Raw genomic sequence first — 56,449 nt, 5'->3', positions numbered from 1 at the left:
CCAGCGCCCTCGCCGGGCGTGACGTGCTGGGGCGCGGGCGGACCGGGTCCGGCAAGACGCTCGCCTTCGGGCTGCCGCTGCTCGCGCGTACCGCGGGGCGCCGCGCCGAGCCCAAGCAGCCGCTCGCCCTCGTCCTCGTGCCCACCCGCGAGCTCGCCCAGCAGGTCACCGAGGCGCTCACCCCGTACGCCGAGGCGCTCCGGCTGCGGCTCGCCACCGTCGTCGGCGGCATCTCCATCGGCCGCCAGATCGCCGCGCTGCGCGACGGCGCCGAGGTCGTCGTCGCCACCCCCGGCCGTCTGCACGACCTGATCGAGCGCAAGGCCTGCCGCCTCGGCCGGGTCCGGATCACCGTCCTCGACGAGGCCGACCAGATGTGCGACATGGGCTTCCTGCCGCAGGTCACCGAGGCCCTCGACCAGGTGCGCCCCGACGGCCAGCGGCTGCTGTTCTCGGCCACCCTGGACCGCGACGTCGACCAGCTGGTGGAGGGCTACCTCCGCGATCCCGTCGTCCACTCGGTCGACCCGTCCGCCGGCGCCGTCACGACGATGGACCACCACGTCCTGGTCGTCCACGCCCCCGACCGGTACGCCGTCACCACGGAGATCGCCGCCCGCGACGGCCGCGTCCTGCTGTTCCTCGACACCAAGCACGCCGTCGACCAGCTCACCCGGCACCTGCGCGCCAACGGGGTGCCCGCTGCCGCCCTGCACAGCGGCAAGTCCCAGCCGCAACGCACCCGCACCCTCGCCCAGTTCAAGGACGGCCAGGTCACCGCCCTGGTGGCGACCAACGTCGCGGCCCGCGGCCTGCACGTCGACGACCTCGACCTCGTCGTCAACGTCGACCCGCCGACCGACCCCAAGGACTATCTGCACCGCGCGGGCCGCACCGCCCGGGCCGGCGAGTCCGGCCGGGTCGTCACCCTCGTCCTCTCCGGCCAGCGCCGCGAGACCGGCCGGGTGCTGACCGAGGCCGGCGTGGAGCCGGCCGTCATCAAGGTGCGTTCCGGCGAGGCGGAGCTGAGCCGCATCACCGGGGCGCGCCGCCCGTCCGGCACCCCGCTCGACGGCGGCCCCGCCGCGGCCCGCCCCAAGAACACCAACAAGCCCTTCCGCGGCCTCGGCACCAGCAAGGACGGCTCCCGCGGCGCCGGCGGCGCGGAGGGGGCGGGCGGCTCGGGAGGCGGCGCTACGGGCGGGAAGTCCCGCAAGAGCTCCGAGGCCCGCAAGCTCGCCGAGGCCCGCCGGGCGGCCCGGGTGCGCCGCGGGGGCTGACCCGGCCGCACGGATCCTCCCGGGGGACGGTCCCTAGCACTCCTCGCTGCGGCTCAGATGGATCAGGTGAGCCACCGTGGGAGCGGTGCGCTTGCTGCGGATACGGCGCAGATAGGTGCTCACGGTGTGCACGCTGATGCCCAGGCGTCTGGCGACCTGCTTGTGCGAGAGGCCTGCCGCGATGTGGGCCAACACCTGACGCTCCCTGTGGGACAACGCCGGTGCGTTCTGCGGGCGCCGGTCTACTGGCATCTTCCCTCCGGGAGGGACTGTCAACACGTACGGCGGCTGTGGCCGCAACGTGATCTAACCACGGTCGTGGAGAAACAGAAAGGAAACCCCGCGTACCCAGGGGAAATGCGTGGCTACTGAGCGCGAACCGGGCGCGATCTGCGATGTCAAGTCCCCAATTCGAGGGACTGTGGGCGCGCTTCGGGGCGGGTGAGTGTGAAGGCGGTCTCGGCTGAGCGCAGCCGTGCACGACCCGAATGGCAGCAGCCCGGCCCGGACCAGGGGGACGCTTGATCCACTTTCGCCTGCTCGTCGTGGGTAACGGCGTCTCCGCGTACGGCAGTTACCTCAACATGGTCGCCCTCAACGTCTTCGTCTACGAGGTGACCGACAGCGCGCTGGCCGCGGGACTCTTCATGGCCGTACGCCTGTTGACCAGTGTCGTCTCCGGCTTTGTGAGCGGACGGCTGGTCTCGGCGTACGACCGCAAGAGGTTGATGGTCGGCGCCGATCTGACGCAGTGCGCCGCCATGATAGCGCTGCTGATCGCACCCGAGGCGGGGCGCGCGGGTCTTCTGTACGTGCTGGCCGTGGTGACCGGCTTCTGTTCGACGCTGTCGGGCGTGGCGCTGCGCAGCAGCATCCCGGAGATCGTCGGCGCCGAACTGCGGATGCGCGCCAACTCCCTCCTCGCCACCGGCCGTTCGCTCGCGATGATCGCCGGCTTCGCCTCCGCGGGCGTCGTGGTCGCCCAGCTCGGTTACACCGCCGCCATCTCCCTGGACGCCGCCAGCTTCGCGGTGTCGGCGGGTGTGCTGCTCTCGCTGCCGATCCGTACGCGGGCCGAGGCCAAGGCGGAGGCGGCGGCCGGACCGAACCCCGGTGCGAAGGACGGTGATGCGGGGGGCCGGGCCCGGCGCGGCGGGGCGCTCCTGCTGGTGCGGGCCGCTCCCGTCCTCGCCGTCATGATCGCCCTGCGGGCCGCCGACGGGCTCGGCTCCTCGTCCCACAACGTGGCCCTGCCGGTCTACTCCAGCGACCTCGACCCGTCCCATCCGGCCACGTTCGTCAGCCAGTTCTGGGCCACGTGGGCCATCGGCAACATCGTCATGCAGCAGATCTGCGGGCGGTGGGCCGGTCGCGGCGGACGGCAGGGGCCGGGGGAGCGGGCCTTCGCCGTCGGGGCCTGCGTGATGTCGGCGGCGTTCATCGTGGTCTTCGCCGGGCTGCCGACGGGGGTGGCGGTCGTGGCCGCGCTGGTGGCCGGCATGGCGGACGGCCTCACCGAGGTCGCCTACGTCACCCGGCTCCAGGCCGCGCCCGACGAGGAGCGCGGCAGGCTCTTCGGGCTCTCCGCCTCGGTCGAGAACACCGGCTTCGGCCTCGGGATGCTGGTCAGCGGCGCCCTCCTGGACCGCTTCACACCCCTGCAGGTCGTCGGCCTGCTGCACGGGTTCGCGATCTGTCTGTGCGTGGGGATGTTCGTCGTGCTGGTGCGGCAGGGGCGGAGCGAGGGACCCGGTGAGGGCGAGGACCGGAACCTGGGCAGGAGTCAGAGGGGGAGTGAAGTCCGGTGACCCGTACCGACCGTGACGCCGTCGCCGTCGTCGGCCTCTCCTTCCGGCTGCCCGGCGCCGACACCCCGGAGGAGTTCTGGCGCACGATCCGTGACGGCGCCGACCGCATCCGCCGCTTCACCGACGCCGAACTCGCCGCCGCCGGGGTGCCCGAGGAGGCGTACCGCGCGGACGACTTCGTCGGGGCGAGCGGCGTGCTCGACGACATCGCCGGGTTCGACGCCGGTTTCTTCGGGATGAGCGCGCACGAGGCCCGCATCACCGACCCGCAGCACCGGCTGTTCCTGGAGTGCGTGCACCACGCCCTGGAGAACGCCGGGTACGCGGGCGGGCAGGGCGGCGACCACGAGCGCGGCGGACAGGACGGCGGACAGGACAGCTGTGACGTCGGCGTGTACGCCAGCACCGGCTACCACCTCTACTCCCTCCAGACGTACCTGCAGAACAACGTCCTGGAGGGCGGCATCGCGGACTGGGTCGCCGGACTCCAGGTCACCATCGGCAACTTCACGGACTTCACCGCCAACCGCGCCGCCTACCGCCTCGGTCTGACCGGCCCGGCCGTCAACGTCCAGACGGCGTGCTCCAGTTCGCTGACCGCGGTGTACCTCGCCGCGCAGTCGGTGGTCGCCGGGGAGTGCGACATCGCCGTCGCCGGGGCCGCCGCCCTCCATGTGCCGCAGGTGCTCGGCTACCGGTACGTGAAGGGGTCCATCCTCTCCAAGAGCGGCTGCCTGCGGCCGTTCGACGCCGACGCCGACGGTACGGTCGGCGGCACCGGCGTCGTGGCCGTCGTCCTCAAGCGCCTGGACCGGGCGCTCGCCGACGGCGACCACATCCACGGCGTCATCCGGGGCTGGGGTGTCAACAACGACGGCGCGGGCAAGAAGGCGTTCAGCGCGCCCAGCGCGGACGGCCAGCGGGGAGCCATCCGCCGCGCCCTCACCCGTGCGGGCGTCGACGCGGGCACGGTCGGCTATCTGGAGACGCACGGCACCGGCACGTTCAAGGGCGACCCGATCGAGTTCGCGGGCGCCACCGCCGCGTTCCGCGCCGACACCGACCGCACCGGGTACTGCGCGCTCGGCTCGGTCAAGGCCAACATCGGCCACCTCGACGTGTGTTCGGGCCTGGCGAGCCTCGTCAAGGCGCTCCTCGTCCTGCGGCACGGCGTCATCCCGCCGATGGCCAACTTCCGCCGCCCCAATCCCGCCCTCGACCTCGCCGCGAGCCCCTTCTACATCCCCGACTCCGCGCGCCCGTGGCCGTCGGGCGACCTGCCGCGCCGGGCCTGCGTCAGTTCCTTCGGCGTCGGCGGCACCAATGTCCACGTCGTACTGGAGCAGGCCCCCGAGCCCGCGTCCCCCGCGGCGGCCGACGCCCCGCCGCCCCCGGGGGTCCTGGTGGTCTCGGGTCACACCGAGGCCGCTCTGGCCGACAACGCCGCGGCCCTGCGCGACCATCTGCGCGCCCACCCCGGGATCCGCACCGCGGACCTCGTGACCACGCTGGCCCTCGGCCGGGCCCACCGCAGGCACCGGCTCGCGATACGGGGCGACAGCGTGGCCGCCCTCACCGGCGGCCTGGACGACTGGCTGGCGGGGCCCCGCGCGAGCGGGGCGCCGGGCGGGGCGTCGGGCGCGGTCCCCGGCGCCGGGTTCCTCTTCACCGGGCAGGGCAGCCTCCACCGGGGCGCGGCCCGCGCCCTCCACCGGCGCTTTCCCGTCGTACGCGCAACCCTGGACGCCTGCGAGCGGCACTTCGCCGCCCTCACCGGCGGCGGCACGCTGCTCGACGCGCTCCTCGGGTCCGGCGAGGACGGGCCGGGGGAGCCCGTCGGTGAGACCGCGATCGCGCAGCCCGCGCTCTTCGCGTTGCAGTGCGCGCTCGTCGCCCTGTGGCGGGAGGCCGGGATCGTGCCGGGTGCCGTGGCCGGGCACAGCGTGGGGGAGTACGGGGCGCTGTACGCGGCCGGGGCGCTCTCGGTCGAGGACGGGCTGCGCCTGACGGCGGGACGCGGCGCGCTCATGCGGGGGCGCTGCGCGCCGGGCGCGATGGTCGCGGTCCCGACGGAGCCGTACGAGGCGGAGAAGCTGGCCGCCGAGGTGCCCGGCGTGGAGCTCGCCGTCAGCAACGGCCCGCACAGCCAGGTGCTCGCCGGTCCGGCGACCGCCATGCGCCGGCTGACGGAGCTGCTGGCCGAGCGCGGTGTCCCGGCGCGGGAACTGCCGGTGCGGCACGCCTTCCACACCGCCCTCATGGACCCGGTCCTCGCGGGGGTGCGGGAGCTCGTGGCGGACGTCCGGCCGCGTCCCGTGGAGGTGCCGTTCGTGAGCGGTGTGGACGGGCGCACGCGGCCGGTGGGCTGGGTCCCGGACGCCGACTACTTCGTACGGCAGACCCGCGAGCCCGTGCGATTCGGCGACGCGCTGCGGGAGTTGGGGTCGGCCCACGACGGCGTGGGCGCGCTGGTCGAGATCGGCCCGCACGCGACCCTCAGCGGGCTCGCCCGCCGCGCGCTGCCGGACCGGCCGGCTCTGCCGACGCTGCGGCGCGGCGCCGGCCTGGAACCGCTGTGGGAAGCGGCCGCCGGCCTGTACCGGGCCGGCGCGCCACTGGACTGGCGGCCCTTCATGGGCGGGTCGGGGCGGCGGATCCCGCTGCCCGGCTACCGGTTCCAGCACAAGGACTACTGGACAGGCCCGGGGAACCACCTTCCCCGGCGCGGACAACCCGTACAAGCGGCAAGGGATGAGGCGGAAGTGGCACAGGACGAGGCAGCGGTCGAGCGCGTGCTCCAGCACATCATCAAGGTCACCGCGGCACATCTCAGCTACGACACGAGCGAGATAGCCGAGGACGCCTCCTTCTTCGACCTCGGCGCGGACTCGCTGCAGATGATCGGTGTGCTGCGGGAGTTGGAGGAGGAGCACCGGGTCAAGGTGTCGATGCGGGAGCTCTTCGAGGAGGCCGGGTCGGCGAAGGGGCTCGCGCTGATCATCGTGGAGAAGACGGGCGGCGGCGGGGTACGGGCCGCGGAGCCCGAACCGGCCACGAGGGAGCCGTACGCGGAGCCTTACACGGCACCGGTTGCCGCACCCGTGACGTCTCCCGTCCCGCCTCCGGTGACGCCCTCCGTGCCGGCGCCCCGGGAGCCCGCACCCGCGTACCGCGACCCCGCCCCCACGTACCACGACCCCGCCCCCGCGTACCGTGACCCGGCCCCTGCCCCCACCCCCGCACCTCCCGTCGAGTACGCCACCCGGCGCGAAGTCGACGACCTCGTGCGGCAGGTCCACCAGCTCTCCCAGATGCAGCTCCAACTGATGGGCCAGCTCTCGCAGTTGCTGGCCTCGAACGGGAAGGCCGCACGGTGACCGGGACCGAGTCCGTCAACCGCTCCGTCGACCGTTCCGTCTCCGCGGCCGTCGACGAGGACCTCGCCGCGATGGCCGAGCTGTCGCAGCGCATCTCCCGGCAGATGGGCGCACCGGCGCCGGATCCGGAGCCCTCCGGCCCGGCCCGCGCCGCCCAGCACGGGCCCCGCTTGGAAGTCTCCCGCGGCTCGGGAATGCTCCGCGGCAACGCCTCCGACACGCAGCGGGCCCACCTCGACGACCTGGTGCGGCGCTACACCGCCAAGACGCCCACCTCCAAACGCGTCACCCAGCGCTACCGCCGCGTGCTCGCCGACAGCCGCGCCGCCGTCGGCTTCCGCAGCAGTACGAAGGAGATGCTGTACCCGATCGCGGGGCGGCGCGCGCACGGCTCGTGGCTGGAGGACATCGACGGCAACCGGTACGTCGACATCACCATGGGCTTCGGCGTCCTGCTCTTCGGCCACGAGCCCGCCTTCGTCGCCGAGGCGGTCCGCGAGCACCTCTCGCGCGGCATCCAGCTCGGCCCGCGCACCGTCGAGACCGGCGAGGCCGCCGAACTGCTCGCCGAGCTGACCGGCATGGAGCGCGTCGCGTTCGCCAACTCCGGTACGGAGGCGAACTCCGCGGCCATCCGGCTCGCTCGCGCCGCCACCGGCCGCTCCCGCATCATCACGTTCGAGGGCGCCTACCACGGCCACAACGACAACGTGCTCGGCCGTTCCCCGCGCACCGGCGGCGACGGCCTCACCACCGTGCCGATGTCCGCGGGGATACCGCAGGGCGCCGTCGCCGACCTGCTCGTCCTGCCGTACGGCAGCGAGGAGAGCCTCGACGTCATCGCGCGGCAGGCCGCGGACATCGCGGCGGTCGTGGTGGAGCCGGTGCAGAGCCGCCATCCGTCGCTCCGGCCCGCCGCGTTCGTCCGGCGGCTGCGCGAACTCACCGCGCGCCACGGCATCGTGCTGCTCTTCGACGAGATGCTGACCGGCTTCCGGCCCGCCGCGCGCGGCGCCCAGGAGCTCTACGGCGTCACGCCCGACCTGGCCACCTACGGCAAGCTGCTCGGCGGCGGCTTCCCGATCGGGGCCGTCGCGGGCCGCTCCGACATCATGGACGGCATCGACGGCGGCCACTGGAGTTACGGGGACGACAGTTACCCGGCGGCCGACACCACCTTCTTCGGCGGCACCTACATCCAGCACCCCGTGTCGATGGTCGCCACCCGTGCCGTACTGGCCCACCTCAAGGAGCACAGCCCGCGGCTCCAGGAGCGCCTCAACGCCCGTACGGACGAGCTCGCCGCCACCCTCAACGCCTTCTTCGAGGACGAGGGCTTCGCCCTGAGCATGAGCCACTTCGGCTCGATGTTCCGCTTCGAGCACCGCGCGGACATGGAACTGCTCTACCACCACCTCATGCTGCGCGGCGTCCACGTGTGGGAGTGGCGCAACTTCTTCCTCTCCACCGAACACACCGATGGTGACTGCGAGTTCATCGCGGACGCGGTCAAGGACTCGCTGCGGGAGCTGCGGGCGGCGGGGTTCTCCGTCGGCGGCGCGCGGGCGACGCCACGGGCGGCGAAGGCGCGTGTGCCGGCCCCGGCGGTTCCGGCGCCGACACCGCAAGCTCCGAAGTCGCCAGCGCCGAAGCCGCAGGCCATGGCCTGGAACAGCGCGGCGGCCGCGACCCGCACCGAGCCGAGGCGCGAGCCGGAGCCGCCACGTGCCGCGCAAGCGCAACCGCCCGCACGGCCGGCACCGTCAGCACGGCCGGCACGGCCGTCGCAGCCCTCCCGCACCCTCGACTTCGGCGTCTACTTCTTCGGCGACTACCCGCAGGACGACTCGGCGCCCCGGCACGGCAAGTACGACCACCTCCTGGAGACCGCCCGGTTCGCCGACCGCAACGGCTTCCACTCCCTGTGGATCCCCGAGCGGCACTTCCACTCCTTCGGCGGCCTGTTCCCCAACCCCGTCGTGCTCGCCGCCGCGCTCGCCCGCGAGACCGGCCGCATCCGCATCAACGCGGGCTCCGTGGTGCTGCCGCTGCACGACCCGATCCGCGTCGCCGAAGAGTGGTCGATGGTCGACAACCTCTCCGGCGGCCGCATCGGCATCGGCTGTGCCAGCGGCTGGCACGCCAACGACTTCGTCTTCTTCCCCGAGCGGTTCGGCTCCCACAAGGAGCTGATGTACGAACAGGTCGCCCAGGTACGCCAGTTGTGGCGGGGCGAGCCGGTGCGCCGCGCCACCGGCACCGGCGAGAGCGAGCTGCGGCTCTTCCCCCGCCCGGTGCAGGACGCCCCGCCGATGTACACGGCGGTCGTCGGCAACCCGGCCTCGTACGAACTGGCCGCCCGCCACGACCTGGGCATCGTCACCAACCTCATGACCCAGAGCGTGGAGCAGCTCCACGAGAACGTCGCGCTCTACCGCCGCACCCGCGCCGCCCACGGCCTGGACCCCGACGCGGGCCACGTGGCCGTGCTCCTGCACACCTACCTCGCCGAGGACCACGCGGCGGCACGCGAGGAGGCCCGCGAACCCCTCGCGCGGTACATGCGCTCGTCACTGTCGCTCTTCGGCAACGTCGCGGGCAGCCTCGGCCAGCGGGTCGACATGTCGGCGATGACCGAGGACGACCTGGACGTGGTCTTCCGCCGCGCCTACGACCGCTACTGCGACCAACGGGCCCTCATCGGCAGCCCCGAGAGCGTACGGTCCGTCGCGGACGCCGTGCATGCCGCGGGCGCCGACGAGATCGTCGGTCTCGTCGACTTCGGTGTCGCTCCCGCGGCGCTGCGGGAGGGCCTGGTCCACTTCGACGCGCTGCGCCGCGCGTGCGGGGCGCCCGCGACGGACGTACGGGAAGCGGTCGCCGGGGGCGGCCGGGTGGAGCCCCCGCGGGATCAGGGGGCTCCGCTCTCTCCCGGGCAGCAGCGCGTCTGGTTCCTGGAGCGGATGCTCCCCGGCCGCACCGCGTACAACGAGACCAAGGCCATCGAGCTCGACGGGCCGCTGGACGTCCCCGCGCTGCGCGCCGCCGTGCGCGAGCTCGCCGCCCGGCACGAGCAGCTGCGCAGCGTCTTCTGCGAAGTGGCGGGCCGGCCACGGCAGTTCGCTTCGGCGCCCGGCGAGGTGGACTTCGCCGTCGTCGACGGCACGGGCGCGTACGCGGGTGACGCCGTCGCCGACACCCTCGCGGCCGAGAGCGAGCGCCGCTTCGACCTGGCGGCGGGGCCGCTGTTCGTGACGCGCCTCGTCCGCCTCGGCACCCGTCGGCACGTCCTCGTCCTGTCCCTGCACCACATCGTGATGGACGCCGCGTCGGCCGCCGTGCTCACCCGCGACCTCTCCGCCCTCTACCGCGCGCAGCTGCCGGACGGGCCCCCGGCGGACCTCCCCGTCCTCGCCCGCACCTACGCCGACCACGCCCGCGCCCAGCAGGCCTCGCTCGGCGGGACCAAGGCGGCCGAGGACCTCGCGTACTGGAAGAAGGTGCTCGACGGCGAACTGCCCGTCCTCGCCCTGCCCACCGACCGGCCGCGGCCCGCCGTCATGACCTCGCGCGGCCGCGCCCTGTTCCGCTCGCTCGATCCCGAACTGTCCGACCGTGTACGCCGGTTCGGGCGTGAGCGCCGCAGCACCCTCTTCATGACCCTGCTCACCGGCTACGCGGCGGCCCTGCGCCACGTCACCGGCCAGGACGACCTCGTCATCGGCACCCCGATGTCGGACCGGACGCCGGAGTACGAGGACGTCGTCGGCTTCTTCGTCAACACTCTGGCCCTGCGCCTGGACCTCTCCGGAGACCCGGACTTCGGCACGCTCCTGGACCGGGTGCGCGGGGTCGCCCTGGACGCCTACGACCACGCCGACGTGCCCTTCGAGGCGGTCGTACGGGAACTCGCGCCGCCGCGCGCCCTGGACCGGACGCCGGTCTTCCAGACCCTCGCCGAGTTCGAGACCGGCGACCCGTTCCGCCTCGACCTGCCCGGGGTGCGGGCGACGCCGCTCGACGCGGGTCCCGACAAGGCGCTGACGGATCTCGGCGTGTACTTCACCGACCTGCCCGAGGGCATCCGCTGCCACTTCGAGTACCACACCGACCTCTTCGACGAGGCGACGATCGACGCGTTCTTCGGGACGTTCCGGGACGTCCTCGCGGCGGCGGTCGGGGAGACGACGAGTGCGGCGACGACGGGCGAGGCGGAGGTCGGCGGGACGGCCGGGGAAGCGGCTCCGGCGGCCGTGGTGCCCCGGGCGTGGCGCCGGGGAGCCGTACGGCAGCGGACGAGCAGCACCGTCGACGCGCTGGCGTCGCGCTGGGCCGAGGTCGCCCCGGACCGCACCGCCGTGATCAGCGGCGAAGTGGTGCTGAGCTACCGGGAGTTGACCGAGCGCGCGGAGCGGCTCGCCGCGACCCTGCGCACCGAAGGGGAGACGGCGGAGGATGCGGCGGAGGGCGGCGGACCCGGCCCCGTCGCCCTGTGGCTGCCCCGCGGCACCGACCTGGTCGTCGCCATGCTCGCGGCCCTCAAGGCGGGCCGTGGCTACGTGCCGCTGGACCCCGGCCAGGGCAGGGCGCGGGCCGAGGCGATCCTGGCGGAGAGCGGCGCACGCGTCCTGGTGGTGAGCGGCGAGGGGGGCACGGAAGCCGCGCGGCCCACGCCACGGCCCGGGACCGCCGTGGTCGACATCGGCGCCGTGCACGCCGTTGACACCAGGTCGGCCGCGGCCGTGCAGCCCGCCCCCTCCCACGGCTCCGACTCCCTGTGCTTCGCCGTCTACACCTCCGGCAGCACCGGCGTGCCCAAGGGCGTTGCCGTCCCGCACCGGGCCGTGGTGGATCTGTGCCAGTGGCACCACGAGCGGTTCGGGTTCACCGCCGACGACCGTGCCGCCGCCGTCTGCAGCCAGGGCTTCGACGCCGCCGTGCTGGAGATCTGGCCGGCCCTGACGGCGGGCGCCACCGTCGTCGTGGCCGACGACACGGTCCGCAAGGACCCCGCGGCACTGGCCCGTTGGTACGCCGAGCACCGCATCGGCTTCTCCATCCTGCCGACCGCCCTCGGCGAGGCGGTCCTCGCCCTCCCCGAGCGCCAACAGCCGCCGCTGCGGCACCTGTTGCTCGGCGGCGACGTGCTGCGCACCCGCCCGCGCCCCGGCGCCCCGTACGAGACGGTGAACGTGTACGGGCCCACCGAGGTGACGGTGCTGTGCACGGCGCAGACGGTGCCGGCGCGGGAACCGGGCGCCGACGCCTCAGCCACTGCCACCGCCTCAGCCACCGACACCGCCTCCGCCGCCCCGATCCCGATCGGCCGGCCCGTGGACAACGTCACGCTCCGGGTCCTCGACGCGCGAGGCCGCGAGGTGCCCGTCGGCGAGGTGGGGGAGCTGTACGTCGGCGGGCCCGGCGTGGCCACCGGATACCTGGGCCGCCCGGACCTGACGGCGGAGCGCTTCGTCGACGACCCGCTGGGCGCCGAAGGGCGCATGTACCGCACCGGGGACCTGGTGTGCTGGACCGGCGACGGGGCGCTGGAGTTCCGGGGGCGGGCCGACGACCAGGTGAAGATCCGTGGCCACCGCGTCGAGCCCGAGGAGGCCTCCCGGGCCCTCGGCGCTCTGGCGGGCGTCCGCGAGGCACTCGTCCTGGCCCGCCGCGACCGGCGCGGCGAGGCGTTCCTCGCCGCGTACGTGGTGCCGTCGGCGACCGGCGGGGAATCGGGGCAGGAACTCGCCGACCGGCTGACGGCACAGCTGGCGGCGCGGCTGCCCGGGCAACTGGTGCCGCACGCCTGGACCGTGCTGCCCGCGCTCCCGCTGTCCGCCAACGGCAAGGTGGACCGGGCCGCGCTGCCCGCTCCGTCCCTGGTCACGTCGACGTCCCTGGTCACCTCGACGGCGCCGGCGCCCCCGGAAGCCACCGAGCGGACGCGTCCGGCGGTGCGTGACGTCGAGGAACGGCTGCGGCGGCTGTGGGCCGAGGAGTTCGAGGTCGAGGTGGCGGCGATCGCCGACGACGCCTCCTTCTTCGAGCTGGGCGGACACTCCCTCACGGCGGTCCGGCTGGCGAACGGCGTACGGGAGGAGTTCGGCACGGAGTACCCGATCGCCCGCTTCTATGAGGAGCCGGGCCTGCGGGCCATGGCGGCGTACCTGGTCGGGGACCTCGAAGAGGCGTCCGGGGTGTCGGAGAAGTCCGGGGCGACCCGGGTGGGCGAGGCCCAGGCCGGCGACGGGGATACGGCCGGCCGGACACCCGCCGCCGACGTCGTCGCCCGCGCCCCCGTCACCGCCCAGCAGAACGCCTTCATCACCCGCCACCGCACCCACCCCCGCCCGCAGATCTACAACGTGGCCATGCGGATCACCCTGACGGGAGCCCTCGACGTACCGGCCCTGCGCGCCGCGCTCGACGGACTCGTCGCCCGGCACGAGGCGTTGCGCACCCGCTTCGTGGCGGACGGCGACGAGTGGTGGCAGGAGGCGCTGCGGCCCCGGCCGGTGCCGCTGCCGGGGGAGGACCTCGTCGCGCGCCTCGGCTCGGCGGCCGCCGCCGAGGAGGAGGCGGAGCGCGTGGCCGCGCAGGCGGCGGCCGTCCCCTTCGACATCGAGGCCGAACTCGCCCCGGTGCTGCGCCTGTTGCGCACGGGGCAGGACCGGTGGGTGCTGCTCTTCGTCCTGCACCACGCGACCTGCGACGGCTGGTCCGTCAGCGTCCTGCTGCGGGAGCTGGCCGCGCTGTACCGGGCGGAGGTCACCGGCGTGCCGCACACCCTGCCGGGCCGGGTCCCGCAGCCCGGCGAGTACGCGCGCTGGCAGCGTGAGCACGACCGCGGCCAGGACGGGAGCAGGCTGGTCGACCACTGGGCGCGCGCCTTGGCGGGCGCGTCCTTCGGCCTGCCGCTGCCGCTGGACCGGCCGCGCCCCGAGGAGCTGAGCGGGGCGGGCGACGTGGTGCTGTTCACCGTGGGCCGGGCCGCGCGCGCCGATGTCGAGGAGCTGGCGCGCCGGCACCGCACGACACCCTTCGTGGTGACGGCGGCCGCGCTGGCGCGGCTGGTCGCCGAGGTGGGCGACGCGCCGGACGTCGTGCTCGGCATCTCCCACGCCAACCGGGAGCGGCGCGAGTTCGAGGCGCTCGCGGCGTGCACGGTGTCGTCGTTCACGCTGCGGATCCGCGGCGACGCGGCCGCCTCGTTCGGCGCGCTGGTGGACCAGGTGGCGCGCACCGCGGTCGACGCCCTCGACCACGCGGCTCCGCTGCGCGCGGTGGCGGCGGAGGTGGGCGCGGTGCTCGGCACCGAGGTGCCCGACCGGCTGCCGCTCGGTTTCCAGTACCAGAGTTCGCTGCGGACGGAGGTCGACCTGCCGGGCGTGACCACGGCGGTCGAGGACCTCGCGGTGCCGGGGGCGCGCTCCGAGTTCAACCTCGGTCTGATCCCCACGGGTGACGTGCTCGGCGGCTATCTGGAGTTCTCGACCGACCTCTGGGACCGCGACACGGTCGAGAAGTGGACGGACGCGTACGTCGAGTTGCTGGCGAGGGAGGTGGGGGAGGCGCTGCGGGGCGGGGAGTGAGGGCCCTCCGGGCGGCAGGGGTGATGTGAGGCGCGCAGGGGGCGTGCGGAGCGGGTGTGAGGGCGGCCCGGGCCGCCGCCCTCCGCACGCCCGGGGCAGTCGGCGGCGCGCATCACCCTCCGGTGAGCGGCCGCCAATACTGCTCCGCTCCTTCGTCCCGTACGACGAAACCGAGCCCCCGCACCGTCTCCACCAAGTCCCGCGCGTCCTTCGGCGCCTTCCGCCGCAGCGCGGCCTTGCGTGCCGCGAGGAGCGCGTGGACCTCGGCGGGCAGGTCGGGGGTGCCCGGGATCCAGCGGCGGAACCGGTCGGCGTGCGGGTCGGTGGCGTGCCAGGGGTAGCCGTGGGCGCGGAAGGCGGCGGCGAGCGCGGCGGCGCGTGCGCCGGGCTCGCCGCGCGTGAGTTCGCCCGAGTCCCTGCCCAGCAGGACCAGGTGCTTGCCGTCGAGGAACACGGCCGAGACGTCGGCCCGTTCGAAGGCCCGCGTACGGTCGTTCCGCTCGACGCGCACCCGCTCGTCGGTCACCGTCAGCTTCATCGTCTCGGTGAGCGCCACGAAGGCCAGGACGAGCCCGGCTACGAGCCCGACGGCCATGACGAGCGCGGTCTGCCACGGCCCGTCGAACCGCCCGACGAACTCGACGCCGTCCCGCCACGGCAGCACCGGCGACCCGGACGCCCAGCGGGCGAAGCGCGGCAGCGCGAGCCCGAGCAGCAGCCCGAGCACCGGCAGCCCGCCGAACAACAGCAGCAGATCACCCCGCGGATGCCCGAGCTCCGTCGCCGTGGCGCCGGCCTCGCCGTTGGTCCTGCTACCCGTCTCGCTGAGCTCGCTGCCCGGCATCCCATGGACTCCGTTCCACCCCGTGACGCCGGCCACCGCCGCTCGCCTGTCCCCCCGACGCTAGGAGCCGCCCGCCACCCCGTGCAGCCGCCGAAAGTCGCTCGCCGCCCTACTTCGGTAGCGGATACGGTGCCGGTCATGCTGCCCGAGGTGACCACGGACGAGGAGTGGGACCGTGTCGTCGGCGACGAGGCGATCATGCGGCCCGCCGTCGAGGACCTGTGCGCCCGGCTCGGCCTCACGGGTGCGCCCCTGGCCCGCTTCCCCGCGGGCTCCCAGCCCGTCTACGCCGTCGGCGACGCGCACGTGCTCAAGCTCTTCCCCGGCGCCGCGGCCGGGGACGGCATCGCCGAGGCCCGCGTACTGCGCCACCTGGAGGGCCGCCTCCCGCTCGCCACGCCCCGGGTGCACGACGCGGGACCGTACGAGAACGGCTGGCGCCACATCCTGATGTCCCGGCTGCCGGGCGAGGACCTCGCCGTCGCCTGGCCCGGCATCCCGCGCGCCGACCGGGAACGGATCGTCGCCGAGGCCGCCGAGACCCTCGCCGCGCTGCACGCGCTCGACCCCGCGCCGCTCGCCGACGCCCTCGGCCCCGCCGACTGGAGCGTGTTCGTCGCCGAGCGGCGCGCGGGGGTAGTGGCGCGGCAGCGCGCCCTGGGGCTCGCGGAGCACTGGCTGGCGCAGATCCCCGCCTTCCTCGACGCGGCCCCGCCGTCCGGCACCGACCTCCTGGCCCAACCCGTCCTGCTGCACACGGAGTTCATGCGGGAGCATCTCCTCGTCGAGCCGGGCGCGGGCCGGCGGCTCACCGGGCTCCTCGACTTCGAACCCGCCATGATCGGAGATCGGGCCTACGACTTCGTGGCCGTCGGCCTCTACGTCACCCGCGCCGAGCCGGGCCTGTTCGACCTCTTCACGAAGGAGTACGGCCGGACCTTCGATCCGTGCCGGCTCCTCGCGTACACCCTGCTCCACGTGTACAGCAATCTCTCCCGCTACCTGCGGGAACTGCCCGCGCCGCCCGAACCGACCCTCGGTGCGCTCGCCGGGACCTGGTTCGGGCGGTAGCCACGCCGTACTCAGCTCACCGGCACCAGCGTCAGATACGCGATGCCGAGCACCCCGCGGTAGCCGCGCAGCCAGGACGTGCGCTGGGCGTCCACGCGCTCGCGGGTCTCCTCGGCCAGCGGATGGCCGGGGTGCGCGGCGAGCCACTCCTCCACGTCGGAGCGGTAGCCCGACTCGAACTCCTCCCACTCCTCCGCGCTCGCCGTCTCCACCCACTGCGGGCGGAACCCGGCCTCGATCGCCGCGTCCACCAGATCCCCCAGGTACAGGTGCTCCCCGGCGTCGGCGTCCGGCCACATCCCGGCGAGTTCCCGCGCGGTCGGCTCGCGCTGCCAGAAGCCCTCGGCGAGCAGGACGCGGCCGCCCGGGTTCACCAGGCGGCGCAGCACGTGCAGCGCCTCGACGGTCGCCCGGGGCGGCGGCGCGGAGCTGAGGGCGTGGCTGGCGCTGAGGCACATCACCAGGTCGGCGGGCCCGCGCGCGGTGTCCGTCGCCGACTCCTCGGCGAAGACGGCCCGGGCGCCGAGCCCGCGCTCCTTCGCCGCCGTGCGGCCGCGCTCGATGTCCTCGGCCTTCAGGTCGACGCCGACACCGGTGGCCTCCGGTACGGACTCCAGGACGCGGAGCAGCAACTCGCCCCAGCCGCAGCCGAGATCGAGCACGGTGCGGGGGCCGGCCGCCGCCAGCCGGTCGACGATGCGCTGCGCACGGGCCTCGGAGAGCGGGCCGTGGAAGGTGAGGCGGGTGAGGCGGGGCGGGCCGTCGGAGGGGGCGGGCGCGTCCGGGGAAGGGGTGGAGTCGGTCATGACGGGCGAGGCTATGTCGTCAACCCGCCGGGGGCGACACGATTTTGGCGCGGGCGTCGACGTGACGCAGGTGGGCGGCGAGGACGGCGGGTGCGTCCGGGGTGAGGGTGCGCAGGGCGACCATGGCGGTGACGATGACGTCGCAGAGCTCGGACCGCACGTCGTCCCAGGTGTGGGTGGTGCCCTTGCGGGGGTTCTGCCCGGTGGCGCCGATGACCGCCTGCGCGACCTCGCCGACCTCCTCCGAGAGCTTCAACATCCGCAGGAGCAAGGCCTCTTGGGGTTCCCGTCGGTTGTGGGAGTCGAGCCACGCGTGCAGCCGGTCGACGGTGTCCCACGGATCCTGGCGGGCCGCCTCCTCGGGTGTGCCCTGCTGAGCGTCGTCCATGAGCCGCAGCCTGCCATGGCGGGGGCCCACGGGGCGAGACGGCGGCGGACGCCGGACCGGTGCGACCGTGTGCCCCCCGGGACAGAGTGTCGCGTCCACCTCTCACTCTCACCCGCACCCCCTCCCCGTACGAAAACGGCCCCTGCCCCCCCCCGCACCCCGCATGCCTCACCCCTCGGACGTCTCGCGGTCCTTCTCCGCCGCGCGGACGTTCTTGATCCTCGCGCCCAGCGTCGCGAGCACGCCCACCGCCGTGCCCGCCAGCGCGGCCGGCACCATCCAGCCGCGGTCCAGGGTGTGGCCGAGCGCGTGGTCCACGGAGTAGCGGCCGGGGCCCGCGACGGCGAGGGCCGCCGCGACCAGGCCGAGGTACGCCGGGTACTCGTAGCCGCCGCCCTGGCTGAAGAACCCGTTCGGCGTGTGCACGGCCGTGGCGCCGGCCATCGCCCCCGCCGCGGCGGAGCCCGCCGCGGGCGTTGCGAGTCCGAGGGCGAGCAGCAGCCCGCCGCCCGCCTCGGCCAGCCCCGCCACGACGGCGTTCAGGCGGCCCGGCGCGTATCCGACGGACTCCATGAAGGCGCCGGTGCCCTCGATGCCGCCGCCGCCGAACCAGCCGAACAGCTTCTGGCCGCCGTGCGCGACCAGCACGCCGCCGGTGCCCGCGCGGAGCAGCAGCAGTCCCAGGTCACGTCGGTCCAGGCAGGAGCAGGTCGAGGAGGTGGTCATGGGGAACTCCCGGGTCGGCCCCTCGGCGGGGTGGCGGTTGCGTCCGCCTCCACCGTCCACCGGACCCGCGCCGGCCACCCGGCCCGCGGGGCCGTACGGGTGACGCGCGGTGTGCGCCGCGGTGGCGCACCGGACCGCCCGGTGTGAACGTGGGCCCATGAGCATCCAGGTAAACCGGCTCGGTGACCCCACGGTCCGGGCCTTCGTCACCGCGGTGAACGCCCACGACAAGCCCGCCTTCGACGCCCTGCTCGCGCCCGGCGCCACCATGGCCGACGACGGCACGGACCGGGACGTCGCCGACTGGGCGGACCGCGAGATCTTCTCCTCCAACGGCCACATGGACGTCGAGTCGGAGTCGGACGGCGGCCGCGGGCTGCTCGTGTCGTACCGGAACGACACATGGGGCGAGATGCGGACGAAGTGGCGGTTCACCGTCGACGGCGACAAGATCACCCGCTTCGAGACGGGCCAGGCCTGAGGATCGCCCTTCGGGACGGGCCGGGCCCGGCCGCTGCGAGCGGCGTCGGGCCCGGCCCTGTCCCTTCCCCTCCCCTGTGACAGTGGTCAGTGGGCCGTGGCCAGGGGCCGGGGCTCGGTGGTCCGTGGCCAGGAGTCAGGAGCCAGGGGTCAGTGGCAGTTCTGGTGGCCGGAGCCGACGCGCGACCACGAGCAGGAGTCCTGCTGCGAGCCGCTCGGCTTGATGAGGCGCGCCTTGTCGCCGTCGTTGTTCCAGACGTAGTTCGACCGGCCCCAGTAGCGCACGCCGGAGGCGTTGCCGCCCTTGCCGGTGCGGACCTTGACGGTCTTGCCCGCGCCGATCTTGTAGCTGCCGAAGGTGTACGTGTACCCGGTGTCGTCCTTCAGCTTGTAGCCCTTGAGCTGGACCGCGGAGCGGCCGTTGTTGTGGATGTTGACCCACTCCGCGTTCAGCGAGGAGTTCGAGCGGGTGTCCCGGCCCGGGCTGTCGTACTGGATGTAGCCGAGGTGCAGCCCACCCTGGTGGCTCGCGGCCGCCGCCGACGCGGGGGACGCGGCGAGCAGGGACACCGACAGGGCGGTGGCGGCGAGGACGGCGGGTGCGGCGGTGCGTATGCGCAAGACGTGCTCCAAGTGTGAAGTTCTCGTGGAGAGAAGCCGAGCATACGGGGACCACCGGCCCCATTCGTCGCGGTAGTACTTATTCCACTTGTGGAGATCCGGCGCGCGCGCTGAGCCGTCAACCTCGCCCGATGTACGGCATGTTGGTCGCCAGTACCGTCGCGAACTGCACGTTCGCCTCCAGCGGCAGCTCTGCCATGTGCCGCACCGTGCGCGCCACATCCGCCACGTCCATCACCGGCTCGCTCGCCAGCTCGCCGTTGGCCTGCGGGATTCCGGCCTGCATGCGCTCGGTCATGTCGGTCGCCGCGTTGCCGATGTCGATCTGTCCGACGGCGATCCGGTACGGCCTGCCGTCCAGGGACAGCGACTTGGTGAGCCCGGTCAGGGCGTGTTTCGTCGTCGTGTACGCCACCGAGTCCGGGCGCGGCGCATGGGCCGAGATGGATCCGTTGTTGATGATCCGGCCGCCCTGCGGGTCCTGCTCCTTCATCAGCCGGAAGGCGGCCTGCGCGCACAGGAACGCGCCGTTGAGGTTGGTGTCGACGACGTGCCGCCACGCGTCGTAGGGGAGCTCCTCGACCGGGACGCCGCCGGGGCCGAACGTACCGGCGTTGTTGAAGAGGAGGTCCAGCCGGCCGAAGCCCTCGCGTACCCGCGCGAACAGGGCCGCCACGTCGTCGGGGTGCGACACGTCCGTCCGTACGCACAGGGTCGCGCCGTCCTTCGCCGACGCGAGGGCGGCCGTCTCCTCCAGCGTCTGCGGGCGGCGGCCCGCGAGCGCCACCGACCAGCCCGCGGCGAGCAGTTCTAGGGCGACGGCGCGGCCGATGCCGGAGCCGGCACCGGTGACCACGGCCGTCTTCGGCGATGCAGTTTGCCATGCGTTCATGGCCCCGCAGCGTACGGGAGGGGCGTCCACGCGGACATCATCCGCCCGCCATGCGGCTGTTGTGTACGCGACAGGCTCGCGTCGTCCCCCGGTACTTGCATCCCCCTGACAGCAATCGTCAGGGGAGGGCCACATGACACCCGCAGGCCAGCAGCACGCACCCGAGATCCGCGCCGCCGCCCGTCACCTGGGCCGCCGCCGGTTCCTCACCGTCACCGGCGCCGCCGCCGCGCTCGCCTTCGCCACCAACCTGCCCACCGCGGGCGTCGCCGGCGCCGCGGAGCTCGACGCCCGGCGCATCCGGAAGGACCCCTTCACCCTCGGCGTCGCCTCCGGCGACCCGCTGCCCTCGTCGGCCCTGCTCTGGACCCGGCTCGCCCCCGCCCCCTACGAGCCCGGCGGCGGCCTGCCCCAGGAGCGCGTCACCGTCCAGTGGGAGCTCGCCCACGACGCCCGGTTCCGGCGCGTCGCCAGACGCGGCACCGTCACCGCGCACCCGGAGTTCAACCACGCCGTGCACGTCGAGGCGGACCACCTGGACGCCGGCCGCACGTACTACTTCCGCTTCAGGACCGGCAGCTGGGTGAGCGAGACCGGCCGCACCCGCACCGCGCCCGCCGCGGGCAGCCGGCCCGGCGGGCTCACCCTCGCCGCCGTCTCCTGCCAGGCGTACCACGACGGCTACTTCACCGCGTACAAGCACCTGGCGCAGGAGGACGTCGACGTCGTCTTCCACCTCGGCGACTACCTCTACGAGTACGCGGTCAACGCGACCGGCGGCGCCCGCAACTACACCGACCGCACGCTGCCCGCCCACTTCAACAAGGAGACCCTGACGCTGGAGGACTACCGGCTGCGGTACGCCCTCTACAAGTCCGACCCCGACCTGCGCGCCGCCCACGCCGCGCACCCCTTCGTCGTCACCTGGGACGACCACGAGACCGAGAACAACTACGCCGGCGACGTCTCCGAGAACGACGACCCGCCCGCCGAGTTCCTGCTCCGCCGCGCCGCCGCCTACCGGGCGTACTGGGAGAACCTCCCGCTGCGCCGCCCGCAGCTGCCGAGCGGGCCCGACGCCCAGCTCTACCGCCGCCTGGTCTGGGGCCGGCTCGCCCAGTTCGACATCCTCGACACCCGCCAGTACCGCTCCGACCAGGCGTACGGCGACACCGCCCACGTCCCCGGCCCCGAGTCGGACGACCCGGCGCGCACCATCACCGGCGCCACCCAGGAGCGCTGGCTCCTCGACGGCTGGCGCCGCTCGCGCGCCCAGTGGAACGTCGTCCCGCAGCAGGTCACCTTCTCCGAGCGCAGGCTGGACCTCAACGCGCGGGCGAAGCTCTCCATGGACGCCTGGGACGGCTACCGCGCCTCCCGCGAGCGGGTCCTCGCCGGCGCGAAGGCCGCGGACCTGGACAACCTCATGGTCCTCACCGGTGACGTGCACGTCGGCTACGCCTTCGACATCAAGGCCGACTTCGACGACCCGTCCTCCGAGACCGTCGGCACCGAGATCGTCGCCACCTCCATCGCGAGCGGCAAGGACGGCGCGGACAAGCCGGCCAACTGGGACACCTACACCAAGGCCAACCCGCACCTGAAGTTCTACAACGGCCGCCGCGGCTACGTCACCGTCACCCTCGGCCGCGAGGCCGCACGGGCCGACTTCAGGACGGTCTCGGCGGTGACGACGCCGGGAGCGCCGGTCAGGACGGCGGCGTCCTTCGTGACCGAGGCGGGCGACCCGGGGCTGAAGCCCGCCTAGTCCCCGCGGACCGCCGAACCCCTCCCGGTCCCGGCGGAAACCGGTCTCTACCACCCAGCTCGGCCTGCGACGATGGAGAGGTACACGCAGCGACTGGGAGGGGCAGGATGCCTGAGCTCGGGCAGGCCACGGAGACACATCCGATACCGAAGGCGGCGGAGCCACCGGGCCCCGCCGCCCTCCGCCGTACCGGCGCCCTCGTCACGCTCGTCCTCGGCGGCCTCACCGCCGTCCCCGCGCTCTCCATGGACATGTACCTGCCGGCCCTGCCGGAGGTCACCGACGCCCTGCACTCCCCGGCCGCCACCGTCCAGCTGACCCTGACCGCCTGCCTCATGGGCATGGCGCTCGGCCAGCTCGTCGTCGGCCCGATGAGCGACAAGTGGGGCCGCCGCCGCCCCCTCCTCATCGGCCTGCTCGTCTACGTCGTCGCCACCGCGACCTGCGCCTTCGCGCCCAACGCGGAGCTGCTCATCGGCTTCCGGCTGCTCCAGGGCCTGGCCGGCTCGGCCGGCATCGTGATCGCCCGCGCCGTCGTCCGCGACCTGTACGACGGCATGGAGATGGCCCGCTTCTTCTCCACCCTCATGCTGATCTCCGGCGTCGCCCCCATCGCCGCGCCCCTCATCGGCGGGCAGGTCCTGCGCTTCACCGACTGGCGCGGCATCTTCGTCGTCCTCACCGCCGTCGGCATCGCGCTGACCCTGCTGGTCTGGCGGCGGCTGCCCGAGACCCTCGCCCCCGAGCGGCGGCACGGCGGCGGCACCGTCGAGGCGCTGCGCACCATGCGCACGCTCCTCGCCGACCGCGTCTTCACCGGCTACATGATCGCGGGCGGCTTCGCGTTCGCCGCGCTCTTCGCGTACATCTCCGCCTCGCCCTTCGTGATCCAGGAGATCTACGGCGCCTCCCCGCAGACCTTCAGCCTCCTCTTCGGCGTCAACTCCGTCGGACTGATCGCCGCGGGCCAGCTCAACGGCAAGGTCCTCGTCGGCAGGGCCAGCCTGAACAAGGTGCTCGCCGTCGGCCTCGTGCTGATCGCGACCGCCGCGACGGCGCTGCTGCTGATGACGGCCGGCGTCTTCGGCGAGGTCGGCCTGTTTCCCGTCGCCGCCGGGCTCTTCGTCCTCATGTCGTCGATGGGCGTCACCATGCCCAACACCCAGTCGCTCGCGCTGATGCGCACCCCGCACGCCGCGGGCTCCGCCTCCGCGCTGCTCGGCACCTCCTCCTTCCTGGTCGGCGCCGTCGCCTCGCCGCTCGTCGGCATCGCCGGCGAGGACACCGCCGTCCCGATGGCCGTCGTCCAACTGGCCTGTGCGCTGGCGGCCCTCGCCTGCTTCGTGGGACTGTGCCGCCCCTGGCAGCACCGGCCCACACAGGAGGCGGACCACTGAGCGCACCCAGGCTCCTGCGCCCCGGCTCGCCCGACCGGGCGGGCCTCGACCCCGACGAGATCGGCCGGCTCGTCGCCGAGGTGCGCGCCCTGACCCGCGGGAAGCGCCCCTGGTGCGCCGGCGCCGTGGTCGTCGCCGGCCGCGGGCCCGTGGTCGCGGCCGAGGAGGCGGCCGGCTGGGCGGTGCGCTACGCCGCGTACGACCCGGAGAGCGACACCGGCGTCGAGCTGCCCCGCGAGTGGCGGGTGCCGATGCGCACCACCACCCCCTTCGACCTGGCCTCGCTCACCAAGCTCTTCACCACGGTGGCCGCCGTGCAGCAGCTGGAGCGCGGCACGCTCGGCATCGACGCGCTCGTCGGGGCGTACGTCCCGGAGTTCACCGCCGCCGCCGAGCACGGCGTCACCGTCCGCCAGCTGCTCACCCACACCTCCGGGCTACGGCCCGAACTGCCGCTGTACGACTGCCCCGACGACGCCGCGCGCCTCGCCGCCCTGCGCGCCGAGGCCCCGGTCACCGCGCCCGGCGACCACGTCTACTCCGACCTCAACATGCTGCTGCTCCAGCACGTCCTCGAACGGATCACTGGGCGCCCCCTCGACGTCCTGATCCGCGAGGGCATCACCCGGCCGCTCAGGATGACCGCCACCGGCTTCGGGCCGCGCCCCGACGCCGCCGCCACGGAGGACCAGCGCACCCCCTGGGCCAAGGCCGACCGGGGCATGCTGCGCGGCACGGTCCACGACGAGAACGCCTGGGCGCTCGGCGGCGTCGCGGGGCACGCGGGCCTCTTCTCCACCGCCGGCGACCTGGCGGTGTTCTGCCGCACGCTGCTGTGCGGCGGCAGTTACGGCAGGGCCCGCATCCTCGGCCCCGACTTCGTCGAGCTGATGCTGGCGGAGCCGGGCCTCGGCTTCCGTATCGACCAGCCGTGGTTCATGGGGGAGCTCGCCGGCCGCGGGGCGGCCGGGCACACCGGCTTCACCGGCACGTCCCTGGTCCTCGATCCGGCGACCGACACCTTCCTGGTGCTGCTCGCGAACACGGTGCACCCGCGGCGCAGGCCCGCCGACAACGGGCCGCGCGCGGCGGCGGGCACGCGGCTGGCACGGGCGGCGCGGGGGCGGTAGCGCGGGGGTGCGGGGGCCGCCCGGGGCGGCCCGGGCGGGGCCTCCGCCGTCCCTTCGGCCCCCGGGTCCCCGGGCCCCCGTAGACTCACGGGGTGAACGCCCCGATCCCCCCGGCAGCCCCCGCCGCCCCGGCCGAGACCCTGCGCACCGCCCTCGCCGGACTCCTGGACGGCCTGCCGCCCAAGCAGGCGACCCAGGCCGTCGACCGGCTGATCGCCAACTACCGGGGCCGCACCCCGACCGACGCCCCGATCCTGCGCGACCGCGCGGACGTCGTCGCCTACGCCGCGTACCGCATGCCCGCGACCTTCGAGGCGGTCCGTTCCGCACTGGCCGCCCTCGCGGACGCCGCGCCCGCGGACTGGGCGCCGGGCAGCCATGTGGACGTGGGCGGCGGGACCGGCGCGGCGACCTGGGCGGTCGCTGCGACCTGGGCGGGGGAGCGGCCCGTGACGGTCCTGGACTGGGCCGACCCGGCGCTGGCGCTCGGCCGTGAACTGGCGGGCGCCACCCCGCAGTTGAGCGGCGCCCGGTGGCAGCGCTCTCGGATCGGAGCGGCGCTCACCATCGAGAGCGCCGATCTCGTCACGGTGTCGTACGTGCTCGGGGAGCTGACGGAGGCCGACCGCGGTGCGGTCGTCGACGCGGCGGCCGACGCGGCCGCGGGGGCCGTCGTCATCGTCGAGCCGGGCACCCCCGACGGCTACGCGCGGATCATCGCGGCCCGCGACCGGCTGATCGCGCGGGGCTTCCGGATCGCCGCGCCCTGCCCGCACAGCGCCGCCTGCCCCATCGAGCCCGGCACCGACTGGTGCCACTTCTCCGCGCGGGTCAGCAGGTCGTCCCTGCACCGCCAGGTCAAGGGCGGCTCACTGGCGTACGAGGACGAGAAGTTCAGCTATGTCGCGGCGGTCCGCTTCGACGCGGACCCGGCGCCCTCCCGCGTGGTGCGCCGCCCGCAGATCCGCAAGGGCCAGGTCCTCCTCGACCTGTGCGAGGCCGAGGAGGTCCTGAGCAGGGAGACCGTGACCAAGCGCCACGGCCCCCTCTACCGCGCGGCCCGCGACGCGGACTGGGGTGACGCGTGGCCGCCCCCGTCCGCGCCCGGGCCCGCGGCCGAGCCGCCGTCCGGGGACTGACGGCCCGGACCGTTGACCCGGGCCGTCGACCCGGGCCGTCGGCTCAGGCGCCCCAGGTGCCCTGGTCGACGGCGCAGTTCCAGCCGGTCCCGTGCACGGCGAACTTCACCTTGTAGGACCTGGTGTTCAGCAGGTGCGTGCGGACCCTGACGCCGAGCTTGGCCTTGCCCGCGAGGCTCTTGTCGTAGACCGAGACGGTCTTCGTGGTCCTGCGGGTGACCTTGCCCCCGGTCGGCGTGGCCTTGCCGAAGCGGACGTTCTTGACGTTGGTCACCGTGAAGGTGACCTTCTTGATGGTCTTCGTGCTCTTGTTCTTCAGCCCGAAGTACAGGCCCCCGCCCGTCACCCAGTTGTTCCGGTCCACCTGGAAACGGGACGTGTAGACGATGTCGATCGGGCAGCCGGCGACGGTCCGCGGCGCGGCCTTCGGAGCGGACGGGCCGCTCGTCGCGGAAGCGGACCCGGCGAGCCCGAGCTGAGCGGCGGTGAGCGCCCCCGCGGTCGCGAGGACGGCGGCGGACGTGCGCATACGGTTCACTGCGCTGATACCTCTTCTTCCCCCTGGGCCCCGGTGGACCCAACTGTTTGGTTGTGGTGCTGCGTTCACACAGGACGGTCTGTCCACCTGTGCGCCCGTATTGTTAGCACGTCCTCGGACACATGGCCGAACTGCCCCTCTTCTTAGAAGGTTCTTAGGGGCGGCGACTATCCAGTTCCCCATGCCCACCAAGATCAGTTCTCCCGGTCACGCCCGCAGGCGGTCGGAGACCCGTTTCCTCTCCCTGTCCATCGCCCTCGCGGTCGTCGCGGCCGGCGCCACCACGTACGCCTTCACCGCCGGCGCCGAGCAACCGCACGGCAAGCAGGTCGAGTTGACGGTCGACGGCGGTACGGCCGTGGTCGACACCGCCTCCCTCGCCGTGCGCGCCCACACCCGCGACGGCCGCGACCTCACCCTCTCCGACGCCGCGGGAACCGACCTCGGCGCGCCGGGCCCGGTACGCCGGCACGGCACGGGCGAGGCCCGCTGGAGCTATCCCGAGCACGGCATCGACGTCACCGCCCGCACCGACCACGGCCGCCTCTCGCTGCGTCTGAAGGCCGACCGCGACACCTCCGTCAGCTGGCCCGTCACCGGCACCGACGCCACCGCCTCAGCGCTCCAGCTGCCGCGCGGCGAGGGCCTGGACATCCCCGTGCAGGACGCCTTCTGGACCACCGGCAAGGGCGGTCTCGGCGGCAGCACCGTGGACGTCGGCGCCGACCTCACCCTGCCGCTGTGGGGCTACTCCCTCGGCGAGAGGGCCGGCGTCAGCTACCTCACCCCCACCGACATCGGCACCACCCTCGGCTTCACCACGCCCGGCGGCCGGCTGCGCGCCACCGCGAAGCACGCCTTCGACCGGGGCGAGGGCACCCGTGACTACGCCGTCACCTTCGCCCTGACCGACGGCGACCCGGTCGCGCCCGCCGCCGATTACCGCTCCTACCTCGCCGAGCGCGGACAGCTCGGCAGCCTCAAGCGGAAGATCGCGAAGAACCCCGCCACCGGCAAGCTCCTCGGCGCCTTCCACGCCTACACCTGGGGCGAGGCCCGCACGGCCGCCGGGGTCGAGCGGCTCGAGAGGCTCGGCGTCGGCCGGATGTGGCTCGGCTACGACGCGGGCCCCGGCCCGATGGACGAGGCCGCGGTGAACGCCGCGAAGAAGGCCGGATACCTGGTCGGCCCGTACGACTCCTTCGACAACGGCCAGCCGAGTGCCGACGCCGACAACCCCGCGTCGGCCTGGCCCGGCACCCTCTACCCGGACTTCTGCGTCCGCCGCGCCGACGGCAAGCCGCAGACCGGCTTCGGCGACCGCGGCTGCTACATGAGCTCGCAGGCCTTCGAGCAGGCGGAGAAGAAGCACCACTACCTGGCCGACCGAACCCGCTCCGTCGTCGCCAACGGCGCCGACAGCCTCTTCCTCGACGTCGACGCCACCGGCGAGCTCTTCCGCGACCACGCCGAGAGCCACCCCATGACCAAGGCGCAGGACAGGAAGAACCGCCTCGCGCGCATGAAGCGCATCGCGGAGCACGGCAAGGACGGCCTCGTCCTCGGCTCGGAGACCGCACAGGCGTGGGCGAACAAGGCCGTCGCCTTCGACCACGGTGCGGGCACGCCCCCGGCCGACGGCATCTGGGCGCTCCAGAAGGACAAGGACAAGTGGGGGGCCTACTACCCGGAGTCCGGGCCGAAGTTCTTCTTCAAGCCGGTCGACCTCCCTGCCGACCTCGCCAAGGCGATGTACGACCCGCGCTATCGCGTCCCGCTCTACGAGACCGCGCTGCACGGCTCGCTGGTCAACACCGAGCGCTGGGAGCTGTCGTACGAGAAGCTGCCGCGTCAGAAGAAGGACCGCGCGCTGTTCGCGATGCTCTACAACACTCCGCTCAACTACGTCCTCGACGGCCCGTCGCTGAAGGAGCACGGCGCCGAACTGGCCGTGCTCCAGCGCTACTTCGAGCCGCTGCACAAGGCGGCGGGCACCGAGCCCCTCACTTCCTACCGGCGCCTCACCGCCGACCGCACCGTCCAGCGCACGGTGTTCGGCAAGGGCACCCTGACGGTCACGGCCAACTTCGGCACCGAGGCGCACCACGGCCTGCCCGGCGGCTGCGTCGACGCCCGCCTCAAGGGCGACGACGCGCCGCGCCGGCTCTGCCCGGCCGGGCCGCACGGGGACCGGCCGGGCCGCACGAGGACCAGCTGACTAGTCGCGCAGCTCCTGCGTGCAGCACTTCACGCTGCCGCCGCCCTTGAGCAGTTCGCTCAGGTCCATGGGGACGGGGACGTAACCGCGCTCGCGCAGTGGCTGGAAGAGCCCCACCGCGGCCTGCGGGAGCAGCACGTTGAGCCCGTCGGACACGGCGTTGAGCCCGAGCGCCACGGCGTCGGGCTCCTCGGCGATCAGCGCGTCGGGGAAGAGCCGGCGCAGGACCGCGCGGCTGCCGGGCGAGAAGGCGGGCGGGTAGTACATGACCTCGTCCGCCGCGTCGTCCAGGACGGCGAGCGCGGTGTCCAGGTGGTAGTAGCGCGGGTCGATCAGGTCGAGCCCGATGACCGGGCGGCCGAAGAACTCCTGGGCCTCGCCGTGCGAGAGCGGGCTGGCCCGGAAGCCGCGCCCGGCCAGGACGTAGGAGGCGGTGACCGCGAAGTCGCCCTCGCCCTCGTTGATGTGCGCCGGTTCGTGGATCTCGGTGAAGCCGTGCGCGCCGAACCACTCCAGGTGGGCCGCGGCCTCCTGCTCCCGCTCGCGGTAGGCGAAGCGCGCGCCGAGCACACGGCCGCCCACGACGGTCGCGCCGTTCGCCGCGAAGACCATGTCGGGCAGGCCGGCCCGGGGGGTGAGCTCCTCGACGGTGTGGCCGAGGGCCCGGTACCGGTCGCGCAGGTCCTCCCACTGGGCGAGGGCGAGGGGGACGTCGACCGGCTTGGCGGGGTCCATCCAGGGGTTGATGGAGTAGGTGACCTTGAAGTGTGCCGGTGGGCACATCAGATAGCGCCGGGGTGTGGCGCACCGAGGAGAGCGAGGATTACGGGACAAAGAAGGCTCCTCACGTACCGCAGGGACAGCTGTCGCCCTTGGTGGGGCAGTTGATGCCCATAGTGCGGTGCGAGGAGCCCTCTTTGCTGTGAACCGAACGGGTGGTTGCGGAGATGGTCATCCGGGCGCCGCCGTCCGGACCGTCCGGCCACCCACCCTCGTTCACCGTCCGCCGTGCGTCTCGCGTCCCTCCCGCAGCTTGCGCAGCAGTTCGCGCTTCTGTTCCTGGGGGCTGAGCGTGTTGCCGGACCGGCCGCCGCGGCCCGCGCCGCGCAGCGCGGCACGGGAGAGGTTGCTGCGGGTGCCGCCGATGCCCAGCATGTTTCCGGATCCGCCTCGGGTCATGGTGTGCCTCCCGTTCCGTGGAGTGGCCGGGGCTCCCGTGCTCGGGAAGCCTCCGCCGGGCGAGACGGTTCGTCTCGCTTCGGGCTCCACTATGGACGAGACGGAGCGTCTCGTCAAGACGGGACGTCTCGGTTCGGTCGCTGCTACATTCGACGGTATGGCCCAGAAAACCGCCCCGGACTCCACCCGCCGCAGCGAACGCTCGCGCCGCGCGATCTACGACGCAGCCCTCGCCCTCGTCGACGAGGTCGGTTACGCCAAGCTGACGATCGAGGCCATCGCGGCCCGCGCCGGCGTCGGCAAGCAGACGATCTACCGCTGGTGGCCCTCCAAGGGCGCCGTCCTGCTCGACGCCTTCCTCGACCTCGGCGAACAGGCCGCCAGGGAGGCGAGCGAGAAGGCCGGTTCCGAGGAGATCCAGAGCGCGATCCCCGACACCGGGGACCTCGCGGCCGACCTGAAGTTCGTGATGCGGGCCATCGTCGACGAGTTCAACGACTCCAAGTACGACGCCCCCTACCGCGCCCTCGCCGCCGAAGGGCTGCTCCACCCCGAGCTGGGCGCCGAGTTCGTCGAGAAGCTCCTCGAACCCCAGCTCCAGCTCTTCGCCGCCCGGGTCCGGCAGGCCCAGGACGCGGGCCAGGTGGGACCGGAGATCGACCCCCGCATCGCGCTCGAACTGTGGGCCGGCCCGGTCGCCCAGCGCTGGCTGATGCGCTCGGGCCCGCTCACCCACGCGTACGCCGACACCCTCGTCGACTACGCCCTGCACGGGATCATGCGGCGCGGAGCCTCTTGACCGGCGTCCGCGAGAGCAGGCCGGGGGCGTCCGTGATCACGCCGTTGCAGCCCAGCCGGAGCACCCGGTCCCGCTGCTTCGGGGTGGTCACGGTGTGCGCCCACACCCGGGGGATGCCCGAGTTCACCGCGCGCACCAGGTCGCCGTCGCGCGCCTTGTAGTCGACGTCCAGGACGTCCACGAAGGGCGCCCAGCCCTCCGGCCGGTCCGTGCGCATCTGCCGCTTGGAGCGCCACAGCTGGGCCAGCAGCCCCAGCTCGTGCGCGCGCAGGGCGACCGCTGGGCTGTTGGTGTTCACGAAGACGGAGCGGGTCAGCCTGCGGGCCCGGATGAGCCGGGCGAGCGACTTGAGGCCCTGCGGGTCCTTGGCCTCCAGCATCAGCATGATCCGCCCGCCGAAGCGGTCGAGGACCTCCGCCACCGTCGGCGGCCGCTCCGGGCGCCAGTGGCCGGGCAGCGAGACCCCCGGACGCAGCCGGACGCCCAGCCAGTCCCACCGGTCGAGGCGGCGCACCGGCCCCGTGGCGTACGTGGTCCGGTCCAGGGTGGCGTCGTGCATGACCACCAGGGTGCCGTCGCGCAGTATCCGGGTGTCGAAGTCGATGACCTGCGCGGTACCGCTTTCGTACGCCGTCACCAGGCCCGACATGCTGTTCTCCGGGACCTCCAGGGCCCCGCCTCGGTGCGCCGTGTAGACCACGCGGGGCAGGGCGTCGACCGTCAGGGGTCCGCCGCCCCACTCGATCGGGGTGAGGAAACCGTACGGTGCCGTGAGGGTCAGCGCCGTGAGGCCCGTCAGGACAGTCCTAATGACCATGACGACCACGGTAGGCGGGAAAATCACGATTTCAACCGGAATGACGCGCAAGGGGGCCCGCCACCGGCCCCGCCCCGGCCACCCCGGATGTGGGCTCCGGCCCCCCGAGGCGCAGGATGGTGGGACCATGGGTCATGCTTTCGGCACAACGGCGAGGTGAGGGGCTAGATGGGCGCGGAGTTCGGCAGCCGGTCCGGCGGACAGGGCAAATTCTCCCAGTGGCTGCGGCGCCGCCCCAAGGACACGTCGGGCGATGACCGGGCCCGCGAGGACCTGCTGCTCTCCGCCGCGGCGGCCGGACTGCCGCTCGCCCCGGCCGCGTATCCGTCGGGGTACCGATGTTCCTGCGACCGCATCGGCTGCCCCACGCCCGCCCGCCACCCCGTCTCCTTCGCCTGGCAGACGCAGTCCACGACCGAGCGCGGCCAGATCGAGCGGTGGGCCCGCCACCAGCCGCAGGCCAACTTCATCACCGCGACCGGCATGATCCACGACGTCCTCGACGTCCCGCTCGACGCCGGTCTCGAAGCCCTGGAGCGGCTGCTCGCCGCGGGCATCGAGGTGGGGCCCGTCGCGGAGTCGGGCGGCAGCAACGGCCAGAGCCGGCTGCTCTTCTACACCGCCACCCGGGGCACCCCCGAGGACGAGGACGAGTGGTGGCCCTGCGAGCTCGACTGCCACCCCGAGACGATGGACGAGCACCCCGGCCTGCGCTGGCACTGCCGCGGTTCGTACGTCCTGGTGCCGCCCGCCCGGCTCCCCGACGACCGCGAGGTGCGCTGGCTGCGCGGTCCCGAGCACCCGCTGCCGGACCCGCTGACGCTCCTGGAGACGCTCACCGACGAGTGCGCCCGGGTCGCGGGCGAGCCCCAACAGGACGTCGCCGCCTGGCCGTTGCGGGGCTGACCCGGCGCACCGCGGACCCGTCTCCCGGCCCCGGCACGCCTACTCGCCCTTGGCGCCCGTCAGCCCCTGGATACGGCTGAGGAACGCCACCTTCCCGCCGTCGGACTTCTTCGGGTCGACGACCACCTGGTTCGACACCCGGTCGAGCAGCAGGGTCTGCCGTACCTCGCCCTTGAGCAGGGCCTTCGCGTCCGCGTCGACCTTCGGGCTGAGCCCCTTGAACGCGGTCTGCTTCTCGAAGTGGCGCGTGGAGAAGAAGACCATCGCGCCGCCGTCCGCGGTGCGCAGCCCCAGCGGGGCGAACGAGCCGCCGTTCTGCGGCTCGTCGACGTACTGGACGGCCAGGCCGGCCCGCTTGGAGTTCCTGTCGCGGAACGCCTTCCAGCGCGAGGTGTGGTCACCCGGGGCGAAGGCGTCACCCCCCGACTTCAAGTACGAGGTGTACTCCGCCCCGAGGTCGGCGGGGGCCAGCGCGAGATCCTTCGCGGACGCGCCCACCGGCTCGGCGAAACCGTCCGCGTCCTTCTTCAGCTCCGGCAGCTTCTTCGGCGACACCAGGTTCAGATAGGTGGCCCGCCACAGCTCGTCGGGTCCGCCCTTGGTGAAGACCCAGAGCCAGCGCAGGTCCGAGCGGCGGTTGGCCACGGTGTCGGCCACGAACCAGCGCGGCCAGCCCGCCTTCTTGGGGATGGCGTAGCTGACGTCGCTGAGCTCCAGCGGCACGTGGCGGGGGTTGCCGTCGGGGTGCTGCACGTGCCGGGAGCGCAGGCCGCCCTGGTTGATGGCGCCCAGCGGGCCGGTGATGCGCGCGGCGTCGGCGGACGGTTCGTAGGTCTTGTCCGCCTTGTTGTACGCGGCGAGGAAGTCCTTGAGCGCGCGGGCCGCCTCGGTCCTGGTGGCCGCGGGCACGACCTCGCGCTCGCCGTGCACGGTGACGCAGCCGCTCGCCGACAGCGCCAGAGCCGTCACCGCCGCCGACACCATGACGGGCCGGCCGGGGCCACGAACCCTGCGAACGTTGCTCATCGGAATTCCTTCACCTACCCCTTCCCGGGCCCGAACCTTATCGGGCCCGGGAAGGGGTGCGCCGTGCGGGTCAGCTCTCCTGGAGGAGCTGCGCGTTGACCCAGCCGCGCTTGCTCGTGCGGGGCAGGTCGCCGTAGTACCACTGGGTGTTGCGCTTGATCGTGTAGCAGCGCACGTAGACCTGGTCGAACCACTGCAGGCTCTTGACCTTGCTGTAGCTGCCGCCGGGGCCCGAGTGCGCGGTGGCGCCCACGTTGATGACCATCATGTTGTGGTTCTTCACGTTCTTGGTGCAGGCGCTGCCGCCGACCGCGGAGGCGGCCGGCGCCGTCATGAGCGAGGCGCCGAGCGCCACGGCGGTCGCCGCGGTCAGCGTGGCAAGGCTCTTCCCGAAACGGGAGGTTCGCATGGGGGGAATCCTCGGATGTCGATCAACAGGTGAACGACGATCATAGGCACGGCAGTTCGAGCCCCGAGGACCCCGGTCACCCCTGTTCCGGAACTGTTGCCTTCGCCGTCTCCGGCTCCGGCGCCTTGCGCGCGGAGCGGCGCGACGGCGCGAAGAAGAACGCGAGGGTCGGCAGCAGGTACAGCAGCCAGACCACGACCTGGACCACCGTCGGGTCGGGCTGGAAGTTGAGGACGCCCTTCAGGAGCGTGCCGTACCAACTGTCCGGCGGGACGGCTCCGCTGATGTCGAACGCCTTGTCCCGCAGGCCGCCGATGAACTCCGCCTCCTGCAGGTCGTGCACGCCGTACGCGAGGACGCCCGCCGCCACCACGACCAGCATCGCGCCGGTCCAGGTGAAGAACTTCGCGAGATTGATGCGGACCGTGCCCTTGTAGAACAGCCAGCCGAGCGCGACCGCGGTGAGCAGCCCGAGGAGCACGCCGAGCAGCGGCCCGTGCGACCCGTCGTGCGAGGCGCGCACCGAGGCCCACACGAACAGCGCCGTCTCCAGGCCCTCCCGGCCGACCGCGAGGAACGCGGTCGCGACCAGCGCGGCGGTGCCCATCCGCAGCGCCGAGTCCAGCTTGCCGTGCAGCTCGGCCTTGAGGTGCCGTGCGGTGCGCCGCATCCAGAACACCATCCACGTCACCAGGCCGACGGCGACGATCGACAGCGAACCGCCGAGCGCTTCCTGAGCCTCGAACGTCAGCTCCTGCGAGCCGAACGTCAGCGCGCAGCCGAAGCCCAGCGCGAGCGCCACCGCGACACCGATGCCCGTCCAGATGGGCAGCAGGGCGTCGCGCCGCTCCGTCTTGATCAGGTAGGCGATCAGGATGCAGACGACCAGGCTCGCCTCCAGTCCCTCGCGGAGCCCGATCAGATAGTTGCCGAACATCGGCTCACGCCTTTCCGGTGAACAGGCCCCTGCCCCACCAGTCGTCCGCGCCGCGGACGCCCGGCGGGACCGCGAAGACCGCGGAACCCACGTGCTGGATGTACTCGTTGAGCGCGTCGGAGCGCGCCAGACTGCGCTGTACGGGGATGAAGCCCTTGCGGACGTCCCGCTGGTAGGCGAGGAAGAACAGGCCCGCGTCGAGCCGGCCGAGCCCGTCGGTGCCGTCCGTGAAGGAGTAGCCGCGGCGCAGGATCGTCGCGCCGTCGTTGGCCGACGGGTGCGCGAGCCGCACGTGCGCGTCGGGCTTCATCGCCTTCAGGAACGGCTCGTCGTGCTCCTTGGCCTTGCCGACCGGGGCGCCCTCGCCCTTGTCGCGGCCGAACACGTCCTCCTGCTCGCCCAGCGAAGTGCGGTCCCACGTCTCGACGTTCATGCGGATGCGGCGCGCCACCAGGTAGGAGCCGCCGGTCATCCAGGCGGGACCGTCCTTCTCGCCGACCCACACGTGCTTGCCGAGGGCCGTCGCGTCGTCGCCGGAGACATTGCGCGTGCCGTCCTTGAAGCCGAAGAGGTTGCGCGGGGTCTGCGCGCCCGGCGTCGTCGACGACGTCTTGCCGAAGCCCAGTTGGGACCAGCGCACGGCGACCTTGCCGAAGCCGATGCGCGCGAGGTTGCGGATGGCGTGCACCGCGACCTGCGGGTCGTCCGCACAGGCCTGCACGCACAGGTCGCCGCCGCTGCGCGCCTTGTCGAGGTTGTCGCCGGGGAACTTGGGGAGGTCCACCAGCGCCTCGGGCCGCCGGCCGGCGAGCCCGAACTTCTCGAACAGGGACGGCCCGAAGCCGACCGTGAGGGTCAGCCGGGACGGCTTGAGGCCGAGCGCCTCGCCGGTGTCGTCCGGCGGGGCCTCGGCGAGTCCGCCGTACGCGCCCTCACCGACCGTGTGCCCCGCGGTCATCCGCGCCGCGGCCCGCGTCCAGTCCTTCAGGAGCCGCACGAACTCCTCGCGGTCGTCCGTCGTCACGTCGAACGCGGCGAAGTGCAGCCGGTCCTGGACGGCGGTCGCGATGCCTGCCTGGTGCGCGCCGTGGAAGGCGACGGCGGCCCCCGCGTCGGCGGCGGGCGCCACGTCGTCGTCGGAGCGGGCCATCGCCACCGCGCCGCCGGCCGCGGCCGCGCCGAGCGCGAGCCCCGCGCCGCCCCAGCCGAGCAGCGAGCGCCGCGACGGCGCGGCGGCGCCGCCCGTACCCGGGGCGGCGCCGGAGGTGTCACGGGCATCGCCCGCGGTGGTCTCAGCCATGGTGTCCCCTGACGCTGCTTCCCTGCCGCTACTTGGCCCCGGCGACCGTGGCCGCCAGCTTGGACAGCGGCTCCGCCAGCGCGTTCACGCCGTCGGCCAGTTCCTTGGTGTCCGCCTTGCCGAGCTTGTCGTACGAGGTGAACCGGTAGGAGCCCGCGCCGCCTTCGCGGTACTTCTCCAGGAGCTCGTCGAGCGCGGCGAACTGCTTGTCGAGCTCCTTGGCGAGCTTCGGGTCCTGCTCGGCGGCGACCGGCTTGAGCAGCTGGTAGGCCTTCTCCGCGCCCTCGACGTTGGCCTTGAAGTCGACCAGGTCGGTGTGCGAGTAGCGCTCCTCCTCGCCGGTGACCTTGCCGGTGGCGACCTCGTCGAGGAGCTCCTTGGCGCCGTTGGCCATCGAGGTCGGGGTGATCTCGGCCCTGCCGACCCGCCGCTGCCAGTCCAGGAGGTCCTTGTCGAGCCCGGTGGCGAGGTCCTTCTCCCGCGCGCCGATCTTCTTGTCCTTCCACAGCGCCCGCTCCAGGCGGTGCCAGCCCGTCCAGTCCCTCTCGGGGTCCTGGTCGTCGGCGAGGCCGTCCTCGCGGACGTCGACCTTCGGGTCGATGTTCCCGAAGGACTCGGCGACCGGCTCGGTGCGCTCCCAGCCGATGCGGGAGTCGGCGTACGCCTTCTTCGCGGCGGCCAGGTCGCCCTTGCGCACGGCGTCGGTGAAGACCTTCACCTTGGGCAGCGTCTCGTCGGCCTGCGCCTGCACGTAGGAGCGGTAGCCGGCGACGGCCTTGTCCAGGCGCGGGTCACGCTTGGCGGTCGTGCCGCCCGCGACGGTGACCTTCTGCCGGATGCCGTCGCCCTTCATGCCGGGCTTGCAGGCGATCTCGTACGAGCCGGCCTTCACCTCGGCCGTCAGCCGCTGCTCGGTGCCGGGGCCGATGTTCTCGCGCTCGCTGACGATGCGGTCGTCGGGGAAGAGCAGGTAGACCTCGGTGACCTTGGAACCCTTGTTCTCGATGGCCAGCTCGACGTGTCCGGCGGACAGCTTCGTCTTCGAGACCCGGCACGCGTCGTCGGAGGCGGTCACGCGCACGCTGCTCGCGCCGTCGCTCTTGCCGTCGCTCTTCTCCGTGCAGCCCGTGACGGCGGTCAGGGCCGCCGCGGTGGCGACGGCGGTGACGACGGACAGGCGGGCGGGTCGCACGGGTCGCATACGGGCTCCAAGGACAGGTCACGGGCGGGGCCGTCCCCACCGCAGGCGGGTGAGGCCGACCTAACTTAACCGACCCTTACCTCGGTGATACCCGCCTTGCCCGTGATTCAGCTCTCACGCCCCGACCCCCGCTCACGGGCCGATCACGGGAGCCTGATGGGCGCCCCATGGCCGGGTAAAGCACCGGTCAAGGGCGAGGTGGTGTGGTGTTTCCATGCCCGGGTGACTGAACCCCTCGACGCCCGCGCACCCTTCGACGCCCCTGTATCCGTCGACGCCCATGGCCCCGTCGACGTGGTCCGGGTCTTCTGCGGTCCCGACGGTCGGCACGGCAACGCACTCGGTGTCGTACGCGACGGGGCCCGCACGCCCGCCCGGGAGGACCGCCAGGCACTGGCGGCGGAACTCGGCCACAGCGAGACGGTGTTCGTCGACGACCCCGAGCGCGGCGTCATCGACATCTACACCCCCACCCTGCGCCTGCCCTTCGCGGGCCACCCCTGCGTCGGCACGGCGTGGCTGCTCGACGTCCCCGAACTCGTCACGCCCGCGGGGCTGGTGGAGGCCCGCCAGGACGGCGAATTCACCTGGATCACCGCGCGCGCGGACTGGGCGCCGCCGAGGACGCTGCGGCGGTACGCGACGGCGGCGGAGGTCGACGCGCTCCCCGTGCCGGAGCCGGGCGACTGGATCTACGCCTGGGCCTGGCAGGACGAGGCGGCGGGCCGGGTACGGGCCAGGGCCTTCCCCGGCCGGGGCGACGGCATCGACGAGGACGAGGCGACGGGCGCGGCGGCGCTCCTGCTCACCCGCGAACTGGGCCGGGCCCTCAACATCGCCCAAGGCGCAGGCTCCCAGCTCCTGACGGCACCGGGCCCGGGCGGGGTGATCGAGGTGGGGGGCCGGTGCAGGTGAGGTCGGCCCCTCCGGCGTTCGAGGAGCGGGGGCCCGGGGGCGGAACCCCCGAGACGGCTCCCCGCCGGGCGCTCCCCGTCAGGCGCTCAGCGGAAACGCGTCCCCCAGCTCACGAAAGACCCGCGTATTGAAAGCGAAAGCGCGCCCACACTCGTCGACGATCCGCTTCCGCTCCAGCTCGTCCGGCACCACCGTGTCGATCCCGTCCAGCAGTGCGCGGTAACTCCGCTTGAACGCGGCCGGGTTGGCTATCCCCTCGAACACGTAGAACCGCACGCCGTCGCCCTTGCGGTGGAAGCCCCAGGCCCGTTCCGCCTTGCCGCGGATGATCTGGCCGCCGGAGAGGTCGCCGAGGTAGCGCGTGTAGTGGTGGGCGACATAGCCGCCGGGCCAGGTGCGGGCGCACTCCTCGATCCGCGCCGCGTACGCCGCCGTGGCGGGCAGCGGGGTGAGCCCCTCGCGCCACTCCGGGCCCCGCAGATGCGTCAGGTCGCGCTCCAGCTCGCCCACCCGCTCCAGCTCGGGGCGGAGGAAAGGTCCGGCGACGGGGTCCTCGCGCAGGGCCTCCGCGCCGTCCTCCAGGGCGCGGTACACGAACCAGAGCTGTTCCGTGTAGCGCGTGTAGGCGTCGACGCCGAGCCTGCCGCCGAGCAGGTCGCTCATGAAGGTCGAGGTCTCCGCCTCCGTGTGCTGTTCGTGCGACGCGGTGCGGATGACGGTCGAGAAGGGCGTGGGCGCCGTGTCCATGCGGGCCTCCAAAGGGGAGCCGAGGGGTGACGGGATGGCGGGAACCGGTGCGACCTCTGCAGATCATGGCAAGTTAGGCTTACCTAAGTCAACTGGTTCCCGACATCCTGTCGGTAAGAGCTACCCGTTCTCGGCCGCGCGGAACTCAGGGCAGCGTGAGGATCTCCGCCCCGGTGTCCGTCACCACCAGCGTGTGCTCGAACTGCGCGGTGCGCTTGCGGTCCTTGGTGACGACGGTCCAGCCGTCCTCCCACATGTCGTACTCGTGCGTGCCGAGGGTCAGCATCGGCTCGATCGTGAACGTCATGCCGGGCTGGATCACCGTGGTGGCGTGCGGGCTGTCGTAGTGCGGGACGATCAGGCCGGAGTGGAAGGACGAGTTGATGCCGTGACCGGTGAAGTCGCGCACGACGCCGTAGCCGAAGCGCTTGGCGTACGACTCGATGACCCGCCCGATGATGTTGATCTGGCGGCCGGGCCTGACCGCCTTGATGGCGCGGGCGAGCGACTCCCTGGTCCGCTCGACGAGCAGCCTGGACTCCTCGTCGACGTCGCCGACGAGGTAGGTGGCGTTGTTGTCGCCGTGCACGCCGCCGATGTACGCCGTGACGTCGAGGTTGATGATGTCGCCGTCGTTCAGGACGGTGGAGTCGGGGATCCCGTGGCAGATGACCTCGTTGACCGAGCTGCACAGCGACTTCGGGAAGCCGCGGTAGCCCAGCGTCGACGGGTAGGCACCGTGGTCGCACATGTACGCGTGCGCGACGCGGTCCAGCTCGTCGGTGGTCACCCCCGGCGCGATGTGCTTGGCCGCCTCCTCCATGGCGCGGGCGGCGATGCGACCCGCGGTGCGCATCAGCTCGATGGTCTCGGGGGTCTGCACCTCGGGCCCCGTGTACGGGGTCGGGGCGGGCTTTCCGACGTACTCGGGGCGCCTGATGCTGCCGGGTACGGAACGGGTGGGGGAGAGCTCCCCTGGGACGAGCAGTGACTGGCCAGACATGCCAGCGAGTCTAGCCAGCCGTGGTGGGGCAGCATGTCTCACAGAGAACGGGACCTGATCGGACCTGATCGGGCCTGATCAGGACGGAAGGAGCGAGCGGGGAATGGCGCTGTTCAAGAAGAAGACGGCCGGCAAGCCGGGCGAGTGGTTCTACTGCCTGGAGCACCAGAAGGTCGAGGAGGGCCCGGACTGCCCCGGCAAGGACCGCATGGGCCCCTACACGTCGCGCGAGGAGGCGCAGCACGCGATGGAGACCGCTCAGGAGCGGAACCTTCAGTGGGATACGGATCCTCGCTGGCACGACTCCGCTGCGCGGGGCGAGGACGACTGACCCCTTGCCGGGGTCGGGGGCCCGGGGGCCGGGGGCCGGGGGGCGCGAGGGCCCGGGGCTCCGGGGGGCTTCGCCGCTCCGCGGCGGGTTTTCCCACCCACCACCCGTCTACCCCGCACCGTCGCGTCGGCGTGCGGGCTCCTCGTCAGGGTGTCAGGGCGTTGCCGGTTCGGGGGGCGGGGGTCGGGGGTGGCTGGGTGCCGGCGCGGCGGCGTTCCGCGTCGGGGTCCGTCCTCGCGTCGTACGAGATGAGGCGGGGGAGTGTCGCCGCCAGGACGCCGACCGAGGCCACGCAGGCCAGCCCGCCCGACCAGATCGCGGACCGCGTGCCTGTCCAGCCCGCCGCCGCGCCCGCGCGGACCTGGCCCAGCTGGGGGCCGACGCTGTAGGAGAGGACCTCGATCCCGGCGAGCCGCCCGCGCAGCTCGTCGGGGATGGTCTGGTTCCAGATGGTGGAGCGGCCCAGGCCGCTCGCCATGTCGCCCGCGCCCGCGAGCGCCAGACAGCCGAGCACCACCCAGATGTTCGTGAACCACCCCGCCGACGTGATCGCCAGGCCCCAGCCCGCCGCCCCGCACACCACCAGCAGCCCGTGCCGGCGCACCCGTGACGTCCACCCACTGGTGATGCTGAACAGCAGCGAGCCCACCGCCCCGGCCGCGTACATCAGGCCGAGCGCCCACTCCGCGTCCAGGTCGTCCGCGAGGAACGGGAAGATCGTGTTCGGGAAGGCGAAGAACATCGCCGCCATGTCGATCGCGTACGTGCCCAGCAGCACCGGCCGCGACCACGCGTACCGCGCCCCCTCCGCCAGGCCCTTCAGCGACGGCTTCTCCGCGTCGTGCGCGGCGGGCGCGGGGGAGAGGCGGGTGCACAGCAGGACGGAGACGGTGAAGCACGCGATCGTGATCGCGTACGCGGACGCGTGTCCGGCGTACGCGACGACCAGGCCCGCGAGCGAGGGGCCGGCGATGGCCCCCACGTTCCAGCGCAGCGAGTTCAGCGCCGCGGCCGCTGTCAGCTGGTCGTGCGGCACGATCCGGGCCATCAGCGAGTCCAGGGCGGGCCGCTGGAGCCCGGAGAGCGCGGAGACGCCGGCCGCGACCACGTAGAGCGGCCAGAGCATCGGGTCCGGCAGCAGCGCGTTCACCAGCAGGATCACGGCCAGTACGCCGAGCGCCGCCTCGGTCAGCAGGATCACCTTGCGCCGGTCGACGGCGTCGGCCAGCGCGCCGCCGTACAGCCCGAAGACGATCAGCGGGACGAGCTCGACCGCGCCCATCGCGCCGACCGCGACCGGCGAGTCCGTCAACTCCTTGATCTGCAGCGGCAGCGCGACCATCGCCATGAAACTGCCGAAGTACGTGACGAGACCCTGGACCCACAGCAGACGGAAGTCGCGGGTGGAACGCCAGGGGGAGAGGTCGGGCAGTATCGCGGAGAGTGGCACGAGAAGCCATGTTCTGCGGCGACGGCCGGAGCGGGCAACCGAATTTCGCCAGGCCGGGGTAGGGCGGAGTGGGGCGGGGCGCGGTGTCCGTCACCACCGCGTCGGCGGGGGCGACGTCAGCTGGTCGGCGAGGCGGGACAGGCGGTCGCGCAGGCGTCGGCGGCCGCGCGGCTGCGGCAGCGCGTTCTCACCGGCCGCCGCGCTCACCAGATGCTGGACCGTGTCGAGGTCCAGGTCGGGCGTCTGCGGCACGGCGAGCGCCTCGTGCGCCAGGGCGGCCAGGTCGCGGTCGCCGGAGCCGAGCGCGAGGACCGTCGTCCCGGCCCGGCGCGCGTCGTGCACCCGGGTGAGCAGCTCCGCGTCCGGCGCGTCCGGCGCCACCACGAGCAGCGTCTCGCCGCGCCGCGCCGCCTCGATCCGGCCGAGCCCGGTCGACAGATGGGCCGGATCCGCGGCCAGCACCCGGTGGCGGACCAGCGTCGGGGCGAGCTCCGGGGTGCCGGACCAGGCGGCCTCGTCCACCAGATGCGCGGCCAGGTGCCACGGTTCGTACGCCGCCGTGCCGACCAGGAGCAGCCCGCCGCCGTGCGGCACGACGGAGGACCGCAGCGTCCCCGCGAAGCGGCGGGTGGCGCCGAGCCACTCGGTCCCGGCGAGCACTTCGCGCAGCAGCGCGACCCGTACGGCGTCCATGGCGTCGCATCCTGCCCCAACGGGCCACTCTTGGCCCGGAGTTCACCGCGAATTCCCCCGGAGCGGGGAAGGCCAGGGGATGACCTTTGAGACGTCTGTTCCCTTCCGGGCCGGCCGCGAGGGCTACGCGAGCTTCCGCATCCCGGCCGTCGTCACCACCGCCTCCGGTACCGTCCTCGCCTTCTGCGAGGGCCGCGTCGGCTCCCAGGCGGACTCCGGCCACATCGACATCGTCCTCAAGCGCTCCGCCGACGGCGGCCGCACCTGGGGCCCGCTCCAGGCCGTCGGCCGCAACGGCACCGACCTCGCGGGCAACCCCGCCCCCGTCGTCCTCGGCACGGGACGCGTCCTCCTCGTCCAGGTCAGGAACGCCGCCGAGGCCACCGAGGACGCCATCCGCCGCGGCACCGTCTCCGCGGCCGACGGGCGCCGCGTCTGGGTCCAGCACAGCGACGACGACGGCCTCACCTGGTCCGCGCCGCGCGAGATCACCGGGCAGGTCAAGCGGCCCGCGTGGCGGTGGTACGCGACCACGCCGGGGCACGCCCTGCGGCTGGCCGGCGAGCACGAGGGCCGCACCGGCCGCGTCGTGGTCCCCGCCAACCACTCCCTGCCGCCGTCCGGAGCGGACAACGGCACCGAGGGCAAGTACAACGGCGGGCACTGCCTGCTCAGCGACGACGACGGGGAGACCTGGCGGATCGGCTACGTCGACGACAACACCGACGGCTACGTCAACGTGAACGAGACCACCGCCGCCGAACTCCCCGACGGCACGCTCTACTTCAACACCCGCAACGACTCCCCGTCCCCCGGCAACCGCGCCGACGCCCGCTCGTCCGACGGCGGCGAGAGCCTCACCAAGCCCTTCCGCCCGCAGGCCTCGCTCACCGGCCCCGTCGTCGAGGGCTGCGTGCTGCAGCTCCGCGACCCGGACGAGCTCCTCTTCTCCGGCCCCGCCGACCCCGGCTCCCGCGCGCTGATGACCGTGCGCCGCTCCACCGACGGCGGCACCACCTGGCGGCCCGTCCACACGGTCGACGGACTCCCCGCCGCCTACTCCGACCTGGTGCGCGTCGACGCGGAGACCGTCGGACTGCTCTACGAGACGGGGGACTTCGGCACGTACGAGACCCTCACCTTCCGGCGCATCCCGGTGACCTGCCTGACCGGCGCGACCGATGAGTAAGGTCGCCCCATGACCTCTACAGACAGTGCGCAGAACGCCTCGGAGAAGGCGCCCGCCAAGGCCCCGGCCAAGGACCCCCGGGAGCTGCCGGACGTGTCCGGGCTCGTCGTCGGCGTCCTCGGCGGCACCGGCGACCAGGGCCGCGGCCTCGCCTACCGGCTCGCCCGCGCAGGACAGAAGGTGATCATCGGCTCCCGCGCCGCCGAGCGGGCCAGGACCGCCGCCGAGGAGCTGGGGCTCGGCGTCGAGGGCGCCGAGAACGCGGAGTGCGCGCGGCGCAGCGACATCGTGATCGTCGCCGTGCCGTGGGACGGCCACGGCAAGACCCTCGAAGCGCTGCGCGAGGAGCTGGCCGGCAAGCTCGTCGTCGACTGCGTGAACCCGCTCGGCTTCGACAAGAAGGGCGCGTACGCCCTCAAGCCCGAGGAGGGCAGCGCCGCCGAACAGGCGGCCGCCCTGCTGCCGGACTCCCGCGTCACGGCCGCCTTCCACCACCTCTCGGCCGTCCTCCTCCAGAACCCCGACGTCGAGGAGATCGACACCGACGTCATGGTCCTCGGCGAGAGCCGCGCCGACACCGACCTGGTGCAGGCGCTCGCCGGGCGCATCCCCGGCATGCGCGGCGTCTTCGCCGGCCGGCTGCGCAACGCCCACCAGGTCGAGTCGCTGGTCGCCAACCTGATCTCCGTCAACCGCCGCTACAAGGCGCACGCGGGGCTCCGGGTCACCGACGTGTAGGAGGCCGTGCGGGGGGCCGCGCGGCGGCCCTTCGGGGACGCGTGCGGCGGCGCGGCGGGCATGGGGGACACTGGACGGGTACGCCCGTCACGTGCCATCCCGTCACGGGTACGCCCGCCGCACGCCTCACTCGACAGGAGCCGACCCCCATGCCCCGCCTCGCCGTGTACGCCCTCGTCGTCTGCGCCCTCGCCGTCGCCGCGGCCGTGATCTCCTTCGTACAGGGCAGCTGGCTCGGCGTCGTGTGGGTGCTGCTCGCGGGCCTGTCGTCGAACATGGCCTGGTTCTATCTGCGCCGGGCCAAGGCGCAGCGGGACGCGCTGCGCGGCGCGGCGGCCACCGCGCCGTCCGCGACGCCTACGAACTGAGCCCCGGCGGCGGAGGAACCTCCTGGGAGCCGTCCCAGAACTTGTACAGCGAGTGGCCCCACGAGGTGTCCCACTCGTCGACACCCAGGCCGCGCAGGATCGCGTCCACCGCGTCGAAGAACGTGTGGTTGATCTCCGGGATCCACAGCACGGCGAAGACCGCGAGCAGACCGAACGGGGCGAACGGCTCCACCTGGCGGCGCACCCCGGGCGAGAGCCAGGGCTCGATCACGCCGTAGCCGTCCAGGCCGGGGACGGGCAGGAAGTTCAGGATCGCCGCGGTCACTTGGAGCAGCGCGAGGAACGCGAGCGCGTAGCGGAACGCGGCCGGGACGCCGTCGAGGGCGCCGAGCCAGAACGGTGCCGTGCAGACCACCGCGAAGAGCACGTTCGTGAGCGGGCCCGCGGCCGAGATCAGGCTGTGCTTCCAGCGGCCCCGGATCCGGCCCCGCTCGATGAAGACCGCGCCGCCGGGCAGACCGATGCCGCCCATGATCACGAACAGTACGGGCAGCACGATGCTGAGCAGGGCATGGGTGTAGGCGAGCGGGTTGAGGGTCAGATACCCCTTCGCGCCGATGGAGATGTCGCCGCTGTGCAGGGCGGTACGGGCGTGCGCGTACTCGTGCAGGCAGAGCGAGACGATCCAGGCGGCCGTCACGAAGAGGAAGACGGCGACTCCGGGGTGGTCGGCGAAGCCGGTCCAGGCGGCCCAGCCGGAGACCGCCGCCACGGCGGCGATCCCCAGGAAGACGGGGCTGATCCGCCGGTCGCTGCGGCGGATGGGGGCGGTGGTCATGGGGTGGGGCTCCTGGGGTCCGACGGCCTGGAGTGCCCGACCGTACCGGGCGCACCCGGCCGTACCGATGGCACACGGTGAGAACGTCGCGCGGCGGGGCGCGGGTTCCGGGTGCCGGCCCGCCCGAACACCCGCCCCACCCGATCCGCCCCGCGGCAGGGACAATGGGCCGGTGCGTTACCGCGTCCTAGGGCCGACCCGAGCTGTCCGCCCCGACGGAACCCCCGTTTCCGTCGGCGGCGCACGCCTGCGCGCCCTGCTGACGGCCCTCGCCCTCCGGGCGGGCCACACCGTCCCCGCCCCGGCCCTCGTCGACGACGTGTGGGCCGACGAGCCGCCCACCGACGCGACGGGCGCGCTGCAGGCGCTGGTCGGCCGGCTCCGCAGGGCCCTCGGCGCGGACGCCGTCGCCTCGGTGGACGGCGGCTACCGGCTCGACGCGCGCCCCGACGACGTGGACGTCTTCCGCTTCGACCGCCTGGTCGGCGAGGGCTGCCGCGCGCTGGCCGACGGCGACGCCGCGAAGGCCGCCGTCGTCCTGGCCGACGCGCTCGCCCTGTGGACCGGCGAGCCCCTCGCCGACCTGCCCGAACGCAGCGCCGACCGGGCCCGCTGGGACGCCCGCCGCCTCGACGCCCGGCGCGCCGGGGCCGCCGCCGCCCTCGCCCTCGGCCGGGCGGAACAGGTCCTGCCCGAGCTCGTCGAGCTCTGCGACGCCCACCCCCTCGACGAGCCCCTGCAGGCCCTGCGGCTGCGCGCGCTGCGCGACACCGGACGTCCTGCGGAGGCCCTCGACGCGTACGAGCGGGTGCGCCACGACATCGCGGACCGGCTCGGCGCCGACCCGGGCCCCGAACTGCGCGCCCTGCACGAGGAGTTGCTGCGGGGGGCCACCGCCGCCCCCACGCCGCCCCGGGTGCCGGGCAACCTGCGCGCCCGGCTCACCTCCTTCGTCGGCCGCGAGGCCGACATCGACGCGCTGCGCGGCGACCTCGGCCGCTCCCGTCTCGTCACGCTGCTCGGACCCGGCGGCGCCGGCAAGACCCGGCTCTCGCAGGAGGCCGCCGAGGCCGTCGCCGCCGGCCTCCCCGACGGCGTCTGGCTCGCCGAACTCGCCCCCGTCGAGGACCCCGACGACGTCCCCGCCGCCGTCCTCACCGCGCTCGGCGCCCGCGAGACCGTGCTGCGCGGCGCCGGTGCCGAGGAGATGCGGGTCATCTCGGAGCGGCAGGGCGAACACCCCCTCGCCCGCCTCGTCGAGCACTGCGCCGCCCGCCGCATGCTGATCGTCCTCGACAACTGCGAGCACGTCATCGACGCGGCCGCCCGCCTCGCCGACGAGCTCCTCTCCCGCTGCCCGGGCCTCACCATCCTCGCCACCAGCCGCGAACCCCTCGGCGTACCGGGCGAGTCGCTGCGCCCCGTCGAGCCGCTGCCCGAACCCGTCGCGCTGCGGCTCTTCGCCGAGCGGGGCGCCGCCGCGCGGCCCGGCTTCACCGTCGACGCGGACCCGGCGGCCGCCGCCGAGATCTGCCGCAGACTGGACGGTCTGCCGCTCGCCATCGAACTGGCCGCCGCCCGCCTGCGGATGCTCACGCCGCGCCAGATCGCCGACCGCCTGGACGACCGCTTCCGGCTGCTCACCAGCGGCGCCCGTACCGTCCTGCCCCGCCAGCAGACCCTGCGCGCGGTCGTCGACTGGTCCTGGGAACTGCTCGACGAGGCCGAGCGCACCGTCCTGCGGCGCCTCTCGGTCTTCGCGGGCGGCTGCGACCTGACCGCCGCGGAGGACGTCTGCGCCGCCGCCGGGAGCGGCCACGACGTCGCCGATCTGCTCGGCTCGCTCGTCGACAAGTCCCTGGTCGTGGCGGCCCCTTCGCCGGAGACCGGCGGCGGTATGCGCTACCGGCTCCTGGAGACCGTCGCGGAGTACGCGGGCGAGCGCCTCGACGAGGCGGGCGACCGGGCCGCCGCGGGACGCGCGCACCTCGTGCACTACCGCGAGGTCGCGAGAACCACCGACCCGGAGCTGCGCGGCCGCGGCCAGCGCGCCGCCGTGGAGCGGCTCGAGACCGAGTACGAGAACCTGCGCACCGCCCTGCGGCACGCGATCGCCGCCCGCGACGAGGACGAGGCGCTCTGCCTCGTCCTCTCCCTCTCCTGGTACTGGCAGATCCGCGGCCTGCGCCTGGAGACCCGCACCTGGTCCCGCGAGACCATGGCCCTCGGCCCCGACCCCTTCGCCCCGCCCGTCGCCCCCGCGCCCCCGCTGTACGAGCCGTGCACGGCCGCGCCCCCGCCGATGCGCCCCGAGGTCCTTCAGGAGGCCCGCCGCGAGGTGCATCTGCTCCATCTGGCCTGCATGGACATGGACGCGGTGGGACTGTGGCAGACCCCGGCCGCCGAGGAGAAGCTGCGCGGCATCCGGACCGCCTACCGCCCCGGCCTCCCGCAGACCTGTCGGGCCCCCGGCAACCTCTGGTTCTTCGCCGTGCTCCTCGGCGGCGACATGGACGCGCTGCGCGTCTCCGTCGACGAGACCGTCGCCGCCTGCCGCGAACTGGGCCTCGCCTGGGAGCTCGCCGCGGCCCTGCAGATGCGGGCCAACATGCTCGCCAACCGCACCGACTGGGCCGGCGACGCCATCCGTGACGCGGACGAGGCGCTGCGGGTGTTCCAGGAGCTCGGCGACGTGTGGGGGGTCGCCGAGGCGCTCTCCGCGCGCGGCGAGGCGCGCGAGCGGCGCGGTGAACTGGCCCTGGCCGCAGAGGACTTCTGGTCCGCCGTCGACCACGCCGAGCAGCTCGGCGCGCAGGCCCAGGTGGCCCTGCTCAAGGCCCGCCTCGGCTCGCTCATGACGGACGCGCCGGAGCGGCGGGAGGACTTCGAGCGGGGCGAGGCGATGCTGCGGGAGATCATCGCCAACCCCGGCCGCCACCACGCGGGCGAGGCCATGCCCGCCGCCCGGCTCTTCCTCGCCATCGCGCTCGGCCGCACCGGCCGCTTCGCCGAGGCGCGCAAGCAACTCCGCCTGCTGGGCCAGGAGTTCAGCGCCATCGGCTTCGCGGTCTTCGAAGGCTCGGTGCTCGGTATCGGGGCCTGGATCGACACCCTGGACGGCCGGTACGAGGAGAGCGTCGGCAGGGCGCGCACCGCCTTCGACAAGGCGCTCGACCCGCTGTCGCGGATGGTCGCCCCGAACATGGTCTCCGTCCATCTGTGGATCACGGCCCTCGCCCTCTCGGCCGCCGACGCCGCCCGCGCCCGGGACGCGGCGCGGCTGCTCGGGACCGCCGACCGCGAGCTGCCGCCGTGGCACGTCGCGAACACGATGGAGCGGGAGATCCGGGAGGGCGCGGAGCGGCAGGCACGGGCCGCGCTCGGCGCCGACGCGTACGAGGCGGCGTACGCACAGGGCGGCGGGCTCTCCCTGGAGGAGGCCGCCGCCCTGTGCACCCTGTGACGTCGCGGGTCAGTTCTTCGTGCGGACCCGTCAGTTCTTCGTGCGGAACTTGTGGATCGCGATCGGCGCCATCACCAGCGTGAGCGCCACCGACCAGCCGACCGTCACCCACAGGTCGTGGGCGACCGGGCCGCCGACCATCAGACCGCGCGCGGAGTCCGCGAGCGAGGAGAGCGGGTTGTAGTCGGTGAAGCCCTGCAGCCAGCCGGGCATCGACTGCGTCGGCGCGAAGATCGACGAGCCGAACTGCAGCGGCATCAGGACCAGAAAGCCCATCGCCTGCACCGACTGGGCGCTCTTCATCGCGACGCCGAGCACCAGGAAGATCCACATGATGGACGTGCCGAACAGCGCGGAGAGGCCCACGGCGGCGAGCAGACCACCCCAGTTGGTGATGTCGAAGCCCACCAGGACACCGACGATCATCATGATCGTCGTCGCGATGAGCAGCCGCATCAGCTCCACCACGATCTTGGCGAAGAGGACCGAGCCCTGGCCGATCGGCAGGGTCCGGAAGCGGTCCATGATGCCGTTCTGGAAGTCCTGGTTGAAGCCGGTGCCGACCGCCATGGCGATGTTCATGCTCATCATCGCCATCATGCCGGGCACCACGTACTGCACGTACTGGTCCTGGCCGCCGCCGAGCGCCTGCCCGATGGAGCCGCCGAAGACGTAGACGAAGAGCAGGGTGAAGACGATCGGCATGAGGACGGCGTCGAACATCGACTCCGGGTCCTGGCGGATCCACAGCAGGTTGCGGCGGACCAGGGCGCCGGTGTGCCGGACATGGGCGCGCAGGCCGATGCGGGCGTCGTCCTGGCCCGCCTCGAAGGGGGCCGCGAGAGTGGTGGCGCTCATACGGCGACCTCCTCGAGTTCGTTCTCGGTGGGGCGGGCGTCCTGCGGGGCACTGGCCTTCTGGCCGGTGATGGACAGGAACACCTCGTCCAGGCTGGGCAGTTCGGTGGCGATCGAGCCGATCGTGATGCCGCGCGCGGTGACCGCGCCGACCACGGCGGTCAGCTGCTCGTCGCTGAGGATCGGGACGAGGACCGTGCCGGACTCGACGTCGACCGTCGAGGTGGCGAGGCCGGTCAGGCCCAGGTCGTCGAGGGCGTTCGCCAGCGGGCGCAGCTCCAGCGGGTCGGCCGGGCGGACCCGCAGCGTACGGCCGCCGACCTTCGCCTTCAGCTCCTCGATGCCGCCGTTGGCGATGACCTTGCCCCGGTCGATGACGGTCAGCTCGGAGGCCAGCTGCTCGGCCTCCTCCATGTACTGCGTGGTGAGCAGTACGGTCACGCCGTCGCCCACCATCCGCTTGACCTCGGCCCACACCTCGTTACGGGTACGGGGGTCCAGGCCGGTCGTCGGCTCGTCCAGGTAGAGCACGGCCGGGCTGCCGATCATGGACGCCGCGAGGTCGAGCCGGCGGCGCATACCGCCGGAGTACGTGCTCGCGGGCCGCTTGGCCGCGTCGGTGAGCGAGAACCGCTCGAGCAGGCCGTCGGCGCGGGACCGGGCCTCCTTGCGGGACAGGTCGAGCAGCCGCCCGATCATGTAGAGGTTCTCGCGCCCCGACAGCTTCTCGTCCACCGCGGCGTACTGGCCGGTCAGGCCTATCACGCGGCGCAGTTGGCGGGGCTGGCGGAACACGTCGTACCCGGCGACCAGCGCGGTGCCGGAGTCCGGAGTGACGAGGGTGGAGAGGCAGCGTACGAGGGTCGTCTTGCCGGCGCCGTTGGGCCCGAGCACGCCGAGCACGGTGCCCTCGCGCACGTCGAGGTCCACGCCGTCCAGTGCCTTGGTCTCGCCGTAGTGCTTGACCAGTCCCCTTACGGTGACCGCGCTCCCTGCGCCGCCGGGGTTCATGTCGATTCGCGTCATGCGTCATAAGGTGCCAGCTGCCACCGACAAACCACCGACATCCTGCCGACAGGGTCCCGACGGGGTCCCGACGAGGGGTCCGGCCGGTGGTGGGGCGGCCCCTGTCCCGCCGCTTCGCGGCGGATGTATCCCACCCACCCGCCCGTGCACCCGGCACCGCCTGGTGCGGGTAGGGGCTTCCGCCGCTTCGCGCGGACGTATCCCCGCCCACCCGCCCGTTTGCCCGGCACCGGCAGACGAGGGCAGGGGCTCCTACGGTCCCGCGCGGTGCGGGGCAAACGGCTGGGTGGGCGGGAGGAAATCCGCCGCGAAGCGGCGGGACAGAGCGCACCGTGCGGCCGCACCCGCCCCGAACCGCCCGCGCGCGGAAAACGGAAAGCGGACAGCCCGTCGACGGGGGAAATCGACGGGCTGCCGTGGTGCCGCGATGGTCAATGGGGGGGCGGCCACCGATTCCGGTCCGCCCCCACGGTCTCAGTGCACCGCGTGCTCCGGCGCCGGGAACGCCCCGCCCACCACGTCCTCCGCGAACGCCTTCGCCGCGCCGGACATCACGCCCCGCAGATCGGCGTACTGCTTCACGAAGCGCGGCATCCTGCCGCCGGTCAGGCCGAGCATGTCCGTCCAGACCAGGACCTGCGCGTCGCACGCCGCGCCCGCGCCGATCCCGACGGTCGGGATGTGCAGGGAGCGGGTGACCTCGGCCGCCAGCTCCTCGGGGACCAGTTCGAGGACGACCGCGAACGCGCCCGCGTCCTGCGCCGCCTTGGCGTCGTTCAGGAGCCGGTGCGCCGCCTCGTCGCCGCGGCCCTGCACGCGGTAGCCCATGGTGTTCACGGACTGCGGCGTCAGGCCGAGGTGGGACATGACGGGGATGCCGGACTGGACCAGCAACTCGGTCTGGGCCAGGGAGCGTTCGCCGCCCTCCAGCTTGACCGCGCCGACGCCCGCCTCCTTCACCAGCCGGGTCGCCGACCGCAGTGCCTGCACGGCGCCCTCCTGGTAGGAGCCGAACGGCAGGTCGCCGACGATCAGGGCGCGGCTGGTGCCGCGTACGACCGCGGCCGACAGCATGGTCATCTCGTCGAGGGTGACGGGCACGGTCGTCTCGTACCCGAGGTGGCAGTTGCCCGCCGAGTCGCCGACGAGCATGACGGGGATGCCCGCCTCGTCGAAGACGGACGCGGTCATCGCGTCGTAGGCGGTGAGCATGGGCCACTTCTCGCCGCGTTCCTTGGCGGCGGTGATGTCGCGCACAGTGATGCGCCGAGTGCCCTTGCCGCCGTACAGCGCCTTGCTGCTGTCGGGGCTCCGCCGGGCGTCGGCGGTCGTCTGGGCAGCCGAAAGCTGCGTCATCGCAACGGCTCCTTCTGTCATCTCGAGGCGCCCTGACGGCGTCCCCGGATCACCTCCATGGTGGCACCCCGTGCCGCTCCGGGGCTAGTCCGTCGCCGGTCCTGCTTACGGTCCTCCTTCCGGCCCTCGTCCCGGGCAAAGTCTTTCCCTTCCGCACCCCAAGGCATTTCCAATACGAGACGGTCTCGTATCGAAATGCGTCTACGCTGGACCGCATGTCCTCCCCCGACCCCTCCACCCCCAGCCCCTCCCGGATACCGGAAGCCGTGCACCGGCGCCGGTGGGCGATCCTCGGGGTGCTGATGCTCAGCCTGCTGATCGTGGTGCTCGACAACTCGATCCTGAACGTCGCCATCAAGACGATCTCCACCCCCGAACCCACCGGCCTCGGGGCCACCCAGAGCGAGCTGGAATGGGCGATCAACGCCTACACGCTCGTCTTCGCGGGTCTGCTCTTCACCGCGGGACTCCTCGGCGACCGGCTCGGTCGCAAGAAGGTCCTGCTCGCCGGGCTCGTCGTCTTCGGCCTCGGCTCGGCGCTCGCCGCGGAGTCCGGCTCGCCCGCCGAGCTCATCGCGTTCCGCGCGATCATGGGCCTGGGCGCGGCCTTCGTGATGCCCGCCACCCTCGCCGTCCTGATGAACGTCTTCGAGCGCGACGAGCAGCCCAAGGCCATCGGCATCTGGGCGGGCGGCGTCGGCCTCGCCATCGCGATCGGGCCCATCACCGGCGGCGTGCTGCTCGACCACTTCTGGTGGGGCTCGGTCTTCCTCGTCAACGTGCCCATCGTGATCATCGCCCTGGCGCTGATGATCTGGCTCGTGCCGGACTCCCGCGACCCCCACCCCGGCCGCATCGACCTCTTCGGCGTCGCGCTCTCCGTCGTCGGCCTGGTGCTGCTCGTCTACGGCATCATCAAGGGCGGCCAGCTCGCCGACTTCACCGACCCGGCCGTCCTCGGGACCGTCATCGCGGGCGTCGTCGTGCTCGCGGCCTTCGTGCTCCACGAGAAGCGCAGCGACCACCCCTCGATCGACATCAAGTACTTCAAGAACCGGGTCTTCTCGGCGGCGATCTGCGCCATAGCGCTGGTCTTCTTCGCCCTCATGGGCGTGACCTTCTTCTCGGTCTTCTACACCCAGAGCGTGCGCGGCTACTCGCCGCTGGAGACCGGTCTGCTGATGCTGCCGCTGGCCGTCGCCCAGCTCATCTTCGCCCCGCGCGCCCGCCTCGTCGTCGACCGCTTCGGCGTCCGGGCGGTGACCACCGGGGGACTGCTCCTGGTGGCGGCGATGCTGACGGCCTTCACGCTCTTCGAGACCGACACGCCGATCTGGCTCCTGGAAGTCGTCTTCTTCCTGATGGGCACCGGCATGGCGCACATCATGACGCCCACCAGCGTCGTGATCATGCAGGCCCTGCCGCGCGAGAAGGCGGGCTCCGCCTCCGCGCTCAGCAACACCTTCCGCCAGGTCGGCGGCGCCCTCGGCATCGCGGTGCTCGGCTCCGTGCTCTCCACGGCGTACCGCAGCGGCGTCGAGGACAAGCTGAGCGTGCTGCCCGCCGGGCTCCGGCACACCGCGGGCGAGTCCATCGAGGCGACCCTCGGCGTCGCCGCGAAACTCGGCCCCAAGGGCGAGCCCCTGGTGAGCGCCGCCAACGACTCGTTCCTGCACGCCATGCACGTCACGGCGGTGTGGGGCGCGGGCGTCGCCGTGATCGGCGCGCTGATCGTCTTCCTCTTCCTGCCGGGGCGCCCGCCCCGCGAGGAGGGGCCGGAGCAGGAGAAGGCCGAACCGGTGGGCGCCACCGGGCGCTGAGGGAGAATCGGCCCGGCAGCCGGCGCGAATGAGGGAGTGACGACGTGGTCCACAAGGGCGTGCGGGTCGCGGAGCAGGGCGACACCGCCAAGGGGGTGCCCGCCGCCCGGGCCGCCCGGGGCAGGCCCCGGAGCGAGGCCGTGGAACAGGCGATCATCGAGGGCGTGGTGCGCCTCCTGGAGGACGGCGTGCCGCTCCCCGAGCTCTCCATCGAGCGCATCGCCCGCACGGCCGGCGTCGGCAAGGCCACCATCTACCGGCGCTGGGACGGCCGGGAGTCCCTCTTCGTCGACGTGCTGCGCGCCTTCGAGGAGCCCGACCCCGAGCTGCCGGGAACCTCGATGCGCGACGACCTCGTCCGCATCCTGGAGAGCCTGCGCAGGCGTGGCCTGAACCTGCGCTCCTCGGCGCTCCTGCACAACGTCTTCGCCCAGATGAAGGCCCTGCCCAAGCTCGCGGAGGCTTACCAGGAGACGGTCGTCGCGCCCCGCCGCCGCATGATCCTCGACGTGCTGCGGCGGGGCGTCGCCAATGGCGAAATGCGGGCCGACATCGACGTGGAGACCGCCAACGACCTGTTCGTGGGCCCCATGCTGGTGCGCACGATCCTGCGGCCCGGCGCGCCGCTCGACGACCATCTGGCGGAGCGGATAGTCGACTCCGTCCTGGCCGGGCTGCGTCCCCCGGGCTGAGGCGCGGACGCCCGGCGGCGGCCGGTCGCGGTTGTGCGCGTTTCGTCACAGAGGGCGCTCTCGCCCGCTGATCCGGAACCCGCCGCGCCGCCCTGTTCGTCCGAGAGCCTGTACGGCCGTCGTGGACGGCAGGGACGACACCCGATCATCGCCTAGGGTTTCAGGGGCGGGACAGACGGTGTGCACGGCAGGCAGTGAGGCGACGAGAGCATGGCGCAGGCGTATATGACGGAGACCGGCAGCGACGGCTCGGGTCCCGACCGTCCGGGGTCCCGACTGCGCCGCCTGCTCGACGGCTGGCGGAACGACCCGGGCATCTGGCGGCGCGGGCTGGTCACGGCGGGAGCCGCGGTCCTGCTCGCCCTGGTGATGCTCTTCCACGCGCAGATCCCCAACAACGTGGGCAACCTCGGCAGCCTGACCGAGACCTTCCTGCCCTGGCTCGGGTTTCTCATCCCGGTGCTGCTCGTCATCGCGGTGGTGCGCAAGTCCGCCACCGCGCTGATCGCCCTGCTCCTTCCGCTGATCATCTGGATCAATTCGTTCGGCGGCCTGATCACCGGCAAGTCCGCCACCGGCGGCGACCTGACCGTGGCCACGCACAACGTGAACGCGGACAACCCCGACCCGACCGGCACCGCCCAGGACGTCGTCGCCTCCGGCGCGGACGTGATCGCCCTGGAGGAGCTCACCGCGTCGGCCGTCCCGACGTACGAGAAGGCCCTGGCGGGCGAGTACAAGTACCACGCGGTGAAGGGCACCGTCGGCCTCTGGAGCAAGTACCCGCTGAGCGACACCCGGCCCGTCGACATCAAGCTGGGCTGGGTCCGCGCGATGCGCACCACGGTCGACACGCCCAAGGGCCGGGTCGCCGTCTTCGTCGCGCACCTGCCGTCGGTGCGGGTGAAGCTCGACGCGGGCTTCACCGCCAACCAGCGCGACAACAGCGCCGACGCGCTCGGCGAGGCCATCGGCGACGAGAAGCTCGGCAAGGTCATCCTCCTCGGCGACCTCAACGGCACGATGAACGACCGCGCGCTGAACGGCGTGACCTCGCAGATGCGCTCCACGCAGGGCGCGGCGGGCGACGGCTTCGGCTTCAGCTGGCCGGCGTCGTTCCCGATGGCGCGCATCGACCAGATCATGGTCAAGGGCGTCGAGCCGGTCTCCTCCTGGACGCTGCCGGAGACGGGCAGCGACCATCTGCCGATCGCGGCCCGGGTCGACCTCTCCTCGTGAGTCCGCTTCCGTAGTGGCTCCACGGAATACTCGGCACGGGTGAGTTTGTTCCGTACGTGAACTTACGGATGTCCCGCTCTCCGTACACCCCCCTGTTCTCCGTGGAAGGTACTTCTTCATGCCCCTGGCCCTGCTCGCCCTCGCCGTGGGCGCCTTCGGCATCGGCACGACCGAGTTCGTGATGATGGGCCTGCTGCCCAACGTCGCCGACGACCTGCACATATCCATCCCCACCGCCGGTCACCTGGTCTCCGCGTACGCGCTGGGCGTGGTCATCGGCGCCCCGCTGCTCGCCGCCGTCAGCGCACGCCTCCCGCGCCGCCGCGTCCTCATCGGCCTGATGGTGCTCTTCGTCGTCGGCAACGCGCTGTCCGCGGCCGCCCCCGACTACCACCTCCTGATGGCCGCGCGCTTCCTCAGCGGGCTGCCGCACGGCGCCTTCTTCGGCGTCGGCGCGGTCGTCGCCACCGGACTCGTCGGGCCGGAGCGCAAGGCCCGCTCGGTCTCCCTGATGTTCCTCGGCCTGACCGTCGCCAACATCGTGGGCGTCCCGGTGGCCACGGCCATGGGGCAGCAGCTCGGCTGGCGCGCCACGTTCCTCGCGGTGAGCGCCATCGGGCTCGCGGCCATCGCCGCGCTCGCCCTGCTGGTGCCCGCGGACCACGGGCACGGCGACGCGGTCGGCCTGCGCGGCGAGCTGCGGGCGCTGCGCAGCGCCCCGGTGTGGCTGGCGCTCGGCACCACGGTCGCGGGCTTCGGCGCGCTCTTCTCCGCGTACAGCTACATCACGCCGATGCTGACCGACGCGGCGGGCTACGCCGAGTCCAGCGTCACCCTGCTCCTCGCGCTGTTCGGCGTGGGCGCGACGGCGGGCAACCTGCTGGGCGGGCGCCTCGCCGACCACTCCCTGCGCGGCACGCTCTTCGGCGGCCTGATCTCGCTCGCCGTGGTCCTGGCCTTCTTCCCGCTGCTCATGGGCGCGGGGTGGAGCGCGGCGGTCGGCGTCGTGCTGCTCGGCATGGCGGCGTTCACCACGGGCTCGCCGCTCCAGCTCATGGTCATGGAGAAGGCCTCGGCGGCCCCCTCGCTGGCCTCGTCCGCCAACCAGGGCGCG

General features: G+C 73.2%; 47 protein-coding genes (2 of these 47 only partly in view). 23 read left to right on the top strand and 24 right to left on the bottom strand.

The features are described from left to right. Nucleotides 1-1,280: the 3' portion of a DEAD/DEAH box helicase gene (locus ACZ6B8_RS00720; RefSeq protein WP_471605851.1), read on the top strand. 133 nt of this gene lie to the left of the window's left edge; 1,280 of the gene's 1,413 nt are visible here — the last part of the coding sequence; the start codon falls outside the window, past its left edge; its stop codon occupies nt 1,278-1,280. Nucleotides 1,281-1,313: 33 nt separating this feature from the next. Here ACZ6B8_RS00720 and ACZ6B8_RS00715 read toward each other — a convergent pair whose 3' ends face one another. Then, nucleotides 1,314-1,532, bottom strand: a complete 219-nt coding sequence (locus tag ACZ6B8_RS00715; protein ID WP_471074832.1) for a response regulator transcription factor — start codon at nt 1,530-1,532, stop codon at nt 1,314-1,316. Nucleotides 1,533-1,801: 269 nt separating this feature from the next. Between ACZ6B8_RS00715 and ACZ6B8_RS00710 the strand changes: the two genes are divergently transcribed. The 3 genes from ACZ6B8_RS00710 to ACZ6B8_RS00700 all read left to right on the top strand — a co-directional run bounded on the left by ACZ6B8_RS00710 (nt 1,802) and on the right by ACZ6B8_RS00700 (nt 14,057). Continuing rightward, a complete protein-coding gene (locus tag ACZ6B8_RS00710; RefSeq protein WP_471605850.1) occupies nt 1,802-3,088 on the top strand; it encodes an MFS transporter in 1,287 nt (428 codons plus the stop codon). Next, entirely contained in the window at nt 3,085-6,465 is a 3,381-nt protein-coding gene (locus ACZ6B8_RS00705; RefSeq protein WP_471605849.1) for a type I polyketide synthase, read from the top strand. Before ACZ6B8_RS00710 ends, ACZ6B8_RS00705 begins: the two co-directional genes overlap by 4 nt. 71 nt (nt 6,466-6,536) lie before the next feature. After that, on the top strand, nt 6,537-14,057 hold the full coding sequence (locus tag ACZ6B8_RS00700) for a MupA/Atu3671 family FMN-dependent luciferase-like monooxygenase (protein WP_471606435.1): 7,521 nt from the start codon (nt 6,537-6,539) through the stop codon (nt 14,055-14,057). A 112-nt stretch (nt 14,058-14,169) separates the two neighbouring features. Here the strand turns inward: ACZ6B8_RS00700 and ACZ6B8_RS00695 are convergent, their stop codons facing one another. Beyond that, nucleotides 14,170-14,901, bottom strand: coding sequence for a YqeB family protein (locus tag ACZ6B8_RS00695; protein WP_471605848.1), 732 nt, complete (start codon nt 14,899-14,901; stop codon nt 14,170-14,172). A 138-nt stretch (nt 14,902-15,039) separates the two neighbouring features. Here ACZ6B8_RS00695 and ACZ6B8_RS00690 point away from each other — a divergent pair, with 138 nt between their 5' ends. Next, entirely contained in the window at nt 15,040-15,972 is a 933-nt protein-coding gene (locus ACZ6B8_RS00690; RefSeq protein WP_471605847.1) for an aminoglycoside phosphotransferase family protein, read from the top strand. A gap of 11 nt (nt 15,973-15,983) precedes the next feature. On the opposite strand, the gene ACZ6B8_RS00685 is transcribed toward ACZ6B8_RS00690, so the two are convergent. The 3 genes from ACZ6B8_RS00685 to ACZ6B8_RS00675 all read right to left on the bottom strand — a co-directional run bounded on the left by ACZ6B8_RS00685 (nt 15,984) and on the right by ACZ6B8_RS00675 (nt 17,892). Next, nucleotides 15,984-16,778: an SAM-dependent methyltransferase gene (locus ACZ6B8_RS00685; RefSeq protein WP_471605846.1), complete on the bottom strand. Its 795-nt coding sequence runs from the start codon at nt 16,776-16,778 to the stop codon at nt 15,984-15,986. A gap of 19 nt (nt 16,779-16,797) precedes the next feature. Further along, nucleotides 16,798-17,166, bottom strand: coding sequence for a MazG-like family protein (locus ACZ6B8_RS00680; RefSeq protein WP_471605845.1), 369 nt, complete (start codon nt 17,164-17,166; stop codon nt 16,798-16,800). 168 nt (nt 17,167-17,334) lie between these two features. Further along, entirely contained in the window at nt 17,335-17,892 is a 558-nt protein-coding gene (locus tag ACZ6B8_RS00675) for a DoxX family membrane protein (protein ID WP_471074854.1), read from the bottom strand. 157 nt (nt 17,893-18,049) lie between these two features. Between ACZ6B8_RS00675 and ACZ6B8_RS00670 the strand changes: the two genes are divergently transcribed. Beyond that, nucleotides 18,050-18,373, top strand: a complete 324-nt coding sequence (locus tag ACZ6B8_RS00670) for a nuclear transport factor 2 family protein (protein ID WP_471074857.1) — start codon at nt 18,050-18,052, stop codon at nt 18,371-18,373. A 149-nt stretch (nt 18,374-18,522) separates the two neighbouring features. On the opposite strand, the gene ACZ6B8_RS00665 is transcribed toward ACZ6B8_RS00670, so the two are convergent. Then, on the bottom strand, nt 18,523-18,993 hold the full coding sequence (locus ACZ6B8_RS00665; RefSeq protein ID WP_471605844.1) for a lamin tail domain-containing protein: 471 nt from the start codon (nt 18,991-18,993) through the stop codon (nt 18,523-18,525). Nucleotides 18,994-19,111: 118 nt separating this feature from the next. Beyond that, entirely contained in the window at nt 19,112-19,885 is a 774-nt protein-coding gene (locus tag ACZ6B8_RS00660; RefSeq protein WP_471074863.1) for an SDR family oxidoreductase, read from the bottom strand. Between the two features lie 133 nt (nt 19,886-20,018). Between ACZ6B8_RS00660 and ACZ6B8_RS00655 the strand changes: the two genes are divergently transcribed. From ACZ6B8_RS00655 to ACZ6B8_RS00640, 4 genes are all read left to right on the top strand, one after another. Further along, a complete protein-coding gene (locus ACZ6B8_RS00655) occupies nt 20,019-21,653 on the top strand; it encodes an alkaline phosphatase D family protein (protein WP_471605843.1) in 1,635 nt (544 codons plus the stop codon). A gap of 107 nt (nt 21,654-21,760) precedes the next feature. Further along, nucleotides 21,761-23,050 carry a multidrug effflux MFS transporter gene (locus ACZ6B8_RS00650; RefSeq protein ID WP_471074869.1) on the top strand — a complete coding sequence of 430 codons (1,290 nt, stop codon included), beginning with the start codon at nt 21,761-21,763 and terminating at the stop codon, nt 23,048-23,050. After that, nucleotides 23,005-24,180: a serine hydrolase domain-containing protein gene (locus ACZ6B8_RS00645; RefSeq protein WP_471074872.1), complete on the top strand. Its 1,176-nt coding sequence runs from the start codon at nt 23,005-23,007 to the stop codon at nt 24,178-24,180. Before ACZ6B8_RS00650 ends, ACZ6B8_RS00645 begins: the two co-directional genes overlap by 46 nt. A gap of 92 nt (nt 24,181-24,272) precedes the next feature. Beyond that, complete coding sequence (locus ACZ6B8_RS00640; protein WP_471605842.1) at nt 24,273-25,319, top strand: small ribosomal subunit Rsm22 family protein; 1,047 nt, start codon at nt 24,273-24,275, stop codon at nt 25,317-25,319. A 43-nt stretch (nt 25,320-25,362) separates the two neighbouring features. Here the strand turns inward: ACZ6B8_RS00640 and ACZ6B8_RS00635 are convergent, their stop codons facing one another. After that, on the bottom strand, nt 25,363-25,848 hold the full coding sequence (locus tag ACZ6B8_RS00635; RefSeq protein ID WP_471074877.1) for a hypothetical protein: 486 nt from the start codon (nt 25,846-25,848) through the stop codon (nt 25,363-25,365). Between the two features lie 190 nt (nt 25,849-26,038). Between ACZ6B8_RS00635 and ACZ6B8_RS00630 the strand changes: the two genes are divergently transcribed. Next, nucleotides 26,039-28,075, top strand: coding sequence for a glycoside hydrolase (locus tag ACZ6B8_RS00630; RefSeq protein ID WP_471605841.1), 2,037 nt, complete (start codon nt 26,039-26,041; stop codon nt 28,073-28,075). Here ACZ6B8_RS00630 and ddaH read toward each other — a convergent pair whose 3' ends face one another. After that, nucleotides 28,076-28,909: a dimethylargininase gene (gene ddaH / locus ACZ6B8_RS00625; RefSeq protein WP_471605840.1), complete on the bottom strand. Its 834-nt coding sequence runs from the start codon at nt 28,907-28,909 to the stop codon at nt 28,076-28,078. 162 nt (nt 28,910-29,071) lie between these two features. Next, nucleotides 29,072-29,254, bottom strand: coding sequence for a DUF6243 family protein (locus ACZ6B8_RS00620; RefSeq protein ID WP_471605839.1), 183 nt, complete (start codon nt 29,252-29,254; stop codon nt 29,072-29,074). Nucleotides 29,255-29,411: 157 nt separating this feature from the next. Here ACZ6B8_RS00620 and ACZ6B8_RS00615 point away from each other — a divergent pair, with 157 nt between their 5' ends. Then, nucleotides 29,412-30,053, top strand: a complete 642-nt coding sequence (locus ACZ6B8_RS00615; protein WP_471074889.1) for a TetR/AcrR family transcriptional regulator — start codon at nt 29,412-29,414, stop codon at nt 30,051-30,053. On the opposite strand, the gene ACZ6B8_RS00610 is transcribed toward ACZ6B8_RS00615, so the two are convergent. Beyond that, entirely contained in the window at nt 30,031-30,870 is an 840-nt protein-coding gene (locus ACZ6B8_RS00610) for a glycerophosphodiester phosphodiesterase (RefSeq protein WP_471074892.1), read from the bottom strand. The two genes, ACZ6B8_RS00615 and ACZ6B8_RS00610, sit on opposite strands and share 23 nt — an antisense overlap. A gap of 168 nt (nt 30,871-31,038) precedes the next feature. Between ACZ6B8_RS00610 and ACZ6B8_RS00605 the strand changes: the two genes are divergently transcribed. Further along, complete coding sequence (locus ACZ6B8_RS00605; RefSeq protein ID WP_471074895.1) at nt 31,039-31,776, top strand: bifunctional DNA primase/polymerase; 738 nt, start codon at nt 31,039-31,041, stop codon at nt 31,774-31,776. Between the two features lie 39 nt (nt 31,777-31,815). On the opposite strand, the gene ACZ6B8_RS00600 is transcribed toward ACZ6B8_RS00605, so the two are convergent. From ACZ6B8_RS00600 to efeO, 5 genes are all read right to left on the bottom strand, one after another. Continuing rightward, nucleotides 31,816-32,802 (bottom strand): SCO2278 family lipoprotein, encoded by a 987-nt coding sequence (locus tag ACZ6B8_RS00600; protein WP_471074898.1) that lies wholly within the window; start codon nt 32,800-32,802, stop codon nt 31,816-31,818. Between the two features lie 70 nt (nt 32,803-32,872). After that, a complete protein-coding gene (locus ACZ6B8_RS00595; RefSeq protein WP_471074901.1) occupies nt 32,873-33,211 on the bottom strand; it encodes a hypothetical protein in 339 nt (112 codons plus the stop codon). Between the two features lie 76 nt (nt 33,212-33,287). Continuing rightward, complete coding sequence (gene efeU, locus ACZ6B8_RS00590; protein WP_471605838.1) at nt 33,288-34,148, bottom strand: iron uptake transporter permease EfeU; 861 nt, start codon at nt 34,146-34,148, stop codon at nt 33,288-33,290. Between the two features lie 4 nt (nt 34,149-34,152). Beyond that, nucleotides 34,153-35,448, bottom strand: a complete 1,296-nt coding sequence (gene efeB, locus ACZ6B8_RS00585) for an iron uptake transporter deferrochelatase/peroxidase subunit (RefSeq protein ID WP_471074907.1) — start codon at nt 35,446-35,448, stop codon at nt 34,153-34,155. 28 nt (nt 35,449-35,476) lie between these two features. Continuing rightward, the gene (gene efeO / locus ACZ6B8_RS00580) at nt 35,477-36,640 is read right to left on the bottom strand and encodes an iron uptake system protein EfeO (RefSeq protein ID WP_471606434.1); all 1,164 of its coding nucleotides are present in this window, start codon (nt 36,638-36,640) and stop codon (nt 35,477-35,479) included. Nucleotides 36,641-36,871: 231 nt separating this feature from the next. Between efeO and ACZ6B8_RS00575 the strand changes: the two genes are divergently transcribed. After that, nucleotides 36,872-37,564, top strand: coding sequence for a PhzF family phenazine biosynthesis protein (locus ACZ6B8_RS00575; RefSeq protein ID WP_471074910.1), 693 nt, complete (start codon nt 36,872-36,874; stop codon nt 37,562-37,564). Nucleotides 37,565-37,642: 78 nt separating this feature from the next. On the opposite strand, the gene ACZ6B8_RS00570 is transcribed toward ACZ6B8_RS00575, so the two are convergent. Both ACZ6B8_RS00570 and map read right to left on the bottom strand, forming a co-directional pair. Beyond that, on the bottom strand, nt 37,643-38,311 hold the full coding sequence (locus ACZ6B8_RS00570; RefSeq protein WP_471074913.1) for a biliverdin-producing heme oxygenase: 669 nt from the start codon (nt 38,309-38,311) through the stop codon (nt 37,643-37,645). 145 nt (nt 38,312-38,456) lie between these two features. Beyond that, nucleotides 38,457-39,314 carry a type I methionyl aminopeptidase gene (gene map, locus ACZ6B8_RS00565; RefSeq protein ID WP_471074916.1) on the bottom strand — a complete coding sequence of 286 codons (858 nt, stop codon included), beginning with the start codon at nt 39,312-39,314 and terminating at the stop codon, nt 38,457-38,459. 103 nt (nt 39,315-39,417) lie between these two features. On the opposite strand from map, the gene ACZ6B8_RS00560 reads away from it, so the two are divergent. Continuing rightward, nucleotides 39,418-39,645, top strand: a complete 228-nt coding sequence (locus ACZ6B8_RS00560; protein ID WP_471074919.1) for a hypothetical protein — start codon at nt 39,418-39,420, stop codon at nt 39,643-39,645. Nucleotides 39,646-39,790: 145 nt separating this feature from the next. On the opposite strand, the gene ACZ6B8_RS00555 is transcribed toward ACZ6B8_RS00560, so the two are convergent. Beyond that, nucleotides 39,791-41,095 (bottom strand): MFS transporter, encoded by a 1,305-nt coding sequence (locus ACZ6B8_RS00555; protein ID WP_471605837.1) that lies wholly within the window; start codon nt 41,093-41,095, stop codon nt 39,791-39,793. Nucleotides 41,096-41,185: 90 nt separating this feature from the next. Next, nucleotides 41,186-41,788: a hypothetical protein gene (locus ACZ6B8_RS00550; RefSeq protein WP_471074924.1), complete on the bottom strand. Its 603-nt coding sequence runs from the start codon at nt 41,786-41,788 to the stop codon at nt 41,186-41,188. Nucleotides 41,789-41,867: 79 nt separating this feature from the next. Here ACZ6B8_RS00550 and ACZ6B8_RS00545 point away from each other — a divergent pair, with 79 nt between their 5' ends. The 3 genes from ACZ6B8_RS00545 (at nt 41,868) to ACZ6B8_RS00535 (ending at nt 44,083) form a co-directional block, all read left to right on the top strand. Continuing rightward, complete coding sequence (locus ACZ6B8_RS00545; RefSeq protein ID WP_471605836.1) at nt 41,868-42,977, top strand: sialidase family protein; 1,110 nt, start codon at nt 41,868-41,870, stop codon at nt 42,975-42,977. Nucleotides 42,978-42,986: 9 nt separating this feature from the next. Then, nucleotides 42,987-43,715, top strand: coding sequence for an NADPH-dependent F420 reductase (npdG, locus tag ACZ6B8_RS00540; protein ID WP_471074928.1), 729 nt, complete (start codon nt 42,987-42,989; stop codon nt 43,713-43,715). 149 nt (nt 43,716-43,864) lie between these two features. Then, on the top strand, nt 43,865-44,083 hold the full coding sequence (locus ACZ6B8_RS00535; protein ID WP_471074930.1) for a hypothetical protein: 219 nt from the start codon (nt 43,865-43,867) through the stop codon (nt 44,081-44,083). Here ACZ6B8_RS00535 and ACZ6B8_RS00530 read toward each other — a convergent pair. Then, the gene (locus tag ACZ6B8_RS00530; RefSeq protein ID WP_471074932.1) at nt 44,073-44,882 is read right to left on the bottom strand and encodes a site-2 protease family protein; all 810 of its coding nucleotides are present in this window, start codon (nt 44,880-44,882) and stop codon (nt 44,073-44,075) included. The two genes, ACZ6B8_RS00535 and ACZ6B8_RS00530, sit on opposite strands and share 11 nt — an antisense overlap. A 172-nt stretch (nt 44,883-45,054) precedes the next feature. Between ACZ6B8_RS00530 and ACZ6B8_RS00525 the strand changes: the two genes are divergently transcribed. Continuing rightward, the gene (locus ACZ6B8_RS00525) at nt 45,055-48,345 is read left to right on the top strand and encodes an ATP-binding protein (protein WP_471605835.1); all 3,291 of its coding nucleotides are present in this window, start codon (nt 45,055-45,057) and stop codon (nt 48,343-48,345) included. Between the two features lie 30 nt (nt 48,346-48,375). On the opposite strand, the gene ACZ6B8_RS00520 is transcribed toward ACZ6B8_RS00525, so the two are convergent. From ACZ6B8_RS00520 to panB, 3 genes are all read right to left on the bottom strand, one after another. Then, nucleotides 48,376-49,203, bottom strand: a complete 828-nt coding sequence (locus ACZ6B8_RS00520) for an ABC transporter permease (RefSeq protein WP_471074936.1) — start codon at nt 49,201-49,203, stop codon at nt 48,376-48,378. After that, nucleotides 49,200-50,228 (bottom strand): ATP-binding cassette domain-containing protein, encoded by a 1,029-nt coding sequence (locus tag ACZ6B8_RS00515; RefSeq protein ID WP_471074938.1) that lies wholly within the window; start codon nt 50,226-50,228, stop codon nt 49,200-49,202. Before ACZ6B8_RS00515 ends, ACZ6B8_RS00520 begins: the two co-directional genes overlap by 4 nt. Nucleotides 50,229-50,702: 474 nt before the next feature. Beyond that, nucleotides 50,703-51,584 carry a 3-methyl-2-oxobutanoate hydroxymethyltransferase gene (gene panB / locus ACZ6B8_RS00510; protein WP_471074940.1) on the bottom strand — a complete coding sequence of 294 codons (882 nt, stop codon included), beginning with the start codon at nt 51,582-51,584 and terminating at the stop codon, nt 50,703-50,705. A gap of 215 nt (nt 51,585-51,799) precedes the next feature. On the opposite strand from panB, the gene ACZ6B8_RS00505 reads away from it, so the two are divergent. The 4 genes from ACZ6B8_RS00505 to ACZ6B8_RS00490 form a co-directional block, all read left to right on the top strand. Further along, on the top strand, nt 51,800-53,404 hold the full coding sequence (locus ACZ6B8_RS00505; RefSeq protein WP_471074942.1) for an MFS transporter: 1,605 nt from the start codon (nt 51,800-51,802) through the stop codon (nt 53,402-53,404). Nucleotides 53,405-53,499: 95 nt separating this feature from the next. Then, nucleotides 53,500-54,096, top strand: coding sequence for a TetR/AcrR family transcriptional regulator (locus ACZ6B8_RS00500; protein WP_471076440.1), 597 nt, complete (start codon nt 53,500-53,502; stop codon nt 54,094-54,096). A 210-nt stretch (nt 54,097-54,306) separates the two neighbouring features. Further along, nucleotides 54,307-55,335, top strand: coding sequence for an endonuclease/exonuclease/phosphatase family protein (locus tag ACZ6B8_RS00495; protein WP_471074944.1), 1,029 nt, complete (start codon nt 54,307-54,309; stop codon nt 55,333-55,335). A gap of 118 nt (nt 55,336-55,453) precedes the next feature. Beyond that, nucleotides 55,454-56,449, top strand: the 5' portion of a protein-coding gene (locus ACZ6B8_RS00490; RefSeq protein ID WP_471605834.1) for an MFS transporter. Its footprint extends 219 nt past the window's final position; only the first 996 of its 1,215 coding nucleotides appear in the window; its start codon is at nt 55,454-55,456; the stop codon falls past the right edge of the window.

The sequence above is a fragment of the Streptomyces sp. NPDC041122 genome (assembly GCF_055592445.1).
Note: the sequence above shows the minus strand (reverse complement) of the source record. Positions and strands in the feature narration are given on the sequence as shown.

Coding starts and splice junctions, on each gene's coding strand:
- ACZ6B8_RS00715 (WP_471074832.1), bottom strand. CDS start 1,532: ATGCCAGTAGACCGGCGCCCGCAGAACGCACCGGCGTTGTCCCACAGG.
- ACZ6B8_RS00700 (WP_471606435.1), top strand. CDS start 6,537: ATGGCCGAGCTGTCGCAGCGCATCTCCCGGCAGATGGGCGCACCGGCG.
- ACZ6B8_RS00695 (WP_471605848.1), bottom strand. CDS start 14,901: ATGCCGGGCAGCGAGCTCAGCGAGACGGGTAGCAGGACCAACGGCGAG.
- ACZ6B8_RS00690 (WP_471605847.1), top strand. CDS start 15,040: ATGCTGCCCGAGGTGACCACGGACGAGGAGTGGGACCGTGTCGTCGGC.
- ACZ6B8_RS00685 (WP_471605846.1), bottom strand. CDS start 16,778: ATGACCGACTCCACCCCTTCCCCGGACGCGCCCGCCCCCTCCGACGGC.
- ACZ6B8_RS00680 (WP_471605845.1), bottom strand. CDS start 17,166: ATGGACGACGCTCAGCAGGGCACACCCGAGGAGGCGGCCCGCCAGGAT.
- ACZ6B8_RS00675 (WP_471074854.1), bottom strand. CDS start 17,892: ATGACCACCTCCTCGACCTGCTCCTGCCTGGACCGACGTGACCTGGGA.
- ACZ6B8_RS00670 (WP_471074857.1), top strand. CDS start 18,050: ATGAGCATCCAGGTAAACCGGCTCGGTGACCCCACGGTCCGGGCCTTC.
- ACZ6B8_RS00660 (WP_471074863.1), bottom strand. CDS start 19,885: ATGAACGCATGGCAAACTGCATCGCCGAAGACGGCCGTGGTCACCGGT.
- ACZ6B8_RS00655 (WP_471605843.1), top strand. CDS start 20,019: ATGACACCCGCAGGCCAGCAGCACGCACCCGAGATCCGCGCCGCCGCC.
- ACZ6B8_RS00650 (WP_471074869.1), top strand. CDS start 21,761: ATGCCTGAGCTCGGGCAGGCCACGGAGACACATCCGATACCGAAGGCG.
- ACZ6B8_RS00635 (WP_471074877.1), bottom strand. CDS start 25,848: ATGCGCACGTCCGCCGCCGTCCTCGCGACCGCGGGGGCGCTCACCGCC.
- ACZ6B8_RS00630 (WP_471605841.1), top strand. CDS start 26,039: ATGCCCACCAAGATCAGTTCTCCCGGTCACGCCCGCAGGCGGTCGGAG.
- ACZ6B8_RS00620 (WP_471605839.1), bottom strand. CDS start 29,254: ATGACCCGAGGCGGATCCGGAAACATGCTGGGCATCGGCGGCACCCGC.
- ACZ6B8_RS00615 (WP_471074889.1), top strand. CDS start 29,412: ATGGCCCAGAAAACCGCCCCGGACTCCACCCGCCGCAGCGAACGCTCG.
- ACZ6B8_RS00610 (WP_471074892.1), bottom strand. CDS start 30,870: ATGGTCATTAGGACTGTCCTGACGGGCCTCACGGCGCTGACCCTCACG.
- ACZ6B8_RS00605 (WP_471074895.1), top strand. CDS start 31,039: ATGGGCGCGGAGTTCGGCAGCCGGTCCGGCGGACAGGGCAAATTCTCC.
- ACZ6B8_RS00600 (WP_471074898.1), bottom strand. CDS start 32,802: ATGAGCAACGTTCGCAGGGTTCGTGGCCCCGGCCGGCCCGTCATGGTG.
- ACZ6B8_RS00595 (WP_471074901.1), bottom strand. CDS start 33,211: ATGCGAACCTCCCGTTTCGGGAAGAGCCTTGCCACGCTGACCGCGGCG.
- efeU (WP_471605838.1), bottom strand. CDS start 34,148: ATGTTCGGCAACTATCTGATCGGGCTCCGCGAGGGACTGGAGGCGAGC.
- efeB (WP_471074907.1), bottom strand. CDS start 35,448: ATGGCTGAGACCACCGCGGGCGATGCCCGTGACACCTCCGGCGCCGCC.
- ACZ6B8_RS00570 (WP_471074913.1), bottom strand. CDS start 38,311: ATGGACACGGCGCCCACGCCCTTCTCGACCGTCATCCGCACCGCGTCG.
- map (WP_471074916.1), bottom strand. CDS start 39,314: ATGTCTGGCCAGTCACTGCTCGTCCCAGGGGAGCTCTCCCCCACCCGT.
- ACZ6B8_RS00560 (WP_471074919.1), top strand. CDS start 39,418: ATGGCGCTGTTCAAGAAGAAGACGGCCGGCAAGCCGGGCGAGTGGTTC.
- ACZ6B8_RS00550 (WP_471074924.1), bottom strand. CDS start 41,788: ATGGACGCCGTACGGGTCGCGCTGCTGCGCGAAGTGCTCGCCGGGACC.
- ACZ6B8_RS00545 (WP_471605836.1), top strand. CDS start 41,868: ATGACCTTTGAGACGTCTGTTCCCTTCCGGGCCGGCCGCGAGGGCTAC.
- npdG (WP_471074928.1), top strand. CDS start 42,987: ATGACCTCTACAGACAGTGCGCAGAACGCCTCGGAGAAGGCGCCCGCC.
- ACZ6B8_RS00535 (WP_471074930.1), top strand. CDS start 43,865: ATGCCCCGCCTCGCCGTGTACGCCCTCGTCGTCTGCGCCCTCGCCGTC.
- ACZ6B8_RS00530 (WP_471074932.1), bottom strand. CDS start 44,882: ATGACCACCGCCCCCATCCGCCGCAGCGACCGGCGGATCAGCCCCGTC.
- ACZ6B8_RS00520 (WP_471074936.1), bottom strand. CDS start 49,203: ATGAGCGCCACCACTCTCGCGGCCCCCTTCGAGGCGGGCCAGGACGAC.
- ACZ6B8_RS00515 (WP_471074938.1), bottom strand. CDS start 50,228: ATGACGCGAATCGACATGAACCCCGGCGGCGCAGGGAGCGCGGTCACC.
- panB (WP_471074940.1), bottom strand. CDS start 51,584: ATGACGCAGCTTTCGGCTGCCCAGACGACCGCCGACGCCCGGCGGAGC.
- ACZ6B8_RS00505 (WP_471074942.1), top strand. CDS start 51,800: ATGTCCTCCCCCGACCCCTCCACCCCCAGCCCCTCCCGGATACCGGAA.
- ACZ6B8_RS00495 (WP_471074944.1), top strand. CDS start 54,307: ATGGCGCAGGCGTATATGACGGAGACCGGCAGCGACGGCTCGGGTCCC.